General features: G+C 61.3%; 39 protein-coding genes and 7 pseudogenes. 27 read left to right on the top strand and 19 right to left on the bottom strand.

From position 1 onward, the window contains the following. Positions 1-186 (top strand): hypothetical protein (locus tag JQ632_RS31610; protein WP_409363520.1); only part of this gene is annotated, 186 nt, incomplete at its 5' end. 633 nt (positions 187-819) lie between these two features. Here JQ632_RS31610 and JQ632_RS31615 read toward each other — a convergent pair. Further along, the gene (locus tag JQ632_RS31615) at positions 820-984 is read right to left on the bottom strand and encodes a DUF6894 family protein (protein ID WP_409363521.1); all 165 of its coding nucleotides are present in this window, start codon (positions 982-984) and stop codon (positions 820-822) included. Between the two features lie 792 nt (positions 985-1,776). After that, a pseudogene (locus JQ632_RS39755) lies at positions 1,777-1,908 on the bottom strand (cupin domain-containing protein); the annotation flags it as partial. A 93-nt stretch (positions 1,909-2,001) separates the two neighbouring features. Between JQ632_RS39755 and nhaA the strand changes: the two are divergent. The 5 genes from nhaA (at position 2,002) to JQ632_RS31635 (ending at position 5,109) form a co-directional block, all read left to right on the top strand. Then, entirely contained in the window at positions 2,002-3,237 is a 1,236-nt protein-coding gene (gene nhaA / locus JQ632_RS31620; RefSeq protein WP_249152680.1) for a Na+/H+ antiporter NhaA, read from the top strand. A gap of 43 nt (positions 3,238-3,280) precedes the next feature. Continuing rightward, positions 3,281-3,685, top strand: a complete 405-nt coding sequence (locus JQ632_RS31625; RefSeq protein WP_212406572.1) for a host attachment protein — start codon at positions 3,281-3,283, stop codon at positions 3,683-3,685. Between the two features lie 257 nt (positions 3,686-3,942). Continuing rightward, positions 3,943-4,068, top strand: coding sequence for a hypothetical protein (locus JQ632_RS40115; RefSeq protein ID WP_258769898.1), 126 nt, complete (start codon positions 3,943-3,945; stop codon positions 4,066-4,068). Between the two features lie 57 nt (positions 4,069-4,125). Then, positions 4,126-4,521 carry a sensor histidine kinase gene (locus tag JQ632_RS31630; RefSeq protein ID WP_212406573.1) on the top strand — a complete coding sequence of 132 codons (396 nt, stop codon included), beginning with the start codon at positions 4,126-4,128 and terminating at the stop codon, positions 4,519-4,521. 354 nt (positions 4,522-4,875) lie between these two features. Next, positions 4,876-5,109 carry a DUF6894 family protein gene (locus JQ632_RS31635; RefSeq protein WP_212406574.1) on the top strand — a complete coding sequence of 78 codons (234 nt, stop codon included), beginning with the start codon at positions 4,876-4,878 and terminating at the stop codon, positions 5,107-5,109. Positions 5,110-5,475: 366 nt separating this feature from the next. On the opposite strand, the gene JQ632_RS31640 is transcribed toward JQ632_RS31635, so the two are convergent. The 3 genes and pseudogenes from JQ632_RS31640 to JQ632_RS31650 all read right to left on the bottom strand — a co-directional run. Next, positions 5,476-5,700, bottom strand: a complete 225-nt coding sequence (locus JQ632_RS31640) for a hypothetical protein (protein WP_212406575.1) — start codon at positions 5,698-5,700, stop codon at positions 5,476-5,478. Next, positions 5,697-5,858, bottom strand: coding sequence for a hypothetical protein (locus tag JQ632_RS31645; RefSeq protein ID WP_212406576.1), 162 nt, complete (start codon positions 5,856-5,858; stop codon positions 5,697-5,699). The genes JQ632_RS31640 and JQ632_RS31645 overlap by 4 nt, the downstream gene beginning before the upstream one ends. A gap of 189 nt (positions 5,859-6,047) precedes the next feature. Beyond that, positions 6,048-6,155, bottom strand: a pseudogene (locus tag JQ632_RS31650) (cold shock domain-containing protein); the annotation flags it as partial. Positions 6,156-6,374: 219 nt separating this feature from the next. Between JQ632_RS31650 and JQ632_RS31655 the strand changes: the two are divergent. The 4 genes from JQ632_RS31655 to JQ632_RS31670 all read left to right on the top strand — a co-directional run bounded on the left by JQ632_RS31655 (position 6,375) and on the right by JQ632_RS31670 (position 10,061). Continuing rightward, positions 6,375-6,794: a CopG family transcriptional regulator gene (locus JQ632_RS31655; protein WP_212406578.1), complete on the top strand. Its 420-nt coding sequence runs from the start codon at positions 6,375-6,377 to the stop codon at positions 6,792-6,794. Positions 6,795-6,797: 3 nt separating this feature from the next. Continuing rightward, complete coding sequence (locus JQ632_RS31660) at positions 6,798-7,988, top strand: PHB depolymerase family esterase (RefSeq protein ID WP_212406579.1); 1,191 nt, start codon at positions 6,798-6,800, stop codon at positions 7,986-7,988. Between the two features lie 660 nt (positions 7,989-8,648). Then, positions 8,649-9,161, top strand: coding sequence for a phasin family protein (locus tag JQ632_RS31665; protein ID WP_212406580.1), 513 nt, complete (start codon positions 8,649-8,651; stop codon positions 9,159-9,161). Positions 9,162-9,623: 462 nt separating this feature from the next. Further along, the gene (locus tag JQ632_RS31670; RefSeq protein ID WP_161855475.1) at positions 9,624-10,061 is read left to right on the top strand and encodes a hypothetical protein; all 438 of its coding nucleotides are present in this window, start codon (positions 9,624-9,626) and stop codon (positions 10,059-10,061) included. Between the two features lie 101 nt (positions 10,062-10,162). Here JQ632_RS31670 and tnpC read toward each other — a convergent pair whose 3' ends face one another. Continuing rightward, positions 10,163-11,794, bottom strand: a complete 1,632-nt coding sequence (gene tnpC / locus JQ632_RS31675) for an IS66 family transposase (protein WP_312015681.1) — start codon at positions 11,792-11,794, stop codon at positions 10,163-10,165. On the opposite strand from tnpC, the pseudogene JQ632_RS31680 reads away from it, so the two are divergent. Next, positions 11,766-11,948: pseudogene (locus JQ632_RS31680) on the top strand (transposase); the annotation flags it as partial. The gene tnpC and the pseudogene JQ632_RS31680 overlap by 29 nt on opposite strands. Positions 11,949-12,082: 134 nt before the next feature. On the opposite strand, the gene JQ632_RS31685 reads toward JQ632_RS31680, so the two are convergent. Beyond that, complete coding sequence (locus tag JQ632_RS31685; RefSeq protein WP_212406582.1) at positions 12,083-12,325, bottom strand: hypothetical protein; 243 nt, start codon at positions 12,323-12,325, stop codon at positions 12,083-12,085. 994 nt (positions 12,326-13,319) lie between these two features. Between JQ632_RS31685 and JQ632_RS40350 the strand changes: the two are divergent. Continuing rightward, positions 13,320-14,671: pseudogene (locus JQ632_RS40350) on the top strand (DUF2130 domain-containing protein). A 192-nt stretch (positions 14,672-14,863) separates the two neighbouring features. Here JQ632_RS40350 and JQ632_RS31695 read toward each other — a convergent pair. Both JQ632_RS31695 and JQ632_RS31700 read right to left on the bottom strand, forming a co-directional pair. Further along, a complete protein-coding gene (locus tag JQ632_RS31695; protein ID WP_212406583.1) occupies positions 14,864-16,360 on the bottom strand; it encodes a sugar ABC transporter ATP-binding protein in 1,497 nt (498 codons plus the stop codon). Continuing rightward, a pseudogene (locus tag JQ632_RS31700) lies at positions 16,357-16,827 on the bottom strand (hypothetical protein); the annotation flags it as partial. The gene JQ632_RS31695 and the pseudogene JQ632_RS31700, both read right to left, overlap by 4 nt. Positions 16,828-16,891: 64 nt before the next feature. Here JQ632_RS31700 and JQ632_RS31705 point away from each other — a divergent pair. From JQ632_RS31705 to JQ632_RS31720, 4 genes are all read left to right on the top strand, one after another. After that, on the top strand, positions 16,892-17,836 hold the full coding sequence (locus JQ632_RS31705; protein WP_249152686.1) for a hypothetical protein: 945 nt from the start codon (positions 16,892-16,894) through the stop codon (positions 17,834-17,836). A 119-nt stretch (positions 17,837-17,955) separates the two neighbouring features. Then, complete coding sequence (locus JQ632_RS31710) at positions 17,956-19,239, top strand: MFS transporter (protein WP_212406585.1); 1,284 nt, start codon at positions 17,956-17,958, stop codon at positions 19,237-19,239. A gap of 25 nt (positions 19,240-19,264) precedes the next feature. Further along, positions 19,265-19,867, top strand: coding sequence for an NIPSNAP family protein (locus JQ632_RS31715; protein ID WP_212406586.1), 603 nt, complete (start codon positions 19,265-19,267; stop codon positions 19,865-19,867). 204 nt (positions 19,868-20,071) lie between these two features. Next, positions 20,072-20,968, top strand: a complete 897-nt coding sequence (locus JQ632_RS31720) for an alpha/beta fold hydrolase (RefSeq protein ID WP_249152683.1) — start codon at positions 20,072-20,074, stop codon at positions 20,966-20,968. Between the two features lie 118 nt (positions 20,969-21,086). Here JQ632_RS31720 and JQ632_RS31725 read toward each other — a convergent pair whose 3' ends face one another. From JQ632_RS31725 to JQ632_RS31745, 5 genes are all read right to left on the bottom strand, one after another. Beyond that, positions 21,087-21,962, bottom strand: coding sequence for an alpha/beta fold hydrolase (locus JQ632_RS31725; protein WP_212406588.1), 876 nt, complete (start codon positions 21,960-21,962; stop codon positions 21,087-21,089). A gap of 28 nt (positions 21,963-21,990) precedes the next feature. Further along, entirely contained in the window at positions 21,991-22,452 is a 462-nt protein-coding gene (locus tag JQ632_RS31730; RefSeq protein ID WP_212406589.1) for a carboxymuconolactone decarboxylase family protein, read from the bottom strand. A 68-nt stretch (positions 22,453-22,520) separates the two neighbouring features. Then, complete coding sequence (locus JQ632_RS31735; RefSeq protein WP_409363522.1) at positions 22,521-22,913, bottom strand: cupin domain-containing protein; 393 nt, start codon at positions 22,911-22,913, stop codon at positions 22,521-22,523. A gap of 53 nt (positions 22,914-22,966) precedes the next feature. Further along, on the bottom strand, positions 22,967-24,307 hold the full coding sequence (locus JQ632_RS31740) for an epoxide hydrolase family protein (protein WP_212406591.1): 1,341 nt from the start codon (positions 24,305-24,307) through the stop codon (positions 22,967-22,969). Between the two features lie 48 nt (positions 24,308-24,355). Next, a complete protein-coding gene (locus JQ632_RS31745) occupies positions 24,356-25,033 on the bottom strand; it encodes a VOC family protein (protein ID WP_212406592.1) in 678 nt (225 codons plus the stop codon). A gap of 152 nt (positions 25,034-25,185) precedes the next feature. Between JQ632_RS31745 and JQ632_RS31750 the strand changes: the two genes are divergently transcribed. Beyond that, positions 25,186-25,692 carry a MarR family winged helix-turn-helix transcriptional regulator gene (locus JQ632_RS31750; RefSeq protein ID WP_249152684.1) on the top strand — a complete coding sequence of 169 codons (507 nt, stop codon included), beginning with the start codon at positions 25,186-25,188 and terminating at the stop codon, positions 25,690-25,692. Positions 25,693-25,776: 84 nt separating this feature from the next. Here JQ632_RS31750 and JQ632_RS31755 read toward each other — a convergent pair. Further along, positions 25,777-26,168, bottom strand: a pseudogene (locus tag JQ632_RS31755) (3'-5' exonuclease); the annotation flags it as partial. 541 nt (positions 26,169-26,709) lie between these two features. Here JQ632_RS31755 and JQ632_RS31760 point away from each other — a divergent pair. The 3 genes and pseudogenes from JQ632_RS31760 (at position 26,710) to JQ632_RS31770 (ending at position 29,274) form a co-directional block, all read left to right on the top strand. After that, positions 26,710-26,916 carry a hypothetical protein gene (locus tag JQ632_RS31760; RefSeq protein ID WP_249152685.1) on the top strand — a complete coding sequence of 69 codons (207 nt, stop codon included), beginning with the start codon at positions 26,710-26,712 and terminating at the stop codon, positions 26,914-26,916. Between the two features lie 146 nt (positions 26,917-27,062). After that, positions 27,063-27,932: pseudogene (locus tag JQ632_RS31765) on the top strand (sigma 54-interacting transcriptional regulator); the annotation flags it as partial. Next, positions 27,907-29,274, top strand: a complete 1,368-nt coding sequence (locus JQ632_RS31770) for a sensor histidine kinase (protein ID WP_212406594.1) — start codon at positions 27,907-27,909, stop codon at positions 29,272-29,274. The pseudogene JQ632_RS31765 and the gene JQ632_RS31770, both read left to right, overlap by 26 nt. An 87-nt stretch (positions 29,275-29,361) precedes the next feature. Here the strand turns inward: JQ632_RS31770 and JQ632_RS31775 are convergent, their stop codons facing one another. The 4 genes from JQ632_RS31775 to JQ632_RS31790 form a co-directional block, all read right to left on the bottom strand. Beyond that, entirely contained in the window at positions 29,362-29,610 is a 249-nt protein-coding gene (locus JQ632_RS31775; protein ID WP_212406595.1) for a hypothetical protein, read from the bottom strand. An 88-nt stretch (positions 29,611-29,698) separates the two neighbouring features. Beyond that, positions 29,699-30,052: a hypothetical protein gene (locus tag JQ632_RS31780; protein WP_212406596.1), complete on the bottom strand. Its 354-nt coding sequence runs from the start codon at positions 30,050-30,052 to the stop codon at positions 29,699-29,701. Between the two features lie 233 nt (positions 30,053-30,285). Continuing rightward, positions 30,286-31,209 (bottom strand): response regulator, encoded by a 924-nt coding sequence (locus JQ632_RS31785; protein WP_212406597.1) that lies wholly within the window; start codon positions 31,207-31,209, stop codon positions 30,286-30,288. Beyond that, complete coding sequence (locus JQ632_RS31790; RefSeq protein ID WP_212406598.1) at positions 31,199-34,570, bottom strand: ATP-binding protein; 3,372 nt, start codon at positions 34,568-34,570, stop codon at positions 31,199-31,201. Before JQ632_RS31790 ends, JQ632_RS31785 begins: the two co-directional genes overlap by 11 nt. Positions 34,571-34,736: 166 nt before the next feature. On the opposite strand from JQ632_RS31790, the gene urtA reads away from it, so the two are divergent. The 7 genes from urtA to JQ632_RS31825 all read left to right on the top strand — a co-directional run bounded on the left by urtA (position 34,737) and on the right by JQ632_RS31825 (position 41,419). Next, positions 34,737-35,999 carry an urea ABC transporter substrate-binding protein gene (gene urtA / locus JQ632_RS31795; RefSeq protein WP_212406599.1) on the top strand — a complete coding sequence of 421 codons (1,263 nt, stop codon included), beginning with the start codon at positions 34,737-34,739 and terminating at the stop codon, positions 35,997-35,999. A gap of 117 nt (positions 36,000-36,116) precedes the next feature. Beyond that, a complete protein-coding gene (urtB, locus tag JQ632_RS31800) occupies positions 36,117-37,043 on the top strand; it encodes an urea ABC transporter permease subunit UrtB (protein WP_212406600.1) in 927 nt (308 codons plus the stop codon). Positions 37,044-37,063: 20 nt separating this feature from the next. Next, on the top strand, positions 37,064-38,206 hold the full coding sequence (urtC, locus tag JQ632_RS31805; protein ID WP_212406601.1) for an urea ABC transporter permease subunit UrtC: 1,143 nt from the start codon (positions 37,064-37,066) through the stop codon (positions 38,204-38,206). Between the two features lie 65 nt (positions 38,207-38,271). After that, positions 38,272-39,027 carry an urea ABC transporter ATP-binding protein UrtD gene (urtD, locus tag JQ632_RS31810; RefSeq protein ID WP_212406602.1) on the top strand — a complete coding sequence of 252 codons (756 nt, stop codon included), beginning with the start codon at positions 38,272-38,274 and terminating at the stop codon, positions 39,025-39,027. A gap of 11 nt (positions 39,028-39,038) precedes the next feature. Next, positions 39,039-39,728, top strand: a complete 690-nt coding sequence (gene urtE / locus JQ632_RS31815; protein ID WP_212406603.1) for an urea ABC transporter ATP-binding subunit UrtE — start codon at positions 39,039-39,041, stop codon at positions 39,726-39,728. A gap of 23 nt (positions 39,729-39,751) precedes the next feature. Continuing rightward, positions 39,752-40,981, top strand: coding sequence for a formamidase (fmdA, locus tag JQ632_RS31820; protein WP_212406604.1), 1,230 nt, complete (start codon positions 39,752-39,754; stop codon positions 40,979-40,981). A 90-nt stretch (positions 40,982-41,071) separates the two neighbouring features. Beyond that, the gene (locus JQ632_RS31825) at positions 41,072-41,419 is read left to right on the top strand and encodes a zinc ribbon domain-containing protein (RefSeq protein WP_212406605.1); all 348 of its coding nucleotides are present in this window, start codon (positions 41,072-41,074) and stop codon (positions 41,417-41,419) included. Positions 41,420-42,351 lie beyond the last annotated feature (932 nt).

Below are 42,351 nucleotides of genomic sequence, written 5' to 3' on the forward strand. Positions count from 1 at the left end.
CCGCTGCTCGCCGGCACGATGGGACAAGGCGACGACCCTGCTTCCGCGACCACCATTGCCGGTACAAAGCCAGGTTGCGCTACCGAGGAGAACGCCAAGTTAATGGCCGAACAGCTTGTCGATGTTCACCCGGTAGAGCTTTGGGAAGGACCGCGGCGGATCGCTCGTTTCGAGCCGAAGCACTAAGCCAGATTCAGTCAGGCTTGATCCGGCACCTCACATACGCCCGCCGGTTCACGCTGGCGAGCCCTTACGCTGCGACCATGACAAGGATCAGCCAGCCAACTACAACAGCGGTCCAGAAAATGGCCGCCACAAAATACCAAATGTCACGCGATAGGTGCGTCAAAAGGCGGTCTCCGTCTGCGATCGGCATCCTGGGCTAGCTTAAGCCGCTCAGCGGCCGGTTTCAGTCACAGTTGCTTGTCAAACGGATTTGGTTTCGGCAATTGCGCGCTGTAGTTCTCGGCAGCGGACAGGACGCGGCCTTATGATCGGGATGTTCGCTCGCATCTGCCCACGCCTTGCAGACCTGCTCCGCGTCCTCCGTTTCGGCGAACCGGCGTCGACGCTGAATCAGCACAATCGTGACGAGCGCGGCCGATGAGTAAGGTCGCCTAGGTTGACAGCCTCTTTCATTCTTCTTCCGGCGGCAGGGGGGCCTTAAACGAGAACCGGCCCACCGTCAGACGCGCGTCCGACGACAGGCCGTTCCGGGTGGATGGTGCGAAACTGGACGAAGCGTCGGGTATCGCGCCACAGACCGATTGCTCAATGTCTCCCTCGAGGAGTCGTTCCTAATCGCCAGCTGAGGCGGCCTCACCGCTTCCGCTTCTCGATCTCGAAGGTGAACTTGACCTGCATGACGGGCCCGGTCTCGTCCCGAACCTCGATCGCCATGCGGTGACTGCCTGCCGTAGGGGGATAAGTGTGCACGGCGTCACGGGCCATGTCTGCAAGCGATTTGGCGGCCTCGGCCTGCACCGCTCGAAGGTCTTTGAGTTCTAAACCTCTTCATCGATGGCGAGCGCGTCGCCGTCGAGGAGGTCGAAATAATAGCGAGGCATTCGCACCTTCCCTCATTCAATACGGAAAGATGGAAGGTGAGAATCTGTTCCTACTTCGGTGATTGAAGCCCGGGTGATCTCAGCCACTCGCTAATATGCGAGCCAGTCTCACACTGCCGTGCCTTGCGTAATAGGTGCTCGCGTTTCATGCTTTGCGGAAGGTTCTTAGCCTGTTCTCGCAGCCGTATTGCTTCCTGACCGAGACGTTCTTCTAGAGACTGGCTCTGCTTGAATCGACGTCGCCGCGACATGGCGCTGCTCCTTCCATTTCAATTAGGCGGGAGCGCTGTGATGGGGGCGTTCTCATCACCGATGAATGCCACGGGCCGCGGGCAATCGTTTGGACGTCCCGCCGGTTCACGCAGGAGGGCCGTGGGCTCCATTCAGCCAATGGCGGACTCAATCAAGCGCAATCTGTTCCGTGATTTCCGCTGATTGGTGCGCTACGCGATGGAGTTTGATCTCCTTGACCGTCACCCCCATTCGATACAGCGGCGCAGATCCGATGGTACAGGTCGATGACGTGCTCGTCGTAGAATAGGATGTTGGGGCGAGCAAAACGGACAATCTGTTCTGTCCGTCGCCGCTGCTGCAGAACCAGAAACGGCTTGTTCGGGTCGGGGGTTCGATTCGCTCCCCCGCCACGCCGCGCTACGGCACGATCCTCTACGCCAGACGGCCCTTCGTTCATCTCAATGCGTCTGAAGGTTTATTTGATGGGCGCGGTCAGAGGGCCGTCATTGGTATCGAGGACGAAGACAGCGAGCAGCTTTGCCGACTCGGTCTTGCTGGCGTTGCGGCTGGTCGAATGGATAGCGCCCGGCGGTTCGGACCAGCTCTCGGCCACCGCGTCCGTACGGCAACCCTGGATTTCGCGAGCTGGGGCCCGTCCGCCGGCATTTTGCTGGTCCTCGCGACCGTGGCGGCGATGGTCTTGACGAACTCGCCGATCGGGCCGTCGCTCGAGGCGCTCTGGCGCCAGGAGGTCGGCGTGAGCTTGGGTGACGCAGCCTTTCAGATGTCCATCCTCCATTGGGTCAACGACGGCCTGCTGACGGTGTTCTTCCTCGTCGTGGGATTGGAAGTGAAGCGCGAGATGACAGTTGGTCATCTCGCAAGCCGCCGCTCCGCAGCGCTTCCGATCGCCGCCGCGCTCGGCGGCATGGTCGTGCCGGCGCTTCTGTACGCGCTGGTCATCCCTGCGGGGCCGTGGTCGCACGGGTGGGGCGTTCCGATGGCGACCGATACTGCGTTCGCGATTGCCTTGATCGCCGTGATGGGCGCCCGCGTTCCCGTCGAGCTGCGCATCTTCCTCACCGCGGCGGCCATCGTCGACGACATCGGTGCGATCGTCGTCGTCGCTGTGTTCTACTCCGGCGATATGCATCCGGCATACCTGGCCGCCGCCGCGGCGGTCGTCGTCGCGCTGGCGCTGCTGAGCCGGTCGAGAGTCTACCTTCTCTCGCCTTACATCCTGTTGGGCATCGCGTTGTGGACATTCGTCTACGCGGGCGGTCTCCACGCGACGCTGGCCGGCGTGGTACTGGCGCTGTTCGTTCCCACGCGCCCGCCCGCCAACCTGGCTGCCCTGATGACGCAGGCCAGCACCATCATCGCCTCCGAGGCCCGGCACGAGGGTGAGGTTCTCAGGCACGGCCCCTCCACCCCGGCGCTGCACGCGCTCGATGCAATCTTCGACAGACTTGAATCGCCGGCCGACCGGCTGCTGCGGCACGCCGGCGCGCGATCGAGCTACGCTGTCCTCCCGATCTTCGCACTGGCGAATGCGGGGGTGGCGATCAATCCGGGCGTCTTTGTTGGGCATGGCTGGCTCATGGCCGCGATCGTTGCTGGCCTCGCCATAGGAAAGCCGCTCGGCGTCTTCCTCATGGCTGCTGCGGCCGTGCGCGCAGGCATAGCCGTCAAGCCGGCAGAGTACACGTGGCGGCAGTTGGCCGGGGCGGGAGCCCTCGCTGGTATCGGCTCTACGATGTCGCTCTTTATCGCCGGGCAGGCGTTTCCAAGCGCTTCCGACTTGTCGGCCGCCAAGATCGCCGTATTCGCTGCATCGATTGTCTCGGCCGTCGTTGGGACTGCCCTGCTCTGGGGACCTTCGCGTCAGGAGCTTATCGAAGAGGCGCCGCAGGGCGCCAGCATGCAAGTATCATAGCCCGCCGGGCGCTTATGCAGGATCGTGAACAGGAGATCTTTCGATGATTCTACCTACGGGTACGACAGTAGCAGTCGCTGATGGCGAGACAGTCCGTCTGTTCCGCAATACGGGTGTGAAACCTGGGGTGCATCTGGTCGAGATCACGGCGGCTCCGCCTCCGCCCGCCCACTCAGGCTCGGGTGCGCGCCATCACACCAGCTCTGCCAACCCTGATGGCAGGCGGCTCGACGAGGACGACTTCGCGGCAGCTACGGCTTCGTTCCTTAACAAGCTCAGCCTGGACGGGACCATAAAACACCTGGTCGTCGTATCCGACCCCAGGACCCTGGGGGAGATGCGCAAGCATTTCCACCGCGACCTGAGAGGCAAGATCATGGGCGAGTTCGCGAAGGACTTCAGCCGGCGTCCGCTCGAGGACATCGCCTCATTGATCGCTGACGCCTGACGCGCCTCTGTAAGCGGCTCCTGGCGCAAGCCTGTCCAGTCATAACCCGCGCGAATAACTCAAAGTTTCGGCGACGACTACTGCTCTCGACCAATCTCAACCAAACCAACCGTCTAAATGGATCAGCAATGGACAAGATAATCAAAGCTGCCTCTGGCATTCCAAGCAGCATCAAGAGGAAGCAAGGTTCTGCTGACCTCGGTGTCACGTTCCAATCTCTCGACTAACCGGAATCTCGCATTAGGAGGAGCCTCCGCATGACCTATTACCTAATCGCCTCACGCGCCGCGATCATCTTCTGGACGAGCCTTGCAATGGTGCCAACCGAGATCCTCTTTGACGCGTTAAAGACCGAATTGGAGCGCCGCGGCGTGGAGCCATAGGTGCTCCCTGCTTGGTCCTGCGGCACGTGCCAGAGAGAAAGATCGTTGGAGCCCGAAATGACAAAGCACATTGCACCGTTACCGAATCCCGATGGATCGTTGCTTCTTCGTGAGTTGAACCACAGAGTAAATAACGAGCTCACTAGCACTATCTGCACGATTTCAGCCAAAGCGGTGGCGTCGGATGACATGGCAGTCAAGGCGGCGCTCCTCGATGTGGTAGACCTCCTCCATGATTACGCTGATGTTCACAAGGCACTACGCATGCCGGATCCTGGGCACCTGACCGACGCCGCAAGGTACCTCCAGCATCTTTGCTTCTCCATCACGAAATACCGACTGGACCGGCTGAGTATACGTCTCTTGTGTTCGGCGGAAGATTTGCGGCTTGAGGGCGAACGCTGCTGGAAGCTTGGGTTGATCGTATCCGAGCTGCTCACCAATGTGGCATGACATGCTCGATTCGACGATAGACAGCCGGAAGTGAAAGTGAAGTTGCTGCTCGCAGGTAACGTCGTAAGGTGCGCGGTCTCTGACAATGGCTCGGCATCTGATCTCAGTGTGCGCGGTCGCGGGCTAACGATTGTCGACGAGTTGGCCGGCAGCTTGGGTGGTTTCGTTCATGCGTCTTGCGCCGCCGAAGGGTCTTCCTTCCTTCTCACCTTCCCATTGACTGAATCCGAGCAACGTGCCGCCGGCGCACTCATGTTGTGTTGAAGCGAAGGAAGGTGCGTCGTTCTCGCGGCTTGCAGGTCCCAGGAGCCGAAGATGCAGCTAGGCAAGTCGTCCCACTGAAGGAGGCCGAAAATGCCCCAGGTCCATTTCCATTGCTCCAACACCAAGAAAGTTTTCGTCGACTATTGCGGCGCCGTAGTGGACGATCTCGCTGAGGCGCGGGATCATGCGACGCGCGTCGTGGAATCCTTCACCTGGGAACGCCGCTTCGATGATTGGCGTGACTGGGTTCTGCATGTCAGTGACGACCGAGGCGATGATCTCTTCATTGTCCCCTTCACTTTCGTGCTCGGCAAGGCGCACTGACGTCAACATGCTCTGAACTCAGCCAGATGAGTGATCGCCCGCGTCGCAGAAACGGCCTTGGCAGGTCTTGGCGCAAAGCGGACCACTCTTGATCAGCCTCGATCTTCTTGGCTGCGGTTAGCTCAAACTTCCCCATGATGGACTGGACCGACTGAACGCCTAGGAGAACCGAAATTAGCAGTAATTGTGATTTACAATCTGCCCATAACCTATTGGTTTCAACAGGCGTCGAAACCACGGGATTTACAGTTAAGCAACTGAAATGATTTCGAAAATCTCTGACTCTTAATCAGCGGGTCCCAGGTTCGAGCCTTAAGGACGAGGGGTGGTGACGGCCAGGTCGTCCCGAAATTGTCGAGGCCCAGCTCACGGGTGGGTGTTGGTTTTTTGAATAGGCCGCCATGCGACGCCCGATCGTGGAAGGTCTCCGAACTCGGACGAGGCGTAGTCCCGGCCTTCCGGGGTAATGATATGGACGTCGTAGCAGCCTATCTTGGCAAGCTCCCTGGCCTTCGTAAGGGCCGCTTCGGCGGTCTTCCTCCGGTGCGCCAGCTCGCCGTGCTTGCACATGCCTTTGATGGTGAAACTCATTTCTTCTTCTTCTTTTTGTTCTTTTTCATGGTATCGGCCTGGGCCCGGAATGCCTCGGCCAAGGTCTTCATCTGGTTTGCCACAAAGGTGTCAGCAGTGCGTGCGGCTGCCTTTTCGGCCACCTCAGCCTGCTTGCGGATGTCCTTTACAGCTCCCATGGGGGCTTAATTTCGAGGCCAAAGTGTTGTTCCGCCTTAGCGGCTTGCTTTTGTTTTTGGGGGGTGGCCCATTGGGCGCCCACATTCATTCGGGACCTGCCAACCTAGATTTTCGCAAGGGACATCCACGTGCCGGTTGTCAGCTGACGCGCAGATTTTCCGCGGACATTTTACCTAGGCGCCCCGCTCTCGACTCGCAGCCTTCTTGACCGCACTGATGTGCACAAAGACGTCGGGGCCGCCCTCGTCCGGCTGGATGAAGCCATAGCCCTTCGTCGGAACGGGCGACGCTCCCATTCTCCGCCCGTAGGCAGGGTTGGGCTTCAGCCAAATTCACCGGCGGGTGTCCCTCTCCCGAGCTTCGGTCGCGGCAGAGGTCGTTGTCCTTCCCCGCATGCGCGACGTCAGGAGCTCCGTGGGCGCGGGTCTATCCACTCAATCCCTTGAAAGGCGCCGGGGAGCATCTATATACCATCCGAGGACCATCCAAGAGGATGGCAAGGATGGATGTTAGTTATGGCCGATAATGTGCGCGAGCTGCGACCCAAGATCCCCGACACCGAGAAGATCACGATCAACCTTGGCTATGTCGACCTCGGTCATGTCGATCTCATGGTGCAGGAAGGGTTCTATTCGAACCGGACCGATTTCATCCGGACAGCAATCCGGAACCAGCTCGAGCGCCACGCGGAGGTCGTCAGACAATCCACGGTCCGGAAGAACCTGGACCTCGGGCTGCGCAACTACACTCGCGAGGATCTCGAAGCGGCGCGGCGCGCCGGCGAAATGCTGCAGATCAATGTTTTGGGTTTAGCCACCATCGCCCAGGACGTCACTCCCGAGTTGGCTCGCGCCACAATCGCGTCGATCTCGGTGCTGGGGGCACTCCATGCCACTCCCGCGGTCAAGGCCGCTCTCGCCGACAGAACGAGGTGAACGATGCTGAATCAAGACATAGTCCGCGAAGCAACCCGTCTCACGCGTGCCGGCCAACTGGTCGAGGCCACCGCGCTCCTGCAGCGCATGCTACAGGGTGGTAGCGCTCCAAGACCGGAGTTTCGCGGCGCCGCTCAGGGTCGGCTCCCGCGGCTCGATCCGCCTACCATCGACGCCACGGCCGACGTCGTCGAGGAGCGGGAAGCTCCGCAGATCTCGCCGGCCCGCTCTGCTCAGGGACGCAGACGCTCCTTACCGCTCGACGGCATGCGAGATTTTTCCCGGCTCGGCCTGCGAAGTCCGATCACGCGCGCTCCTCTGTCCCAATCGGACATCGTGCCTGAGGGCACGCGGTTTATCACCGGTACCTTCAGTAACGCCGCGGGAAGCCGGACCTACAAGCTGTTCATCCCAAGCCGCTGTCAGGGACAACGGCTTCCTCTGATCGTCATGCTTCATGGCTGCACCCAGTCGCCGGACGATTTCGCTGCCGGCACTCGGATGAACTTCCTGGCGGAAGAGCAGAATTGCTTTGTGGTCTATCCTGAGCAGCCGAGCGGAGCCAACCGGTCGAAGTGCTGGAACTGGTTTCGCACCGGCGACCAGCGCCGCGGCGGGGGCGAGCCCTCGATGATCGCCGGCATTACCCGCCAGATCATGCGCGACTATGCGATCGATCCGAAGCGCGTATACGTCGCGGGTCTGTCGGCGGGCGGGGCCGCCGCCGCAATCATGGGCGCAACGTACAGCGATCTGTATGCGGCCGTTGGTATTCATTCAGGCCTCGCGTGCGGGGCCGCGAGCGATCTTCCCTCCGCGTTCGTCGCCATGCGGCAGGGAGGCGGCTCCACGACAATTGCGGATGGCAAAACTTCTGCGCCGACTATCGTTTTTCATGGCGATCGCGACACTACGGTGCATCCAAAGAATGGCGATCAGATTATCGAGCAGTCCGCCAGGGCAACGAGGCCGACGACGAAGGTATTTCGCGGACGCGTACCCCACGGCCATGCCTATATTCGCACCGTCCTGATCGACGGAGCCGGTCGGGCGATCTCCGAACACTGGAACATCGATGGCGCCGGACACGCGTGGTCAGGCGGCAGCCCCGTCGGGTCCTACACTGATCCGCAAGGGCCGGATGCGACGAGGGAAATGCTGCGCTTCTTCCTCGAGCATTCGCTCGGTGGGTAGTCCGGCCTCACAGGGCGCTCAGGTTGTCCTCGAGCGCGTCGCCGAGCTTCCGGATCAGCTTGGCGTCGCCGAAGCCGGCCTCTATCCGCCAGCGCGGCGCGCGCCATGTGCGTGCGGGATGAAGTCACGTTTCGGGCTTTCAACTCGAAAGGAGCCGCAGATTTTTGCGAGAGAACTTTTGAGCGTCCACAACGCCGCTTCGCCGTCAGCCACATGGATGACGTCGCACCCTTCCTCTCGCAAAGCCTCCACCACAAACTGCTAGTGACCAGAGCATTCAATTTGCTCCAGCGATACGGCCTATCAATGGCAGCAGCCGATGCCGCCCCCGAAGGTTCGCTTCGAGGAAGTCACGCGAAATCAAGGCATGAACGCTTGCGTAGTCGCTGCAACTTATGGCGGTCCTTGGAGAGCACAACGAGCGGAGGGCTGATTGTTCTCAGACTGACGCCGTTGAGCATAGGTCTGTAAGATCGCCAGCTAGACGTCTGTTGGTTGGAGTTGCTACCTAAAATCATCGTCGACATCGCAGAACGTGCGATTGATCTCAGTTCATGCGGGACTCCAACAATGCGCGGGTTTGGAACGTCACATCACAAAGCCTGTTGTCCTTTCAGAAATGACCGTTGTGGTCGCACCCCCATTTTCTTGGAGCGTCAGATGAGCAAACGCAAACCGGCAACCGCGCCAAAGCGCGCCCGCAATCCGAAAATGGCCGCGCGGACTCAACGGAACAAGCAGGCCATTGTTAGAAGCCCGAAAGAGAATTTTCTTCGCTCTGTTGCGGCAGTTTCGATTGAACCGCCTCTTAAGCTTCATGATGATCCTAAACACGAGGTTCCTATCACTGAGCCTCGGGTGGATGCACCAGCAGATGACCTCAGTCAGAGAATGAAGGATAGCGATCCAACGAAAGGCTTTGCTCTAGCGACGGCAAACATGCAGGCGTATCAAGCGAAGCTTCTTGAGATAGCCCGGGCCAACGTGCAATTTGCTTTTGAATTCGGCCTGAGACTTGCGACGATCAGATCACCAACTGAATTTTTCGGCATCATTACGGAGTTTACAAGCAGACGGATCGATATGTTCGGGCAGCATTCGAAAGAATTGGCGGAATATCCGTTCTGGCGCATCAAGCCGCCCCGAGAGGTCACGGCTCTGCCGGGACGATAACTGCAAGCCGTACCCGCTGCGGCAAAGGATGGACGCAAGCGCGGATCACGCACGCGCCGACCACGGTTGCTTGCTTTCGGCTAGATGCGCCGGGAATAGCGAATGCCGTGGCGGCGCTGGCGCTCACCGCACCGGTGAGAACCGTATAGGCTTCTTCTTGCAATGCGCGCGTCCGGATGTGGCCCCCAGCTGACCTTCGCTTGGAGCGCCCCGATGCCTGCTTCCGTGAGGTTAGCCGACCAAGGTCATTCCAGATGCAAAGGCAGCCTTTGACCCTTACCGTCGATCTCAACCCTCACCTTGGCGACGGCTCTTGGGGGTAGACCGTAAGCATCCGCCCAAGGCCGCGGGAGACTCTAGTTCGAACTCCAGGTCGGCCGTGTAATGATGTGGGGACGGCGTATTTTCCGCGATTGACGGCCGGTTCGTGCGATGGCCTCGTTTCTATCAAGGAGCGAGGTTATGCTGATCGAAGAGCAGCTTCGGGAGCGGCTAAAGAAGGTGGAGGCGCTGTATTTCGGCGCGACCACTGCGGGAGAACGTGATGCCGCCGAAGCCGCAGCAGAGCGGCTGAAGGCCAAGCTCGAGGAGGCCTGCCGCCGCGATCCCGCCGTCGAGATGAAGTTCAGCTTGCCGGACCAATGGTCGGTCCGATTGTTCATCGCCTTGTGCCGGCGTTATGGCATTCGGCCGTTCCGATATCCGCGGCAGCGCTCGACAACGATCATGGTCAGGGCGCCGCGCCGCTTTTTCGACACCGTGGTGTGGCGGCAGTTTTCTGACCTGCACACGGACCTCTGGCTCTATTTCGAGCAGACGACGGAGCGGCTGATCCGGGAGGCTATCCACGCCGATACTGCAGACGCTGAGACCGCAGTCGAGCCGGCCAGCCTGCGATGACGCGCATCATGCCGCTATCCCAGTTCGTTCGGGGGCGACACTCCAATTCCACGCCAGAAGATCGCGCAGCCCGTCGATGCCGTTTTGCCCCGACATGATAGTTAGGCTGCCTGAGCGGCGGCGGGATTTGACGCGGTGCGTTTCCATTCCCAGGGCAGCAGCTCATGGAGCCGCCCCTGCGGGATGGCGGCGATGCGGCCGAGCACGTCGGCAAGCCAGGCCAGCGGATCGATATCGTTGAGCTTCGCCGTCATAATCAGCGTGGCCATGGAAGCGGCACGGTCGGCACCGCGTTCGGAGCCGGCGAACAGCCAGGATTTGCGTCCCAGGGCAAAGCCGCGCAGCGCGCGTTCGGCCGCGTTGTTGGTGAGGCAGATCCGTCCGTCGTCGATGAATCGCGCAAACCGGTCCCAACGCTTGAGCATGTAGTCGATCGGCTCGACAACGGAGGCCGAGCGCGACAGGCGGGTACGCTCCTCCCGCAGCCAGGCTTCCAGGGCCGTCACAAGAGGCGCGCTCTGCTCCTTGCGGACGCGCCGCCGCTCGTCAGCGACAAGGCCATTGATGCCGCGCTCGATATCGAACAGCATATCGATGTGCCTGACGGCCTCCAGCGCGACAGGCGAGATCGCGGTTGCCTTCTTGCCACGCCGGGCATTGGCGGCAATATCAGCCAACTCGAAGAACTGCCGCCTTGCGTGCGCCCAACACGGCGCCGACGTGATCGGCCCCGGCAAGCGGGACGGCGCGTAAAGCTCGTTGTAGCCGTTATAAGCGTCGGCCTGAAGAATGCCGGCGAAGTCGCGAAGATGCCAGACGGGATGTTCGTGCCGTCTGTCCCGCGAGGCGTAATAGAGCGCCGCCGGCGGTGCACGACTGCCGAAGGGACGATCGTCGCGGACATAGGTCCAGATATGCCCCTTGACCGTCTTGCCCTTGGCCAGGATCGGGATCGTGGTGTCGTCGCCGTGCAGTCGCTCGGCCGCCAGCACGTGGGCCTCGAGCAGCGCGTGGAGTGGCTGCAGCACCGTCGTGCACGCCCCCACCTGGTCGGCCAGTGTCGATACGCTCAGATCGATCCCCTCGCGGGCGTATCGCTCGCTCTGCCGGTTCAGCGGCTGGTGCTGGCCGAACTTCTCGAACAGGATCATGGCCAGAAGGTTCGGCCCAGCGAAGCCGCGCGGCGTCACATGGAACGGCGCCGGTGGCTGCGCGATCGTCTCGCAGCTCCGGCAGGAGAATCTCTCCCGCACCGTTTGGATCACCTTCCAGGACCTGGGAACGACCTCCAGCGTCTCAGTGACGTCCTCGCCGAGCTTCGACAGCTTCGCCGAGCCGCAGCAGGGACAATTCTCCGGCGCAGCAATCACCACGCGCTCACGCGGCAGATGCTCGGGAAAGGGTTTGCGCGAAGGTCGCCTACGCTCGAACGACTTGACCGTCTCCGTTCGCGCCGCCGCTTTCTCCGCTGCCAGTTCATCCTCGGTTGCGGCGGCCTCCAGGTCTTCCAGTTGCAGTTCCATCTGTTCGAGAAGCCGCGCCGTGCGTTCCGAGCGGCTGCCGTAAAGTTCGCGCCGCAGCTTCTCGATCTGGAGTTTCAGATGGGCGATCAGCGCTTCATGGCTGGAGAGGTCCGCCTGGGCGGTGGCCGCCTCGGCTTTGGCGCTCGCCGCAACGGCTTCCGCTTCCACTCGCGCGGCGCGCTCCGCGAGGATCCGGAAGAAGATCGAGATGCTGTTCGCGCACCTCAAGCGCATTCTCAAGCTCGATCGCCTGCGACTAAGGGGTCCGAACGGCGCGCGTGACGAGTTCACCCTCGCAGCCACCGCTCAGAACCTTCGTAAGATGGCCAAGCTGATCCCGATGCAAATCCCCAGGCCCGCATAGCGGCGAACCAAGCGCTGGGCCGCTTCGAAGCTGGCGCCAATACATCGGATTACTGCCGCCTTTTTCAACGAAATCGGCCAGCAGCGGAAGTCACCGTGGGCTGAAAATGAAAGAGGCCGCCAACTGAGGCGGCCTTATTCTGAATCGATCCTATAAACGTCGCCCGGGCCGAGGTTTAGTTCCTCGACCATCTTTTGCTGCTTTTCCGTAAGGATTGCTGGAACAACTTCGGCTGTCCAGCCTTCGGGAACGGCGGCGAGGATTAATGTCAACGCCTGGCTAGGCTTGGCTAAGGCAAGCCACAACTGCTTTGTCGAGGGCACCTCGTCCGAGGTCACCTCAACGATGGTGAACGAATTGCCGAACGACTCCGCCATCACTCGCTAATGCTTCAGCCTGTCGCTAGTTGCTGGTGTGAGGCAGACGAACGGGGCCAGCTATCAAGCGACACCTGGGCACCCAAGCGGTGTTCCACGATTCCATGGTTGCGCCACAAACCGAGCAGTCGAAGCTGGCGATTTCCCGCGAAGGGGCCATCGCCTCGGTGCGGCTGTAAACAGCGCCGCATTGACAGGATCGATGATGAGATTCTGGCATGCATCTTTATGCGCCAGAAAAACAGAACAAGCCACCGAGCAATTCAAACTAGGCTACTGGGGTCGGAAACAGGCCAGCGCCGTCCGGTGAATGGAAACGGCGACCCCAGCACGGAATGAGAACGGTCAAAAGTCCGTTCGAGGTAAAATCGCTAAGACCTCAGGTTGAGCAAATCTGGTCCGCTCGGGCGCAATTAGCGCACCTTGGGCAGACAAGGCGCAACTTCGCAGATGGGCCCAGAAGGCGAAATCGCAAGTGTGCTGGGGCAAGGGCCAAGCTTGCTCAACTATGCCCCGATTTCTTCCGCCTCGTGAATAAGGCGACAGTCAGAAGAAATGTAAAAAATAGAACGACCGGCCAGATCTTGACCACAAACATAAGGACGTAAGCTAGCGCGATGTACAAGTAGAAGACGCCTAGGAGCGCTCCGGCGGCTACGATTTGCAGCAAATGCTCCATGCCAGTCCTCGCTGATTGCATCGATACAATTAGGCAACCAAAGGTTAAGCTTTGGTTTTCCAAGACAGTGGACAACATCAAGGGCCGCTAAGGGTCAATCGCGACGGTTTGGCCCTGTTAAGTTAGGCCCGATCTGCCCCTGACAGCCGACATATGCTCGGCCGTGGGACGCGGCAGCGATCCGGTCAAAGTGCGAAGAACTCAGGTTGAGCGAATCTGGTCCGCCCTGGCACGATACTGAGGCCGGCTCCCCAGGCGCGATATGCGTGGAACGGTCCGGCTTCTCTTTCTTCTAAGGCCTGCTCTCCGGCCTTCATGCCGGATATTTTGAAGCAGGTTCGTGACGCCGATTTCGCCGAGCAACTGCATGAGCGGTTGGAGTTGGCTGAGCGCGAGAAGCAAAGCGCGGTGGAATTGACCAAGGCCCAGGTCACCAGTGATCTGCAGAAGACTGCTGCCGCCAAGGACGCCGAGATCCTGGAATTGAAGTCCAAGCTTGAGGGAAGCGGCGTTGCGCAAAAGCTCGCGGTTAGCCAAGCGCTCAGCACCGTGGAAAAAGAGCGGGACAGGCTAGCGAACGCGCTGGTCGAGTCCGAGCGTGAAAAGAAGGCGGCCTCGGAGCTTGCCGAAGCACTCCTGGCCAGCGAGCAGCATAAAATCACTGCTGCAAAGGAAAAGGAAATCCAAGAGCTGACGGCCAAGCTCCAGGCCGCCGAGCTTGAGAAGAAGCTCGCCGTCACTGACGCGGTCGGTGTGATCGAGAAAGAGCGCGATGAGCTGAAGAACGGCATCAAGCAGGTTCATCTTGAAAAGCAACTCTCCGAGCAGTCCCTGAAGGACAAATACGAAACCCAGATCAAGGATCGTGATGACGCGATCGAACGCCTCAAGGACATGAAAGCCCGTCTATCGACCAAGATGGTCGGTGAGACCCTTGAACAGCACTGTGAGACCGAGTTCAACCGGGTGCGCTCGATGGCCTTTCCGCGAGCGTACTCGAGAAGGACAATGACGCGCGGACCGGCAGCAAGGGCGACTATATCTTTCGCGACTCGGACGACGCCGGCACCGAGATCATCTCGATCATGTTCGAGATGAAGAACGAAAGCGACAAAACCGCCACGAAGAGCAAGAACGAGGACTTCCTCAAGGAGCTCGACCGGGACCGGACCGAGAAGGGCTGTGAGTATGCCATCCTGGTCTCCTTGCTTGAGCCGGACAACGAACTCTACAACGCCGGTATTGTCGACGTCTTCCACCGCTATCCGAAAATGTATGTCATCCGGCCGCAGTTCTTCCTGCCGATGATTACGCTCTTGCGGAATGCCGCGATCAACTCGCTGAAGTACAAGACTGAGCTGGCGCTGGTGAAGGCGCAGAACATCGACATCACCCAGTTTGAAAACCAGCTGGAGACCTTTAAGACTGCGTTCTCGAAGAACTACGATCTAGCTTCCAGGAATTTCCAGACCGCAATCACCGAGATCGACAAGTCCATTGATCATCTGCAGAGGACCAGAGATGCACTGATCGGCGCGGATCGAAACCTGCGCCTCGCGAACGACAAGGCGCAGGACGTGACGATCAAGAAGTTGACTCGCTCCAATCCGACGATGGCAGCGAAGTTTGCGGAGCTCAAAAGCCATGCCGCTGAAGCAGCGGAGTGATTTCTAGCCAGGTCAGGCAGAAACTACCGTGACGTCAGATTGTGGGTGACTAGTAGATAGTCGCAACGGACCTGTTATTGCACTGATAAGGTTTCTAACAAAAGCTTATCAGTGCTACTGCGCGCCGCACGGTCTCTATGTGACGCACAAGGACCGGCTCAACCGCGACATCGCCGAGTCCGCGCGCGGCCGCTAGTGGATCGCCGCGTACATGATCTTCTCCTCGCTCGCCTCCGGCGCGGAGAATTCTTCCACCACCTTGCCCTGGCGCGAGACCAGGATGCGGTCGGAGAGGGCCATGATCTCGGGCAGATAGGATGAGATCACCACGACCGCCTTGCCCTCGTCGGCGAGGCGGTTGATCAACTCGTGGATCTCGACGATGGCGCCGACGTCGACGCCGCGCGTCGGCTCGTCGAAGATGATCAGCTCGGGCTCCTGCACCAGCGATTTGGCGATCACGACCTTCTGCTGGTTGCCGCCGGAGAGCTCGACGACCTTGGCCTCGTCGCCGATGGCACGGACCTTGAGCCGCTCGATCCAGGTTTTGCCGATGGCATTGGTCTCGCGCCGCGACATCATCATCCGGCCCTTGGGAAATTTCGAGAGCAGGCCGAGATAGATGTTGCGGGCGATCGAGGACGTCTCGAAGAAGCCCTCGACCTTGCGGTCCTCGGTGACATAGGCGATGCCGGCCTTCACCGCCGGCGCGGGCACGCGGTAGCGCACCGGCTTGTCGTGCAACAAAATCTCGCCGCCGTGGAAGAAGTCGCGTTTCAAGACGCCGGAGACGATCTTGAACGTCTCGGTGCGGCCGGCGCCTACGAGGCCGAACACGCCGGTGATCTGGCCGGCAAAGACCGACAGCGAATTGTTCTTCACCATCGGCGCCATCTTCAGATTTTGCACCGTCAGCACGCGCGCGCCGGCCGGGCGCACGCTGGTCTTCTTCACGCCGTAGAGCGTGTTGGAGAGATCGCGGCCGACCATCGCCTGCACGATTCTCCCGCGATCGAACTTTGTGGCGTCGTCGGTAACGACATGCTTGCCGTCGCGCAACACCGTGATCCGGTCAGCGAGCAGCAGCGCCTCCTCCAGCGCGTGCGAAATGAAGACGATGGAGACGCCGCGCTTCTTGAGGTCGCGGACGAGATCGAAGAAGTATCTTTTCTCCTCCGGTGTCAGCGAGGCCGTCGGCTCGTCGAAGATGATGACTTTTGCGCGGTGAAGCACCGCGCGGGCGATCTCCACCATCTGCTTCTTGGCGGCGCCCAAGCCACTGACGGTTGCCGTCGGCGCCACGTCGAAATTGAGCGATTGCAAAAACTGCTGTGCGGCGATGTAGATGCCGCGCAGGCGGTTGTAAAACTTCTCCTGCCCCAGAAACAGGTTTTGCGCTACCATCATGGTCGGCACCAGGCTGTTCTCCTGGAACACCATGGCGATGCCGAGGTTGCGGGCCTCCAGTGGCGTCCTCGGCGCGACGGCGGCGCCGTCAATCGTCATGTCGCCGGAGGTCAGCGTCACGACGCCGGCCATCACCTTGGTCAGGGTCGATTTGCCGGCGCCGTTCTCGCCGACCAGCGCATGGATCTCGCCGCGACGCAGGTCGAAGTCGACGCCCTCGATGGCGGGAACGCCGGCATAGAGCTTTGTCGCCTTGCGTAGAGAAAGGACGGTATCGCTCATGCGCAAAACTCCTCGGCGAGACCGGCCAGCGGCAATTTCAGGACCCGGCCCGGCCCCTTGGCGATCAAGACGAGATCGCCGCCTATCTCGACCGCCGCGACGATCCCGTGATTGACGCCGTCGACACGGCTGTGCACCGAGTAGAGCGGTTTGCCGTCTGCGTTCAGTCGCACGACAAGGCCGTAGGAGCGCGGCGGCGCCCAGGGCTTGATGACCCCCATCGTCTTGATGTGCGCGCCCTGCATCGGCTCCTTGAATGAAAAGCCGGAGCGCAAGCGCGGCGCCACCCAATAGGCCGGATCGATCTCGGCCATCATGCGCTTGCGATAGGCGGGCTCGCGCAGCACGAACTCGATCAGCTGGGTGCGCGCGGTGAAGGCCGTCAGCCAATACCCACCGCCGGATGCTTTCGACAATCGCGACGGATAGACGGGCAGGTGAGCGAGCACGGTTTGCGGCGCGCGGCCTTGCGGAATCCGCTGCATCTATCACGGCTGGAAGTTCGGGACGGACGGCGAGGTACTCGAGGTGATGAACAACCCCTCGAACAAGCGGCCGCCCAAGCTGAGAGCCCCCGCATATCCGGTCGTCGAAGCCGGCGGCATGGTCTGGACTTATCTGGGGCCGAAGGAAAAGCAGCCGCCTTTCGTCCGCTATAAGTACATGGACCTGCCGGATAACCACTGTGTGGTGTTCCGGGTCGATACGCATGCGAACTGGGTGCAGACCGTCGAGGGCGGCCTGGACAGCTCTCACGTGAGCATTCTGCACACCAACGGGGCCCGTCCTGAGTGGACCGGCAAGTCCGAAGAGAAGGTCGGCTCGTTCGCCGACACTGAGCCGGTGCTCGAGATCGAGGATACCGAGTTCGGATACCACTACGCCGCGTTCAGAAGGAATCATGCCGGTCAGATGGACAATGTGCGGATCGTTCCGTTCATCATGCCCTCGGGACGAATCATTCCGGGCGGCGCGCTGCAAGGGCGCAACAACGCGACGCTCGCGCTCGAAATACCAATCGACGACGAGCACACCGCTACCTATACCGTTCGCTACGGCAGCGAGCCGATCACCCGGGAAAGCCGGCTGGTCGAAATGGGCTTCGACGACCCCGAAATCTATTGCGAACGCACCCAGCAATTCCTCTTCACTCGCAACGACTTCCATCGTCAGCGCCGCGATCTCATGGACCACAACTGGTCCGGATTTCGCGGCATCGCAACCGAGGATCTCGTCATCTCTACTTCGATGGGGCCGATCCAGGATCGGACCAAGGAGCACCTCATCGGTTCGGACCTCGCGGTCGCTCGCTTCCGTAAGCGATTGCTCGACTCCGTCGAACGGATGGAGCGCGGAGAAGATCCGATCGGCGTACATGCGGATGTGGGGCTGGTATCCGCAATCGACGCGCCCCTACCGCAGAGCGGACATTGGCGGACGCTCATCCCAACCCACCGGGTCGCTGCCGCCGCCTGATGGAGGTCGTCGGCCTCGCTGAAGGCAAGGCAGGCGACGTCCGGGTGTAGATCGCAAGTGAAGGCATGGAAAGACCATGCAATTGAGCCGGCAAAAGCTCACGCGCGTTGGGAGTGGTCATGATTAACAACAAGATCAATCGCTGGTGGACGGTTGCCGGAGGAGCGCTTGCCTGCGCGGTGAGCATCGGCGTCATCGGCAATTCGTTCGGAATCTTCACCAAGGCCATCGCTGCGGAGTTCGGCTGGGCCCGGTCGACCGCAACGCTCGGGCTTACCATCCAGCACATCTTCTCCGGACTGAGCTTCGCGCCCCTGGGCGCTGTTCTGCTGCGCTGGGACGTGCGCCGTCCCACGGCGATTCTCGTCGTCATCTGTGCGATCTGCATCTTCAGCCTGGGTCTGGTACCCAACTCGCCGTGGATCTACTACCTTCTGTTCGGTGTGATGGGCGCCGCCAGCGCCGCAGCAACAGCGATGCCGTACTCGGTCGCAATCGTCAGATGGTTCGACGAATATCGCGGCGTGGCGCTCGGTCTGATGGTCATGGGGACGGGGATCGGAGCTTCATTCGTCCCGCTCTACACGAACTATCTGCTGTCGAACTACGGCTGGCGGATCGGATTCATGGCCCTCGCCGCGACCCTGCTTTGCGGAAACCTGTTCGCGCTTGCCTTCATGGTCCGAACTCCAGAAACGAAATCGCGGGAAGCGGCCGACCTCGCGCCATCCAGTGAGACGTTGGCCGTGCCCTCCTACTTCGAGATATTCACCCGCCTGCCGCGGTTCTGGCTGATAGGGGCGCCGATCTTTCTTCTTTCGGTCGTCGTAGCGGGCATTCTTATCAATATCGTTCCGATCATGACCGATGCTGGCTACACGACCGGTCAAGCTGTCGGGATGCTGTCGGTGGCAGGCATCGCGTCGATCTCGAGTCGCGTACTGGTCGGGTTTTGTCTCGACAGGGTCCTTGCTCCGTATGTGGGCGCCGCCGTCCTGTTGATAGCGACGTTGGGACTGCTCATCATTCTGTTTGGCCCGATCTGGCTTCCCGCGGCCTATGTCGCCGCTCTCTGCATCGGTTTCAGTCTGGGGGCGGAGGCCGATATGATCACATTCATGGTGAGCCGCTATTTCAGACCGGAAGTCTACAGCAAGGTCGTGGGAACCATCTTCTTGCTGTTCGCTTGGGGGAATGCGACCGGAATTTCCGTGGCGAGCTATGCTCACGACTACGTTGGCTCCTATCGAAGCGCGATCGCTTCCTTCGTGGCGCTGAACCTTCTGAGCGTGATGATCATCCTTCGTCTCGGCGAATATCCATACCCGGCAAGAAGAAAATCGCAGCCAGTCTCGGAGACCGAAACCGTTGGCCTCGCCCGGGCGCCGGCAACCGCGCCATGACACGCATGGGAGAAGCGGAGGCGGCATGATCGTCGAGATGCGTACCTATGTCCTGAAACCCGGCGCGGTGCCTGCCGTCGAGGCACTGTTTGGCGAGCACTTGCAGCACCGAACCGCGCTGTCACCGTTGGCGGGACTGTGGCACACCCTGACCGGCCGCCTCAATTCGATCGTTCATCTGTGGCCGTACGCGAGCGTCGAAGAGCGCGACCGTATCCGGAATGCGATGATGATGCCTCCCAAATGGCCGCCTCCACTGCGGCCGTACCTGGCGGAAATGCACGCGACGATCCTGAAGCCGGCAGGCTTCTCGCCGGCTCTCGCTCCCGCAAGCCACGGAAGCCTATATGAATTTTGCATCGACGAATATTCGCCTGGAGGCGTAGCCGAGTGTCAGGAAAAATGGAGCGCCGAGTTGCCGGCCCGCGCGAAACATGCCGCCCTTGTGTTTTGCGGCACGTCCGACATCGGTCCGCTCAACCGATGGTTCCATATCTGGGCCTATCGCAACGCCGCTCACAGGCAAGATGTCTATTCCAACGCTGAGGGCCCGCTCGAACGAACTTCCAAATTGTTGAACCAGGAACTGTTCCTCGCCGCGCCGGCCGAATGCTCCCCACTCAAGTAGCTTGCGAGGTCCGCAATTTGCGCTCAGGGCAGGTCGACACACTCCTTTGGCAATTGAGGCCGGCGATGCCACTTCTCGCGCCCAAGATTCCGGCCGGCCAGATCAGACTGACCTATGGTCTCATCGTCCTGCTCTTGTTGTGTGTCCCCAAACCGTGAGGTGCCCTCGGCGGTTGAATATTTCGCTGTAAGCCATTGATCTCCAATGGTGGGATTTTGGCCCAGTCGGAGAAATTTTCTTGAAGGATCAGTGGCCATAGCGTGTCTGTTAATCAGCGGGTCCCAGGTTCGAGCCCTGCGCCCACCATCCCGAAATCAAGCACTTATAGAAGATCGTAATTCTTCATTCCGACAAGTTGAGTCAGCGGCTGACAATGCCATTCAGCTCATCTGCCCGGACCCGCCGGGCCGAGGGCGCAGCGGCTGGATCACCAATCCCGATCACTATGCACTGCCGCAATATTGCGCCGACATGAACGCGATCATCGCGCGGCTCGACGTCACCGAGGTGGATTGGGTCGGCACCTCGCTCGGCGGCCTGATCGGCATGATCATGGCCGGCTTTCCCGGCAGCATCGTGCGCAAGCTCGTGATCAACGACATCGGCCCGTTCGTGTCGTCGAACGGGCTGCAGCGCATCGGCCAGTACATCGGCAACATGCCGTCGCTGTTCAAGACGATCGAGGAAGCCGAGACGTATTTTCGCAAGGTGCTGGCGCCCTACGGCAGGCTCGCGGATGAGCATTGGCAGCATCTCGCCGAGCACAGCGTTCGCTGGGACGAAGCCAGGCAGGGTTATGCGCTGCTCTGCGATCCCGCCATCGCGAAGGGATTTCGACTGCCGTGGTTTCAATCGCTGAACCTCTGGGCCTATTGGGAGGCCATCAAGGTGCCGACCCTGGTTCTGCGCGGTCAGCATTCGGATCTGCTGTCGTTCGATCTCGCCGCCGAGATGCGCAAGCGCAATCCGATGGCCAACGTCTTCCAGTTCGACGATTGCGGCCACGTGCCGCCATTGATGGCGGCGGACCAGATCGACGTCGTGGCGCAGTTTCTGCTGAAGGATACGGTGTCTGGTTTCGCAGAGTGGCCTCGCAACTAGTGCCCCGAGTCACAAGTTCGCAATCGTAGATTCGCAGTAGATTCGTGCCGTTGTGCCAAGCATGGAGGCAAACGGCAACGGAGTCTCCAATGCTGTCCAGCAACTTGGCGGGTGGCAGTCATCGGAAGGAGGCGCGAACCTCATCGGCGGTCCGCTTCGGATCTTGGAGGTGAGGATAGTGCCCAATGCCAGGAAGAAGCGCGAGTTCCGCGTGCACCCTTTCGGCGAGCTCTGTTCCCATCTCTTTCTTGATGTAGAGATCTTTCTCGCCCCAGACCACCTTCAACCGGGTCTTGAGCCGGGCGAGTTGCGATTCGAAGCGGTCCTGATCCCGCGTGAAGTGCGAATAATAGTGGGAAAACGCATCCACCACCGTCATCGCGCCCTGGCTCCATCCGCGGGACACGTCGTCCCTGAATTCCCGCGACAGTTCGAATTGCGCTTCCCTGGGCAGGCCCCTCGTGAAGGTATTCTCGAGGATCTCGTCGCGATTCCTGTTCATGGCGGCGCGGACCTGATTCATGGCGGGCCCCGCTTTCAGATTTTGCAGGCTCTCGTACATCAACGCGGGTCTGTTGAACGGGGCGAAGTCGCCCACGATGATTGCCCTTGCGATGTCGGGCTTCTCCACCGCCAGCAGGAGGGCCGGCAGGGCTCCGATATCCGTTGCGTAGATCGTCAGCCGCGACGTGTCGATGCCTGCTTTGGCGATGTACCGATCGAGAACATGCGCGTAGTCCATCGGTGCGTAGGAAAACCTGTCGACCGCTGGCCGCGATGAAAGACCGTAGCCCGGCCAATCGAAGGCATGGATTTCGTAGTCATCGGCGAGGGCCTCGGCAATCTCCTTCCAGGCGTACAGGGTCTCCGGAAACCCGTGCAGAAAGAGAACGGTTCCTTTCGGTCTCGCGTTGCGCAGAACCATCCGTCTGAGCGTGATGTCATCGTCGATCGGAAGGAAATCGATCGCGTCGTCGTCGATCCGGTGTGACATGGTCGGTGTCCTTTCGTCCCGTCTCCTGCTACGCGCGATGCTCGAGGACGGCCTGCGGCGTGTTCCGAAAGCTGATGGCCACGCGATTATAGGCGTTCATCAAGCCAATCGCGATCGTGAGATCCACGAGCTCTCGCTCGTCGAACACCGCGCGGGCGTCCTGATAGGCGTCATCCGGCACGCCCGTCTCTGCGACGCGTGTCACGGTTTCGGCCCATGCAAGGGCGGCACGTTCGCGCGCGTCGAAGAGTGGGCCTGCTTCCCTCCACGCCTGGACCAGCGCGAGCTTTTCGATCTTCACTCCGTTCTTGAGCAGGTCGCGGGTGTGCGAATCGAGGCAGTAAGCGCAGTTGTTGATCTGGGAGATTCGGAGATAGACCAGGTCGACCAGCGCGGGAGGAAGACCGCTCTGCATGACGTAGCCGTAGACGCCGCCCAGCGCTTTCACGCCTGCGGGTGCAATCTGATTGTAGTCGAGACGTTTGCTCATTGTCTTGCTCCTTGATGACGACCCCCGTTCGGCGGGGGTCGTCAGCTCTCTTTCGTCGCTGGCCGCCGTCACTTCACCAATGTGAGGAGTGGCTTGCCCTTTTCGACGATGTAGGTGGCGAGCTCGCTGCCGGTGACGCTGCCGACGTTCCTTGCCGCATGCACCGTTCCGGCCGGGATGAAGAGGACGTCGCCGGCCTTCAGCGTGACCGGCGGCTTGTCCTCGACCTGGTACTCGAGCGAGCCTGCGAGGACATAGATGATCTCTTCGCCCGGATGGGTGTGCTTGCCGAAGGCGACGCCGGGTGCGAGGTCGACGCGGACCTGGACGGCTTCGCGTCCGGGGGCGGAGAGATCGTGCCGCTGCAGATCGGTCCGCGTCACGCCCGCCTGCTGCGCCAGCGCCGCGGGCGCCGCCAGAAAGCTTCCGGCGATCAGCGCCGCCATGGCCGTGATCTTCATGTTCTTCGCCTTAATCGTGCTCATGTCTTGCTCCCGTGGTGTTGGCAGATTGGTCAGGTCGATTTGCGCAGCGAGCGGAGGCCCGTGCGAAGCTCGTCCGCAAAAAGCTGCGGTTGCTCCCAGGCTGCAAAATGTCCGCCTTTGTCGACCCTGTTGTAGTGGATGAGCTTGTGATAGGCGCGCTCGGTCCAGCTGCGCGGAGCCTGGTAGAGCTCGCCGGGAAAGACGCTCACGGCCGTCGGAATCGAGCTGTTGACCGCGTTGAGCGCGCTCACTCCCTTGTTCTCCCAATAAAAGCGTGCCGCCGAGACCGCGGTGTTCGTCAGCCAGTAGAGCGTGATGTCGTCGAGGACGTCGTCGCGGGTCACGGCGCCGGCGGAATGCCCGTTGACGGTGCGTCCGAGCACGGCCGAGGTGATCGCCGCCGCCGGCTGCGCATCGCCATCGCCATGGTCGAGAAACCACGCGGCCAGACCGACCGGCGAATCCGCCAGTCCGTAGAGCGTCTGCGGCCGCGTCGCCATCATCGCGGCATAGGCAAAATGCCTGGCGCGAAATTCCTTCACCTGGTCGAAGGCGTGTTGCTCCTCGGCCGAGAGACCGGAAGGCGCCTCACCGCTCAGCAACGCCTTCGTGATCTCAGGCGGAATCGTGCCGGGGAAGTTGGTGTGGATGCCCAGCAGCTCCGGCGGCGCCTGCGCAGCCATCGCATTGGAAATGAGGGCGCCGATGTCGCCGCCTTGCGCGACGAAGCGCGCATAGCCAAGGCGCTTCATCAGCTCGACCCAGGCGCGCGCCACGCGGGCAGGGCCCCAGCCGGCGGTGGTCGGCTTGCCCGAAAAGCCGTAGCCGGGCACGGACGGGATCACGACATGGAAGGCATCCGAGGCGCTCGCGCCGTACGCCGTCGGATTGGTGAGGGGATCGATGATCTTCAACTGCTCGATGACCGAGCCGGGCCATCCATGCGTGACGATGAGCGGCAGCGCGTTGTCGTGCTTCGAGCGAACGTGGATGAAGTGAATGTCCAGCCCGTCGATCTCGGTGATGAACTGCGGCAGGGCGTTCAGCTTGGCCTCGATCTTCCGCCAGTCGTAATCCGTCGCCCAATAGCGCGCGAGATCCGTGAGGATCGCGAGCGGCACGCCCTGGGAGTCATCGGCGACGGTCTCCTGCTCCGGCCACCGCGTCGCGTTGATGCGCCTGCGCAGGTCGATCAGTGCCTCCTCCGGAATGTCGATCCGGAAGGGGCGGATTTCGTCAGGCGTGGCGGCCGGCGCCGGATGCGCGGGGAAAAGACCAGCGGCCGCCGCCGCGGCAAGTCCCATCGCGGCGGAGCGCAAGAGCTGGCGCCGGTCCGGGTTGATGACGTCCGAGATTGAATGCGCACGCATCGGGAGACTCCTTCACACGTTCAAGTGGGTGACGTCGCGGCGGATACCTCAGACCGGGAGCGGCTGGCCGGCCTGCTCGCTGGCGATGTAGTCGGCGTACCAGTCCGGCCAGTTCGCATCGTGCTGACCGCCGTTTCGCTTCTCGTGCTCACCATGCGCCACGGAGGCACGCCGGAGCGCGCTCGCGAGCTCGTTCGCGGAGGTGAAATTCGTGCCCGCCGCATCAACGCGTCCCGGCAACCGCGTGGTCACCTCCTGGAACAGCCAGCCGTTGCCGTCGGGATCTCGGAACGAGAAGTAGGAGCGATAGCTGCCCCGCGCGGGATCCAGGCCACCGATCCGTCGGCGCCCGAAGAGATAAGGCTCGTCCGGGCCGGTGTGCACGTCGCCCTCGGCGTGGAAGACCTCGCTGACCTCGATGCCGCGATCGCGCAGATCGGTTCGCGCGGCTTCGACGTCGGAGACGATCAGGTACAGGCCCTGGGCGGAGCCGGGGGCTGCCGCGGTCACGTTCTTGCCGAAGATAACCGAGGCGGGGGAGCCGGGCGGCGTGAACTGGATCACGCGGTAGTCGTCGGGCCCTGCGAAATCGGCATCGAGCCTCCATCCGAGTTTCGCATAGAACGCCTTGGCGCGGTCGACGTCGGACACGGGGATGACGACGACCTCAAGCTTCATGTCGATTGCTGGGGCGGTGGTGGTCTTGGGTGCATTGGCGGCGGACATGTTTGTCTCCTGATATAGATCGTATGCGATATATTCGCGTGCGCCGTATAAAGGGCGGCGAGAGCCGAATGTCAACCCTTCCGATTTAATCGGATACGATATATATGTGTGCGAGACTTCACATGTCCGTGTGTCGGAAAGGGGCGCCCAGAATGAGCCTACAGGACGGCCTCAAGGCCAATTCCAGAGATAATTCAAAGGGTAATCATAAGGAGAAGACGGCCGCGGGCGAGCGGCGCCTGGCTGACTTCCTGTGCTTCGCGATCTATTCGGCCAACCTCGCCTATGGACGGGCCTACAAGCCCGGCCTCGATGAGCTCGGCCTGACCTACCCGCAATGGATCGCAATCGTGGCGCTGTGGGAGCGGGACGGTCAGACCGTGAGCGAACTCGGCGCCAAGATGTTTCTAGAATCCAACACTTTGACGCCGATCCTGAAAAAGCTCGAGGCGATGGGTTATTTGCGCCGCCAGCGCGACCCCGCCGACGAGCGGCAGGTGCGCGTCAGCCTCACCGACGCCGGCCGGCGCCTGCGCGAAAAGGGCATGCACATGAACCTCGTGAAGTCGAGCGGGCTCAAGCCGGACGAGTTCGCCCGCCTGCAGGAGAGCGTCGTCGCGCTCCGCGACAATCTGATCAAGGCGATGGCGGAGGAGTGACCGGCCCCCGCCTACTTTGCATGGGGTTGTTTTTCGGAATTTGGTGTCCGCACCTCTCCGCCTTGCGGGAGAGGCTCTCGCCCGTCATGCCCGGCCGGAGAACCTTGTGAAGGCGGTGAGCCTCTGCACGGTTGGCTCGACGTCCTGCCTGTAAATGTCGGTCCGCAGGAGCGCGATCTCGCCGTCAAGGGCGCTCTCCTCGACGTCTATGAACCAGGACTTGGGCCGCCCGTCGCTTCCGTCATTCCAGCGATAGCCCCTGCGTCTCAGGAAGTCCTTGAGCTCGAACGGCGACTGCTCGGCCAGATGCGGATCGTCTTTCTTCATGCCCTTTCTAGTAGAAGTCCGAGCGCCGGCGCACCGGTCGTCGGCAGCACGAAGTCCAACATCTCCAATAGCGCGTGGCAATCGTCGACGGCGCGGTGCGCCTGCTGGAAGTAGCCTGCTCCGTTCAGCAGGTAGCCGAGCTGCGCACCAATATCCTCAAGCTTCGCCTGCTCGGGTGAGAGCTATGGTTCGTTAGGGGCATCAATTGCCGCTCGAGGTCTATATCCGTTGGGCGCGAGTTGCGGTAACAGGCCCGAGCCTGCTGCCCGGACCGTCATCAGATTGAGGTCCAGTGACGAACAGCCTCATTAAATCCCACGGGTGGCGGTAAGGCTCGCTCAGGCTGGGCGGCCTGCAGCTCCGGGAAGGGATCAAAATCGTCGAGCATGTTGTTCAGCACCATGTCGTTGACCGGCCGCAAGAGCCGATGTGACGGCGGTGCGGCGGCAAGCGACCGCCCAACGTTTCCGGAAGACCTCGCGTTCCCGTGGTGACCACCATTCGCCGAGCGAAAGCTTCACTTCGCCCAGTGGACTGCATCTGACGTTTTTCGACCTGACGGCGGCTTGCTCCTGGCTCCGATTTGATCCCTGTCAACGCGAGGCCCGACGGCCATGGGTTCTTTCCGGCCTGTTGAAACGGATGAGGTTCGCGATCAGGTGCGTTGTAACGCTGAAGGACGGCAGCGCGATGGAACGGGCCATGGGGGCGCTGGCAAAATATCGGTATGCGGCCGGCGGCGAGTTCGTCGCTCCCGAGGGGCATCCCCAGGAGTGGAAGAAGTGGCTTCTTGAAATCAACTCCGCTGAGGTCGAGGCTATCCGGGGCCATGTGGATGATGGAGACATCGTCGACATCAAGCCCATTAATGGATCGGATGACGCTGAGTTGCACTGATCGCCGGCTTTGCACGTGGTCAATACGGTGCGAATTTGTTTGCCGGCGCTCGTCGCCGCAGGCACGTGTTTCTTGGAGCATTTCGGCCTTGTCCGACACTGCCCTTTAGGGAGTGGCGCGACGATCTCCCGATACCGTCAAGGGCAACCGGCAAGGAGCTGCTGGCGCGCGCGATCCACTACGGCTCGGCCCGGGCCAGCAAGGCTTTTGTGGTCGAGAACTGCGGCGCGCTGCCCGACGAGCTGCTCGAAAGCGAATTGTTCGGCTGCAAGAAGGGTGCCTTCACCGGCGCTTACCAGGATCGCATCGGCCTGTTCGAGGTCGCCGACGGCGGCACCATCTTCCTGGACGAGATCGGCGAGACCTCGCCGGCGTTCCAGGTGAAGCTGCTGCGCGTGCTCCAGGAGAGCGAGATCCGGCCGCTCGGCGCGCAGCGGGTGCGCAAGGTCGACGTCCGCGTGGTCGCCGCCACCAACAGGGATCTCGAGGCCGAGGTCGAGGCGGGCCGCTTCCGGCGCGATCTCTATTATCGCCTGGCGGCGTTTCCGGTCCACATGCCGGCGCTGCGTGAGCGCCCGATGGACATTCCCCTGATCGCGGAAGGGGTATTGTCGTCGGTCAAGACCTCCTTCAACCGGCCGAGCCTGCGCTTTGCGGCGTCGGCCCTCGAAGCGTTCGTCAAGTACCATTGGCCCGGCAATGTGCGCGAGCTCCAGAACGAGATCCAGCGCATGGCCGTTCTGGCCGATGCCGACGACTTGCGAGCCCCCCCGCTGCTCGGCCGGCGCAACGGCAAGCAGCCGGCCCTGGCGGTCCTTGGCAAGCTGAACGGCTCGGCGACCCTCAAGGACAAGGTGGAGGATCTCGAGAAGTCGGTTATCATCAACTATCTGGAGCGGTACGAAGGCAATATCAGCCGGGTCGCGAGCGAGCTTGGGTTGTCGCGCGTTGGTCTCAGGAACAAGCTGTCCAGGTATGATTTGAGAAAAAATGCCAAAGGCGACGCATTCTCCTGAAGCCGGCGAAACCGAATCGCTGCTCAAGCTGATCACCAACCGCGGCGCGATCGAGTTCGATCACGAGCGCGAGGGCGCCTGGATCGAAGTCATCCGCAAGATGGACGAGGTCTATTCCGACCTCCTGCGCTACGAGGTTGACCTCGAGCACAAGAATGCGGAGCTCGAAGAGGCCCAGGCCTTTGTCACCAATGTCATCGAATCCGTCTCCGACATCCTTATCGTCTGTGACGCGAAGGGATTGGTGCAGCAGGTCAATTCCGCGTTCCAGCATACACTCGGCCGCGGCGTGGCTGACATTGTCGGCAAAAACATCGCCGACGTCATCGACGACGCTGACAATGCCAGGCTGGGGCCACTCCTGAAACCGCGCGGCGCCTCCGACGTCGTCGACGGCGAGCTCCGGTTTTCCGGAGAAGGCGGCAGCTCCGATCTCTTTGCCATCAACAGCTCACCCCGCCACGATCATCGCGGCCGCTTCATCGGTGTGGTGCTGACGGGGCGTCCGATCGGCGAGCTTCGCCGAGCCTATGAGGCGCTGCACAAGGCGCATCACGAATTGCAGCGCGCCCAGCGCCAACTGGTCGAGCAGGAGAAGATGGCGAGCCTCGGCCGGCTCGTCGCCGGCGTCGCGCACGAGCTGAACAACCCGATCAGCTTCGTCTACGGCAACATCCACACCTTGATGCGCTATCGCACCGCGATCGTCGCCTATCTCGACGCGGTCCACGGCAATGCAAAGGGAGGCGATCTTTCGGCGCAAAGAAAGAGCCTACGCATCGACGATATCCTGGACGATTTCGGTCCGCTGATCGAAGGCACCATGGAGGGCGCGGTCCGTATCAGCGAGATCGTGAAGAATTTGCGCCGGCTGTCCTTCAGCAAGCTCGGCGAGGTCGAGCGCGTCGACATCGAGCGTCTGATCAACACCGCGGTGCTATGGGCCGTGCGCACGAAACAGGTGCGCATCGATTTGCAGATGGAGGTCGAGCCGGAGCTCTGGATCTCCGGCAACGAGGGGCAATTGCACCAGGTGATCGTCAACCTGGTGGAGAATGCGATCGACGCGATGCGCAGTACCGAATTGCCCCGGCTGGTCGTCTCGGCGGTGCGCAAGGGTAACGAAATCCTGTTCAGGATTTCGGATAACGGTCCGGGAATCGACAAGGATCACATGAGCCACATCTTCGAGCCGTTCTTCACCACGAAGCGGGTGGGCGAGGGCACGGGACTCGGCCTATGGATCAGCTATGGCATCGTGCGCGAGCACGGAGGCAAACTCCTCGCGGCGAACGAGCCGGAAGGTGGCGCGACCTTTTCTTTTGTGCTGCCGGCAGCGTAGGCCGCTGACGGCAATCATCCACGAAGCTGCAGCCTATTGCAGCGCTTCCAATTGAGCCGGCGGGTTCACGGTCTATTGAGCCTAGGATCATTCTTCCGGAGACGAGTCCTTTCCGCTTCTCTCGCTGGCTTCGACGTGATCCGGGCCAAGAAATTCGATGCCGCCGCGATCGCTGCGCTCGTCCGGCGTATGTCCAGCATAGCCTATTGACGCGACCGCCCCCTCGTCGCCGCCGGCGGCTGCATCAACGCCCGCAATGCCGCCTCCTTTGCGCAAGCTGGAGCCGATATCGTCGTGACATCTTCGCCCTATCTGGCGGCGCCGAAGGACGTCCAAATCAGAATTTCATTATTGCGATAGGGCCGCCAAATCTGCGACTGAGCGGACCAAGGGCAAATTGCGGGCCGACTGACACCACGACAATCTACACGGCGTCTGCCGGCACAAAACAGTTGATGATGATGCTGCCGCGGTGATGCACGTACCACACCACGGCCCGACCGACCGGATTGCCGCGATCACGGATGATGGCCCGTTCGGGTACAGCCATCCACTGCCCTTCAATTGGAACCCAATAGGTGCCCTCACGATAATCATAGTCGGTGCGATGACCGTCGGAGATGTCGCAGCACGGCACGCCGTTCGGCGCCGTCACGGCCTTGAACCACGCGCGGATGTCAGGGGAGACGTTGTCGTATTGCCCGCTGTCGAAAGCGAGCGCCGCGCCGGTCAGCATAGAGAAGAACGCCAGCAGAGCGACCCGCGCGATCTGTCGCATCCGATCCTCCACCACGTGCCTTCGTATGCTTGCCCGCTTATTGGGGCACGATTCGACCCCTCGCGCGATTAAGCCTGAGCTCCGCCGTGGTTGCACGCTCAAAAATTAAGCGTTCCGTGGCACTGGCAATGATGCGACGCAAAATCAGCGCCTCTTTCTCGCTTGTAATTGGCAACTTCGAGCCATGACTCATCCCTCCGATTGGGAGCAAGGATTCGCTAGAAGATGCTCCATTATGGATTGCGCCGGTTTGCGCTGGTCGCGATCGCGGCTGCCGCGGTGCGGTTTTCGACGCCGAGCTTGGAATAGATCTGCTCGAGATGCTTGTCGACGGTGCGTGGGCTCAATCCCAAAATCTGCGCGATGTCGCGGTTGGTCTTGCCCTTGGATAGCCAGGACAGCACCTCGCCCTCGCGCGTGGTGAGGCCTAGCTCGCTGGAGAACTCGGCGGGCATGTCGCCGCTGGTATTCTTGGCCAGCCGCAGCAGGAACTCGTTGGGGCCGAGCTTGCCCATGAATTGCAGCCGCGGCTGCTCTTTGCCGGGGAACGCGGCCATCGTCGCGGTTTTCGCAGCCGGTTTTCCGTTCTGCATCTGATCAAGCCATTGCGGCATCGGCTCGGGCAGCGTGAAGTCGTAGGTGCCGGCCAGCTCGTCTGACAACAGCTTCTGGGCCTGCGGTGTCGCCCACAGCAGCTCGCCCGCGCTGTTCACCGCGAGCAGATAGCGCCCGGAAACGTCGAGGGCGGCGCGTGCGCTCTGCGTCATCCGTGCATTGGCAAGGTGGACGCGGATCCGCGCCAGCATCTCCTCGATCACGATCGGCTTGGTCACATAGTCGACGCCGCCCGCTTCCAGGCCGCGGACGATGTGCTCGGTCTCCGCCAGTCCCGTCATGAAGATCACAGGGACGTTGTTCAGACCCGCGTCGCGCTTCAGTCGCCGGCAGGTCTCAAAACCGTCCATGCCGGGCATCACGGCGTCGAGCAGCACGATGTCGGGCGTGATCTGCTCGACTATGCGCATGGCGCTCGCGCCGTCGAGCGCGACCATCACGGTCATGCCGGCGCCATCGAGCGCATCAGTGAGCAACCGCAGCGTTTCGGGCGAGTCGTCGACAACGAGCGCTACGTCGCGCTTCTTCGGCTCAGTGTTCATACGAGTGCAGCGTTTTCAATGTGGCCATATACTGGTCGAGATCGAAGCGGTCGACCAGCAATCGCATCTGTGCGACGAAATCGGCGTGTTCGGGGTGCTCGCTGCCGAGCTCGTCCAGCTTCGACTGGATACCCTTGACGTAGCCGATCTGGCCGAGGCCGATCAGTTCTTCGATATGTTTCACCGGCGGGCGCGATCCGTCGTCCGGGCGCCAGAGCGGCACGACGATCTCGTCCGAGGCATATTGCCATTCGAGCTTCAGGAGCTGTCGGACGGTCTCGAGCAGTTTTGGAATGTCGATTGGCTTCATCAGATAGCCGTCGTGGAACGGCTGCGCCAGCGGCGTACCATGGGCTTCGAGGGCGCTCGCCGACACCATCAGGATGCGCGCCTGATGATGGCCGCCGCTGCGCAGAGTCTCGGCGACCTTCCAGCCGTCCATGCCGGGCATGGAGATATCGAGCAGGAACAGGTCGGGCCGGCAATGCTGTGCCAGCGCGAGACAGCCGGGGCCGTCCGTCGCACTGAGCAGGATGAAGCCGAGCGGCGTCAGCACCTCGCGCAGGAGGTCACGATGCACGGGGTCGTCGTCGGTGATCAGGATCGTCTTGCGCGCGCCGTGATAGCCGGAGATGGGCGCCTCCACCGGCGCGGTGCGGCGAGGGTTGGTGACCTCGGACAGCAGGATCTTGACCTTGAACGTGCTGCCGTCTCCGACCGTGCTCGTCACCTTGATGTCGCCCCCCATCACGCCCGCGAGCAGACGGCTGATGGTGAGGCCCAGTCCGGTACCGTTCTGAGGCTGCGAGACTCCGAGTGCGCCGCGCTCGAACGGTGCAAAGATGCGCTCGAGGTCGTCGCGCTGAATACCCGGGCCGGTGTCGGTCACCTCGAACTCGGCGACGGGGCTGCGGTAGTGCACGACGAAATACACGCTGCCGGTCTGGGTGAACTTGATCGCGTTGGAGAGCAGATTGATCAGGATCTGCCGCAGCCGCTTCTCGTCGGCATAGACCACGACGGGCAGCATCGCCGGCCGCCGGAACACGAAGTCGATGCCCTTGGCGGCCGCTTGCAGCCGGAACATGCCGACGAGTTGATCGAGGAACTCGCTGAGACGAACCTCGTCGCGCGACAGATACAGCCGCCCGGCCTCGATCTTGGAAATGTCCAGAATGCCGTCGATCAATCCGGAGAGGTGATCGGCGCTGCGGCGCACGACGCGAACCTGGTCGCGCGGCTTGGCGTGCAGCGTTGCGTCCTGCTCCAGCAGCTGCGCATAGCCGCTGATGGCGTTGAGCGGCGAGCGCAGCTCGTGGCTCAAGCCCACCACATAGCGGCTCTTGGCGAGATTGGCTGACTCGGCGACCTCCTTGGCGCGCTGCAATTCGGCGTCGGTACGCTTGTGCGCGTCGATTTCCTGGATCAGCAGCGCGGTCTGGCGGCGTGTCTCGGCCTCGGCGGCGCGTCGGCTTTGCCGCGCCAGCACGAACAGCCAGGCGACCACGCCGATGATGATACTGAGCGAGAAAAACACCTTCCAGAGCACATTGGACACGAGCATGTTGTCGGCATGCACATTGGCCGAGGTCTGAAGGTAGATCAGCCCCAGCACCAGTGCGACGAGCCCGGCTGACACCACGAACACGCCGATGTAGTGGCCGAACTGGGAATTGATCCGCGTGTAGATCGCCTGCGGCAGGACCTTGCCGAGCGCGTCGGAGAATTGCACCTGTGCGCGTGCATGCGGCTTGCAAAGATCGTGGCAGCGCGCATCGAGTGAGCAGCACAGTGAGCAGATCGGGCCGGCATAGGCCGGGCAGGAGGTCGTGTCCTCCGGCTCAAAGCTGTGCTCGCAGATACAGCACTGGATGGATTCGATATTCGCCCAGCTCCGCTTCGGCTTGCGCGCGATGTAGAACTTTCCATCGGTGAGCCAGGCGATGACCGGTGCGGTGACGAAGGCCACCGTGAGCGCGACGAAGGCCGCGAGCGCCTTCATGGTCGGACCGAACAGGCCGTAGAAGGCGGCGATCGAGACGATGGTCGCGATCGTCATCGCTCCCACACCGACCGGATTGATGTCGTAGAGATGGGCGCGCTTGAACTCCATCTGCGGCGGACGCAGGCCGAGCGGCTTGTTGACCACGAGATCGGCGACGAGTGCGCCGACCCAGGCGATCGCAACGTTGGAGTAGAGCGCGAGCGTCTGCTCCAGCGCCTTGTAGACGCCGATCTCCATCAGCAGTAGCGCCACCATGACGTTGAACACTAGCCACACGACGCGGCCGGGATGACTATGCGTCAGACGTGAAAAGAAGTTCGACCAGGCGATCGACCCAGCATAGGCGTTGGTGACGTTGATCTTGAGCTGCGACAGGATCACGAAGGTGCCGGTCAGCGCCAGCGCAAGGTCCGGCTGCGACAGCACGTATCTGAAAGCTTCCAGGTACATATGCGCGGGCTCGGCGGCCTCTTCGGGCGGCACGCCGTGGCTGAGCGCGAAGAAGGCGAGGAACGAACCCGCGAGCAGTTTTAGCGCGCCGAGCACGATCCAGCCGGGCCCTGCGCTCATCAGCGCGATCCACCAGCTTGCCTTCGAGGCTCGCCGGTCGCGCGGCAGGAAGCGCAGGAAGTCGACCTGCTCGCCGATCTGCGCCACCAGCGAGAACACGACGGACGAGGCCACACCGAACAGCAGCAGATCAAAGTTACCGTTGGGGTCGCCATGCTCGCCCGCATAGCTCCGCCACTCCGCAAATGAATGCGGGTTGGCCCAGGCGATCGCAGCAAAGGGCAGGATGTGCAGGATGACCCACAGCGGCTGCGTCCACAATTGGAAGCGGCTGATCAGTGTGATGCCGTAAGTGACGAGCGGGATGATCGCGACCGCGCTGATCAGGTATCCGATAGGGCGCGGAATGCCAAAGCACATCTCCAGGGCGGTGGCGAGGATCACCGCCTCGATCGCGAAGAAGATGAACGTGAACGACGCGTAGATCAGCGAGGTGACGGTCGAGCCGATATAGCCAAACCCGGCGCCGCGGGTGAGCAGGTCGATGTCGATTCCGCATTTGGCCGCGTAGTAGGCGATCGGCACCCCACAGCAGAAGATGATGGTCGAGACGACCAGGATCGCGGCAGTGGCGTTGGTGACGCCGTAGTTGAGCGTGATGGTGCCGCCGATCGCCTCGAGCGCCAGGAACGAGATTGCGCCGATAGCGGTATTGGCAACGCGGCTGGCGGACCAGCGACGCGCGCTCTTGGCGGTGAAGCGCAGCGCGTAGTCTTCCAGCGTCTGGTTGGCAACCCATTGATTATATTGGCGCCTGACGCGATCTATTCGCTGCCGCCCTGCCACTTACCCCACTCCTGATACCTGCCGGAGCCCTCGCAAATCCCGTACCAAAAGCCTACGTCGGTATTTTGCGGTGCAATATACGCAATCTTGCGTATCCTTGCAGCGCACAAATTCGAGCCATCCTCACAGGACCAATCGCGTGTCCTCGAACAAAAGTGGGGTGCTCATGTCAGACGAAACGAACAAGGGCCTGAATTCGCCGTTCCGGCGTAAACTATTGATGGGAATGGCCGCCTTGCCGGCCATGACGATGCTGCCGAAGGCGTCGTTTGCGCAGGCCCCGGCGACCTCGGCGGTCAACACGACCGGTCTCGCGGTTACCGATACCGAGGTGACGGTCGGCATCCTCCACTCCGTCACCGGCACCATGGCGATCTCGGAAACGGGGTCCGTGCAGGCCGAAAAGCTCGCGATCGAGCAGATCAACGCCTCGGGCGGCGTGCTCGGCCGCAAGATCAAGTTCATCCAGGAAGACGGCGCCTCGGACTGGCCGACCTTCGCCGAGAAGGCGAAAAAGCTGCTCGTCAACGACAAATGCGCCGCCGTCATGGGCTGCTGGACCTCGGCCTCGCGCAAGGCCGTGCTGCCCGTGTTCGAGCAGTACAACGGCATGCTGTACTACCCGACTTTCTATGAAGGCCTCGAGCAGTCCAAGAACGTCATCTACACCGGCCAGGAAGCCACCCAGCAGATCATCGCCGGCCTCGACTGGGTGCAGAAGACCAAGGGCGCAAAGACCTTCTATTTGCTCGGCTCCGACTACATCTGGCCGCGCACCTCGAACAAGATCGCCCGTAAGCACATCGAGGGCCATCTCAAGGACTCCAAGGTCGTCGGCGAAGAGTACTTCCCGCTCGGCAGCACGCAGTTCAACTCGGTCATCAACAAGATCAAGCTGACCAAGCCCGACGTGATCTACGCGATCATCGTCGGCGGCTCGAACGTCGCCTTCTACAAACAGCTCAAGGCGGCCGGCATCGATCTCTCCAAGCAGACGCTGCTGACGATCTCGGTGACCGAAGACGAAATCGACGGTATCGGCGGTGAAAACATCGCAGGCGCCTTTGCCTGCATGAAGTACTTCCAGTCGCTCGACAACCCCAACAACAAGGCCTTCGTGTCCGCCTTCAAGAAGATGTGGGGCGAGAAGACCGTGATCGGAGACGTGACACAGGCTGCCTATCTCGGCCCGTGGCTGTGGAAGTTGACGGTGGAGAAGGCAGGCTCCTTCGACATCGACAAGGTCGCCGCCGCCTCGCCAGGCGTCGAGTTCAAGGGCGCGCCCGAAGGTTACGTGCGTATCCACGAGAACCACCATCTCTGGTCCAAGACGCGCGTTGGCAAGGCCAAGGCGGACGGTCAGTACGAGCTGATCTACGAGACCGCCGACCTCGTCGAGCCCGATCCGTTCCCGAAGGGCTACCAGTGAGGCCAGGCCTCGCCTGAGGCTCTCTCCAAATCTTCCGACAATCGGCGTGGACCATGCGGCCCACGCCCCGTCTCGCGCGCGCCGCGAGTCCTGGTTTGGAATTCCGGAGGACGGTTGATGTTCGGTGACTATTCGCTCGGCGATCTCGGCGCCATCCTTGCGATGCAGGGCTTTGCCGGCCTGATCCTGTTCTCCGTCTACGTGCTGATGGCGCTCGGGCTCGCCATCATCTTCGGCCAGATGGGCGTCATCAACATGGCCCATGGCGAGTTCATGATTTTGGGCGCCTACGTCACCTGGATGACGTCGACCACGGTCCAACACTACGCGCCCTGGCTGTTCCCCGGCTACTTCTTCATCGCGATGACATTGGCCTTCATCGCCTCTGGCTCGCTCGGCATGCTGGTCGAATGGGCGATGATACGACATCTCTACCGCCGCCCGCTGGACACGCTGCTCGCGACCTGGGGCCTCAGCCTTATCCTGCAACAGGCCTATCGCTCGGTGTTCGGTGCGCGTGAGGTTGGCGTCGAATTGCCTGATTGGATGATGGGTTCGTGGCAGGCGACCGACTCCATCCAGATCCCAATCAACGGCATGTTCGTGATGGCGTTGACGATCCTGATCACCATCGCCGTCTCCTACGTCCTGTTCTGGTCGAGCTGGGGCAAGCAGGTGCGTGCCGTCGTGCAGAACCGCGTCATGGCAGGCGCCGTCGGCATCAACACCGAGAAGGTTGACCGCTACACATTTGGCCTCGGCTGCGGCATTGCGGGTATCGCGGGCTCGGCCTTCACCATGATCGGTTCGACCGGGCCCACCGCCGGCCAGCTCTACATCGTCGACACCTTCCTGGTCGTCGTGTTCGGCGGCGCCGCCAGCCTGCTCGGCACTATCGCCTCCGCCTTCTCGATCTCGCAGACCCAGTCGACGCTGGAATTCTTCATGTCCGGATCGATGGCCAAAGTCATCACGCTCTTGACCATCGTCGCGATTTTGATGATGCGGCCGCAAGGGCTCTTCGCGCTCAAGGTCCGCAAATAGGAACAAGCAGGCATCAGGTCATGATCATCAACTCGCGTTTTTTTAATCGCTCCGAGCTGATCGGCTTCGTCTCACTCGCCGTGCTGCTCTTCCTCATCCTGCCACTGTCGCTGGACATCTTTCGCCTCAACCTGGTCGCCAAGTATCTGACCTACGCCTTTGTCGGCATCGGACTCGTTTTGTGCTGGGGCTATGGCGGCATTTTGAGCCTGGGGCAGGGCGTGTTCTTCGGCCTCGGCGGTTACTGCATGGCGATGTTCTTGAAGCTGGAGGCCTCCAGCGTCGCCAACACAAAAATCCAGTCGACGCCCGGCATCCCTGATTTCATGGACTGGAACCAGCTCACCGCGGTCCCGATGTTCTGGAAGCCGTTCTACAGCTTTCCATTGACCGTGCTCGCCATCATCATCGTGCCCGGCATCTTCGCCTTCATCATCGGCGCCGCGATGTTCAAGCGCCGGGTCGGCGGCGTCTATTTTGCCATCATCACCCAGGCGATTGCCGCGATCCTGACCATCCTCATCGTGGGCCAGCAGGGCTACACGGGTGGCATCAATGGGATCACCGACCTGCGCACGCTGTACGGCTGGGACATCCGCACAGACCACGCCAAGTTCATTCTCTACTTTGTCGAGGTAGTGCTACTGTTCGGCTGCATCATCGCGGCCCAGTTCATCCGCCTGACCAAGCTCGGCCGCATCCTGGTCGCGATGCGCGAGCAGGAGGACCGTGTCCGCTTCTCCGGCTACAGCGTCGCCAACTTCAAGATCTTTGCCTTCTGCGCGGCGGCGATTTTTGCGGCCGTCGGCGGCGCCATGTTCACGCTCGAGGTCGGCTTCATGTCGCCGTCCTTCGTCGGCATCGTGCCGTCAATCGAGATGGTGATCTACACCGCGGTCGGCGGCCGCATGTCGATCTTCGGCGCGGTCTACGGCTCGCTGCTGGTCAACTTTGCCAAGACCATGCTGTCGGAATCCTTCCCGCAACTCTGGTTGTTTGGCCTCGGCGGCCTCTTCATCGCGGTCGTGCTGGCCTTTCCGAGCGGCTTGTCCGGCATCTGGGCCGACTATGTCCAGCCGCGCATCGACCGATTGCTGTCATCGCGCAAGCCGAAGGCCGCGTGGACTGAATCGTCGGTCGCCGACGGCGCCCCCGCAGAGTGAGGAGATAGATCATGCTCATCGGACATCACGATGCCGATGCCACGCTGGCAGTGAGGAGATAGATCATGCTCATCGGTCATCAGCCCAAGGAATTCCTGCTCGCGGTCTCCGGGCTCACTGTCTCTTTCGACGGCTTCAAGGCGGTCAACGATCTCTCCTTTTATGTCGAGGAGAACGAGATCCGCGTGATCATCGGCCCCAACGGCGCGGGCAAGACCACGGTGCTCGACCTGATCTGCGGCAAGACCAAGGCGACCGAAGGCTCGATCCAGTTTCGCGGCAAGGAGCTGACGAAGCTGAAGGAGAACGAGATCGTCAAGACCGGGGTCGGGCGGAAATTCCAGACGCCGTCGGTGTTCGAGGATCTCTCCGTGTTCGAAAATCTCGAGATCTCCTTCCCGCGGGGGCGCTCGGTGTTCGGTTCGCTCACCTTCCAGCGCGATGCAAAGGTCAAAGAGCGCGTCGAGGAGGTCGCCGAGATGATCTTCCTCAAGGACAAGCTCAGCACCTATGCCGACGAGCTCAGCCATGGCCAGAAGCAGTGGCTCGAGATCGGCATGCTGCTGATCCAGGACCCGGACCTTTTGATGCTCGATGAGCCCGTCGCCGGTATGAGCGTCTCCGAGCGCGCAAAAACCGCCGAACTGCTCAACCGCATCATCAAGAACCGCTCGGTGCTGGTGATCGAACACGACATGAAGTTCGTCGAGGACATCGCGCACAAGGTCACCGTGCTGCACCAGGGCCAGATCCTCTCCGAAGGCACCATGGAGAAGGTGAAGAACGATCCCAAGGTCATTGAAGTTTATCTGGGCCACTGAGGAGATACGCGATGTTGGCAATTTCCGATCTCCACGTCGCCTACGGCCAGAGCGAGGTGCTGCACGGGCTCAACGTCAAGGTCGCGCCCAACGAGATCGTCGCGATCATGGGCCGCAACGGCATGGGCAAGACCACGCTGATGAAATCGCTGATGGGCATTTTGCCGGCGAAGAGCGGCTCGATGACCATGGATGGTGCCGAGCTCGGCAACCTCAAGAGCTATGAGCGCGTGGCCAAGGGCCTCGCCTATGTGCCGCAGGGCCGCATGATCTTCTCCACCATGACTGTCAAGGAGAACATCGAGACCGGTCTCGTCGTTGCCGGCGAATCCGAGGTGCCCGGCGATATCTACGAACTTTTCCCGGTGCTGTTGCAGATGAAGGGTCGCCGTGGCGGCAATCTGTCCGGCGGTCAGCAGCAGCAGCTCGCGATCGCCCGTGCGCTTGCGACCAAGCCAAAGGTGCTGCTGCTGGATGAGCCGACGGAAGGCATCCAGCCATCGATCATCAAGGACATGGCGCGCACGCTCAAACGCATCCGTGACGAACGCGGCCTGTCGATCGTCGTGTCCGAACAAGTCCTGAGCTTTGCGCTCGATATCGCCGACCGCGTGCTGGTCATCGAGAACGGCGAGATCGTCCGTGACGATCCGCGCGACAGTGTCGATGCCGCGCAAGTCTCGAAATATCTGTCTGTCTAACCGTGTAAAAGGGGAGCATTTTGATGCCAGAGACACTGATCAAGGTCGATCTCACCAAGTCGGCTTACGAAAATGACATGGTGCACAATCGCTGGCACCCCGACATCCCGATCGTGGCCTGGGTCAATCCCGGCGACGATTTCATCATCGAGACCTATGACTGGACCGGCGGCTTCATCAAGAACAACGATTCCGCCGATGACGTCCGCGACATCGATCTTTCGATCGTGCACTTCCTCTCCGGCCCGATCGGCGTCAAGGGCGCCGAGCCCGGCGACCTCCTCGTCGTCGATCTGCTCGACGTTGGTCCGCTGAAGGAAAGCCTCTGGGGCTTTAACGGCTTCTTCTCCAAGCAGAATGGCGGTGGCTTCCTCACCGATCACTTCCCGCTGGCGCAGAAGTCGATCTGGGACATCAAGGGCCTGTACACCTCGTCGCGCCATGTGCCCGGCGTGAACTTCGCGGGCCTGATCCATCCCGGCCTGATCGGCTGTCTGCCCGATCCCAAGATGCTGGATATGTGGAACAAGCGCGAGGCCGAGCTGATCTCGACCAACCCGACTCGCGTGCCCGGCCTTGCCAATCCGCCCTTCGCGCCGACCGCCCATGGCGGCCGCGCCAAGGGCGATGTGAAAGCCAAGATCGGCGCCGAGGGTGCACGCACCGTGCCGCCGCGCGAGCATGGCGGCAATTGCGACATCAAGGATCTCTCGCGCGGCTCGAAGATCTACTTCCCGGTCTATGTGCCGGGCGCGGGCCTCTCGATGGGCGATCTGCACTTCAGCCAGGGCGACGGCGAGATCACCTTCTGTGGCGCGATCGAAATGGCCGGCTGGCTGCATCTCAAGGTCGAGGTGATCAAGGACGGCATGGCGAAGTACGGCATCAAGAATCCGATCTTCAAGCCGTCGCCGATCACGCCGAACTACAAGGACTACCTGATCTTCGAAGGCATCTCGGTCGACGAGGCCGGCAAGCAGCACTATCTCGACGTTCACATCGCCTATCGACAGGCCTGCCTGAATGCGATCGAGTATCTCAAGAAGTTCGGCTACTCCGGTGCCCAGGCCTATTCGATCCTCGGCACCGCGCCGTGCCAAGGCCACATCTCCGGCGTGGTCGACGTGCCTAACGCCTGCGCCACGCTCTGGCTCCCGACGGAGATTTTCGACTTCGACGTGATGCCGTCGGCGGCAGGGCCCATCAAGCACATCAAGGGCGATGTCCAGATGCCGATTTCGCCGGATAAGTAATCCCTGCGCGACGGGATGCGGGACGGCCAGCGTATTCGGCCGCCCGCATCCGCCGCGGGAAGTACATGGCAACAGCGTAGGGTTGATACGATGCCGGTCTATGAATATCTCTGTGACAACTGCGGACCCTTCAAGGATCTGCGCCCGATGGCAGAATGCGACGATCCGCAGCCGTGTCCGCAATGTCAGGACGTGGCGCCGCGCGTGATCCTCACCGCGCCGAACTTTTTCTGCATGCCGGCGGAGAAGCGCAAGGCGCATGCCGTCAACGAGCGCAGCGCGCACGCGCCGCAGACGCTAGCGCAATACAAGGCCTCGCATGGTCCCGGCTGCAGCTGCTGCTCCACGGGCAAGAAGAAGCCGGCGCGGCTCATGACCAAGACCAAGAGCGGTGCCAAGGGCTTCCCCACCGCGCGGCCGTGGATGATTAGCCACTAGGGATCGACCCTGCGAATTGGCGAGAAGCGGGTCCTAGAGCCTTCCCGATACCAGCCTCCTCATTTCCAACCACTGCTGAGCGCCACTTTCCCATGGCGGCCAGGCGTCCGCCCCATCTCGGTCGCTCCGGAACTCGGTCAAACTGTGACGTGGCGGGAGAGGGCAGGTCCTGGTGCAAGGCGGACACCAGCTTGGCTCGATATGATTTATACTCACACTGCTGGATGAGTATAAACGGATGCCCACTTCCTAATCTGAGTGGTCGAAATCTCACATACACCCTGCGAGCGGCGTGTGTACTCTCACACTCGTGTGCGCGACGTTGTGCACTGATAATCCGAAGAAGCGATCTTCGCTTCCAATTCATGCCCATATCGTCCTAGAAGAGCCAAGCAGGGGAAGCGTGCTCAAACCGGATTTCCCAATCGGTCCAATTGCATATAGGGTGGATTGAAGGTAAAATATCTCAGCAAAATGAATGACTTAGATCGAAGATTTTCTACGGCCCCCATGATGGATTGGAGCGAGAGTTCAAGTTTTTCAAGTGATTAGAAGCCGGCGTGTGCACGACGTGTGCACCGGGAGATCAAGAAAAATCTCATCACGGCTAATGTGAGCAGAGCTTCTGAGATGTACGTGGGCTGCCTCGGATCGGCGGACGAGTACAAACAAGCGTTTCCGATGGCGGTGGAAAGGGCTACGTGGGCGTACTAATCATTTTGCGCCTATCGCCGGTCGCGTCGGACACCGAGACTGGTGCTTCCTATCGTTCGCCAATAGAGACAATGAACAAAAGGGTGACGCGGACGACCCAGCAGACCCGGCATCGGCAGGTCCAGAACCGGATTGTCCGCCTTCATTCGGATCAGCGACTCGCGGTTAGTTGTTGGCGATATCGCTCGGCATCCCAATTCACCAGCGCGTGCTCATTC

The organism is Bradyrhizobium liaoningense (assembly GCF_018130955.1).
Taxonomy (GTDB): Bacteria; Pseudomonadota; Alphaproteobacteria; order Rhizobiales; family Xanthobacteraceae; genus Bradyrhizobium; species Bradyrhizobium liaoningense_C.

Coding starts and splice junctions, on each gene's coding strand:
- JQ632_RS31625 (WP_212406572.1), top strand. CDS start 3,281: ATGATTCTACCTACGGGTACGACAGTAGCAGTCGCTGATGGCGAGACA.
- JQ632_RS40115 (WP_258769898.1), top strand. CDS start 3,943: ATGACCTATTACCTAATCGCCTCACGCGCCGCGATCATCTTCTGGACG.
- JQ632_RS31630 (WP_212406573.1), top strand. CDS start 4,126: ATGACAAAGCACATTGCACCGTTACCGAATCCCGATGGATCGTTGCTT.
- JQ632_RS31635 (WP_212406574.1), top strand. CDS start 4,876: ATGCCCCAGGTCCATTTCCATTGCTCCAACACCAAGAAAGTTTTCGTC.
- JQ632_RS31640 (WP_212406575.1), bottom strand. CDS start 5,700: ATGAGTTTCACCATCAAAGGCATGTGCAAGCACGGCGAGCTGGCGCAC.
- JQ632_RS31645 (WP_212406576.1), bottom strand. CDS start 5,858: ATGGGAGCTGTAAAGGACATCCGCAAGCAGGCTGAGGTGGCCGAAAAG.
- JQ632_RS31655 (WP_212406578.1), top strand. CDS start 6,375: ATGGCCGATAATGTGCGCGAGCTGCGACCCAAGATCCCCGACACCGAG.
- JQ632_RS31660 (WP_212406579.1), top strand. CDS start 6,798: ATGCTGAATCAAGACATAGTCCGCGAAGCAACCCGTCTCACGCGTGCC.
- JQ632_RS31665 (WP_212406580.1), top strand. CDS start 8,649: ATGAGCAAACGCAAACCGGCAACCGCGCCAAAGCGCGCCCGCAATCCG.
- JQ632_RS31670 (WP_161855475.1), top strand. CDS start 9,624: ATGCTGATCGAAGAGCAGCTTCGGGAGCGGCTAAAGAAGGTGGAGGCG.
- JQ632_RS31685 (WP_212406582.1), bottom strand. CDS start 12,325: ATGGCGGAGTCGTTCGGCAATTCGTTCACCATCGTTGAGGTGACCTCG.
- JQ632_RS31695 (WP_212406583.1), bottom strand. CDS start 16,360: ATGAGCGATACCGTCCTTTCTCTACGCAAGGCGACAAAGCTCTATGCC.
- JQ632_RS31705 (WP_249152686.1), top strand. CDS start 16,892: ATGAACAACCCCTCGAACAAGCGGCCGCCCAAGCTGAGAGCCCCCGCA.
- JQ632_RS31710 (WP_212406585.1), top strand. CDS start 17,956: ATGATTAACAACAAGATCAATCGCTGGTGGACGGTTGCCGGAGGAGCG.
- JQ632_RS31715 (WP_212406586.1), top strand. CDS start 19,265: ATGATCGTCGAGATGCGTACCTATGTCCTGAAACCCGGCGCGGTGCCT.
- JQ632_RS31720 (WP_249152683.1), top strand. CDS start 20,072: ATGGTGGGATTTTGGCCCAGTCGGAGAAATTTTCTTGAAGGATCAGTG.
- JQ632_RS31725 (WP_212406588.1), bottom strand. CDS start 21,962: ATGTCACACCGGATCGACGACGACGCGATCGATTTCCTTCCGATCGAC.
- JQ632_RS31730 (WP_212406589.1), bottom strand. CDS start 22,452: ATGAGCAAACGTCTCGACTACAATCAGATTGCACCCGCAGGCGTGAAA.
- JQ632_RS31735 (WP_409363522.1), bottom strand. CDS start 22,913: ATGAAGATCACGGCCATGGCGGCGCTGATCGCCGGAAGCTTTCTGGCG.
- JQ632_RS31740 (WP_212406591.1), bottom strand. CDS start 24,307: ATGCGTGCGCATTCAATCTCGGACGTCATCAACCCGGACCGGCGCCAG.
- JQ632_RS31745 (WP_212406592.1), bottom strand. CDS start 25,033: ATGTCCGCCGCCAATGCACCCAAGACCACCACCGCCCCAGCAATCGAC.
- JQ632_RS31750 (WP_249152684.1), top strand. CDS start 25,186: ATGAGCCTACAGGACGGCCTCAAGGCCAATTCCAGAGATAATTCAAAG.
- JQ632_RS31760 (WP_249152685.1), top strand. CDS start 26,710: ATGGAACGGGCCATGGGGGCGCTGGCAAAATATCGGTATGCGGCCGGC.
- JQ632_RS31770 (WP_212406594.1), top strand. CDS start 27,907: ATGCCAAAGGCGACGCATTCTCCTGAAGCCGGCGAAACCGAATCGCTG.
- JQ632_RS31780 (WP_212406596.1), bottom strand. CDS start 30,052: ATGCGACAGATCGCGCGGGTCGCTCTGCTGGCGTTCTTCTCTATGCTG.
- JQ632_RS31785 (WP_212406597.1), bottom strand. CDS start 31,209: ATGAACACTGAGCCGAAGAAGCGCGACGTAGCGCTCGTTGTCGACGAC.
- urtA (WP_212406599.1), top strand. CDS start 34,737: ATGTCAGACGAAACGAACAAGGGCCTGAATTCGCCGTTCCGGCGTAAA.
- urtB (WP_212406600.1), top strand. CDS start 36,117: ATGTTCGGTGACTATTCGCTCGGCGATCTCGGCGCCATCCTTGCGATG.
- urtC (WP_212406601.1), top strand. CDS start 37,064: ATGATCATCAACTCGCGTTTTTTTAATCGCTCCGAGCTGATCGGCTTC.
- urtD (WP_212406602.1), top strand. CDS start 38,272: ATGCTCATCGGTCATCAGCCCAAGGAATTCCTGCTCGCGGTCTCCGGG.
- urtE (WP_212406603.1), top strand. CDS start 39,039: ATGTTGGCAATTTCCGATCTCCACGTCGCCTACGGCCAGAGCGAGGTG.
- fmdA (WP_212406604.1), top strand. CDS start 39,752: ATGCCAGAGACACTGATCAAGGTCGATCTCACCAAGTCGGCTTACGAA.
- JQ632_RS31825 (WP_212406605.1), top strand. CDS start 41,072: ATGCCGGTCTATGAATATCTCTGTGACAACTGCGGACCCTTCAAGGAT.